The 55,932-nt window shown below is 71.9% G+C and carries 52 protein-coding genes, 2 pseudogenes and 1 riboswitch (2 of these 55 running past the window's edge); of the genes and pseudogenes, 22 read left to right on the top strand and 32 right to left on the bottom strand.

Annotated features, from left to right (window positions below; translation table 11 throughout):
* Both ACIHEJ_RS12535 and ACIHEJ_RS12530 read right to left on the bottom strand, forming a co-directional pair.
* A protein-coding gene (locus ACIHEJ_RS12535; protein ID WP_400134630.1) for a GMC oxidoreductase crosses the window boundary here: on the bottom strand, window positions 1-1,069 show its 5' portion. Its footprint begins 569 nt before the window's first position; only the first 1,069 of its 1,638 coding nucleotides appear in the window; the start codon lies at window positions 1,067-1,069; the stop codon falls past the left edge of the window.
* A gap of 51 nt (window positions 1,070-1,120) precedes the next feature.
* Complete coding sequence (locus ACIHEJ_RS12530; protein WP_400134629.1) at window positions 1,121-2,263, bottom strand: glycosyltransferase family 4 protein; 1,143 nt, start codon at window positions 2,261-2,263, stop codon at window positions 1,121-1,123.
* Window positions 2,264-2,392: 129 nt separating this feature from the next.
* On the opposite strand from ACIHEJ_RS12530, the gene ACIHEJ_RS12525 reads away from it, so the two are divergent.
* Window positions 2,393-3,628, top strand: coding sequence for a glycosyltransferase 87 family protein (locus ACIHEJ_RS12525; RefSeq protein WP_400134626.1), 1,236 nt, complete (start codon window positions 2,393-2,395; stop codon window positions 3,626-3,628).
* Here ACIHEJ_RS12525 and ACIHEJ_RS12520 read toward each other — a convergent pair.
* Complete coding sequence (locus ACIHEJ_RS12520) at window positions 3,589-4,920, bottom strand: MATE family efflux transporter (RefSeq protein WP_400134625.1); 1,332 nt, start codon at window positions 4,918-4,920, stop codon at window positions 3,589-3,591. The two genes, ACIHEJ_RS12525 and ACIHEJ_RS12520, sit on opposite strands and share 40 nt — an antisense overlap.
* 89 nt (window positions 4,921-5,009) lie before the next feature.
* Here ACIHEJ_RS12520 and ACIHEJ_RS12515 point away from each other — a divergent pair, with 89 nt between their 5' ends.
* On the top strand, window positions 5,010-5,567 hold the full coding sequence (locus ACIHEJ_RS12515) for a PadR family transcriptional regulator (RefSeq protein ID WP_400134623.1): 558 nt from the start codon (window positions 5,010-5,012) through the stop codon (window positions 5,565-5,567).
* Here the strand turns inward: ACIHEJ_RS12515 and ACIHEJ_RS12510 are convergent.
* From ACIHEJ_RS12510 to ACIHEJ_RS12490, 5 genes are all read right to left on the bottom strand, one after another.
* Window positions 5,524-6,675 carry a hypothetical protein gene (locus tag ACIHEJ_RS12510; RefSeq protein WP_400134621.1) on the bottom strand — a complete coding sequence of 384 codons (1,152 nt, stop codon included), beginning with the start codon at window positions 6,673-6,675 and terminating at the stop codon, window positions 5,524-5,526. The two genes, ACIHEJ_RS12515 and ACIHEJ_RS12510, sit on opposite strands and share 44 nt — an antisense overlap.
* 81 nt (window positions 6,676-6,756) lie before the next feature.
* Window positions 6,757-7,773 (bottom strand): NlpC/P60 family protein, encoded by a 1,017-nt coding sequence (locus ACIHEJ_RS12505; protein WP_400134619.1) that lies wholly within the window; start codon window positions 7,771-7,773, stop codon window positions 6,757-6,759.
* A gap of 236 nt (window positions 7,774-8,009) precedes the next feature.
* Window positions 8,010-9,044 carry an NlpC/P60 family protein gene (locus ACIHEJ_RS12500; RefSeq protein ID WP_400134617.1) on the bottom strand — a complete coding sequence of 345 codons (1,035 nt, stop codon included), beginning with the start codon at window positions 9,042-9,044 and terminating at the stop codon, window positions 8,010-8,012.
* A 212-nt stretch (window positions 9,045-9,256) separates the two neighbouring features.
* Window positions 9,257-10,600, bottom strand: a complete 1,344-nt coding sequence (locus tag ACIHEJ_RS12495) for an NYN domain-containing protein (RefSeq protein WP_400134615.1) — start codon at window positions 10,598-10,600, stop codon at window positions 9,257-9,259.
* A 68-nt stretch (window positions 10,601-10,668) separates the two neighbouring features.
* On the bottom strand, window positions 10,669-10,908 hold the full coding sequence (locus tag ACIHEJ_RS12490) for a hypothetical protein (protein WP_400134613.1): 240 nt from the start codon (window positions 10,906-10,908) through the stop codon (window positions 10,669-10,671).
* 155 nt (window positions 10,909-11,063) lie between these two features.
* On the opposite strand from ACIHEJ_RS12490, the gene ACIHEJ_RS12485 reads away from it, so the two are divergent.
* Both ACIHEJ_RS12485 and ACIHEJ_RS12480 read left to right on the top strand, forming a co-directional pair.
* Window positions 11,064-11,858: a rhomboid family intramembrane serine protease gene (locus ACIHEJ_RS12485; RefSeq protein ID WP_400134612.1), complete on the top strand. Its 795-nt coding sequence runs from the start codon at window positions 11,064-11,066 to the stop codon at window positions 11,856-11,858.
* Window positions 11,855-12,136 (top strand): Lrp/AsnC family transcriptional regulator, encoded by a 282-nt coding sequence (locus tag ACIHEJ_RS12480; protein WP_400134610.1) that lies wholly within the window; start codon window positions 11,855-11,857, stop codon window positions 12,134-12,136. Before ACIHEJ_RS12485 ends, ACIHEJ_RS12480 begins: the two co-directional genes overlap by 4 nt.
* A 38-nt stretch (window positions 12,137-12,174) precedes the next feature.
* Here ACIHEJ_RS12480 and ACIHEJ_RS12475 read toward each other — a convergent pair whose 3' ends face one another.
* The 9 genes from ACIHEJ_RS12475 to ACIHEJ_RS12435 form a co-directional block, all read right to left on the bottom strand.
* A complete protein-coding gene (locus ACIHEJ_RS12475) occupies window positions 12,175-14,331 on the bottom strand; it encodes a PQQ-binding-like beta-propeller repeat protein (RefSeq protein ID WP_400134608.1) in 2,157 nt (718 codons plus the stop codon).
* Window positions 14,332-14,424: 93 nt separating this feature from the next.
* Window positions 14,425-15,801: an aminotransferase class V-fold PLP-dependent enzyme gene (locus ACIHEJ_RS12470; protein ID WP_400134606.1), complete on the bottom strand. Its 1,377-nt coding sequence runs from the start codon at window positions 15,799-15,801 to the stop codon at window positions 14,425-14,427.
* Between the two features lie 181 nt (window positions 15,802-15,982).
* Window positions 15,983-16,099: riboswitch (SAM riboswitch) on the bottom strand.
* 76 nt (window positions 16,100-16,175) lie between these two features.
* Window positions 16,176-16,355 (bottom strand): hypothetical protein, encoded by a 180-nt coding sequence (locus ACIHEJ_RS12465; protein ID WP_400135152.1) that lies wholly within the window; start codon window positions 16,353-16,355, stop codon window positions 16,176-16,178.
* A gap of 21 nt (window positions 16,356-16,376) precedes the next feature.
* Window positions 16,377-16,733 carry a PRC-barrel domain-containing protein gene (locus ACIHEJ_RS12460; RefSeq protein WP_400134604.1) on the bottom strand — a complete coding sequence of 119 codons (357 nt, stop codon included), beginning with the start codon at window positions 16,731-16,733 and terminating at the stop codon, window positions 16,377-16,379.
* Between the two features lie 151 nt (window positions 16,734-16,884).
* The gene (trpD, locus tag ACIHEJ_RS12455) at window positions 16,885-17,949 is read right to left on the bottom strand and encodes an anthranilate phosphoribosyltransferase (RefSeq protein ID WP_400134603.1); all 1,065 of its coding nucleotides are present in this window, start codon (window positions 17,947-17,949) and stop codon (window positions 16,885-16,887) included.
* Between the two features lie 123 nt (window positions 17,950-18,072).
* Entirely contained in the window at window positions 18,073-19,710 is a 1,638-nt protein-coding gene (locus tag ACIHEJ_RS12450; protein ID WP_400134601.1) for a cytochrome bc complex cytochrome b subunit, read from the bottom strand.
* Window positions 19,707-20,765: a Rieske 2Fe-2S domain-containing protein gene (locus tag ACIHEJ_RS12445; protein WP_400134599.1), complete on the bottom strand. Its 1,059-nt coding sequence runs from the start codon at window positions 20,763-20,765 to the stop codon at window positions 19,707-19,709. Before ACIHEJ_RS12445 ends, ACIHEJ_RS12450 begins: the two co-directional genes overlap by 4 nt.
* A complete protein-coding gene (locus ACIHEJ_RS12440; protein WP_400134598.1) occupies window positions 20,762-21,574 on the bottom strand; it encodes a c-type cytochrome in 813 nt (270 codons plus the stop codon). Before ACIHEJ_RS12440 ends, ACIHEJ_RS12445 begins: the two co-directional genes overlap by 4 nt.
* Before the next feature lie 62 nt (window positions 21,575-21,636).
* The gene (locus ACIHEJ_RS12435; RefSeq protein WP_366017117.1) at window positions 21,637-22,257 is read right to left on the bottom strand and encodes a heme-copper oxidase subunit III; all 621 of its coding nucleotides are present in this window, start codon (window positions 22,255-22,257) and stop codon (window positions 21,637-21,639) included.
* Window positions 22,258-22,423: 166 nt separating this feature from the next.
* On the opposite strand from ACIHEJ_RS12435, the gene ACIHEJ_RS12430 reads away from it, so the two are divergent.
* Complete coding sequence (locus ACIHEJ_RS12430; RefSeq protein WP_400134596.1) at window positions 22,424-22,825, top strand: hypothetical protein; 402 nt, start codon at window positions 22,424-22,426, stop codon at window positions 22,823-22,825.
* Window positions 22,826-22,902: 77 nt separating this feature from the next.
* Here ACIHEJ_RS12430 and ACIHEJ_RS12425 read toward each other — a convergent pair whose 3' ends face one another.
* From ACIHEJ_RS12425 to coxB, 4 genes are all read right to left on the bottom strand, one after another.
* Window positions 22,903-24,162, bottom strand: coding sequence for an Ig-like domain-containing protein (locus ACIHEJ_RS12425; protein ID WP_400134594.1), 1,260 nt, complete (start codon window positions 24,160-24,162; stop codon window positions 22,903-22,905).
* A gap of 163 nt (window positions 24,163-24,325) precedes the next feature.
* On the bottom strand, window positions 24,326-24,724 hold the full coding sequence (locus ACIHEJ_RS12420) for a cytochrome c oxidase subunit 4 (RefSeq protein WP_366017114.1): 399 nt from the start codon (window positions 24,722-24,724) through the stop codon (window positions 24,326-24,328).
* Window positions 24,721-26,454 carry a cytochrome c oxidase subunit I gene (ctaD, locus tag ACIHEJ_RS12415; protein ID WP_400134591.1) on the bottom strand — a complete coding sequence of 578 codons (1,734 nt, stop codon included), beginning with the start codon at window positions 26,452-26,454 and terminating at the stop codon, window positions 24,721-24,723. The genes ACIHEJ_RS12420 and ctaD overlap by 4 nt, the downstream gene beginning before the upstream one ends.
* Window positions 26,451-27,410, bottom strand: coding sequence for a cytochrome c oxidase subunit II (gene coxB / locus ACIHEJ_RS12410; RefSeq protein ID WP_400134589.1), 960 nt, complete (start codon window positions 27,408-27,410; stop codon window positions 26,451-26,453). Before coxB ends, ctaD begins: the two co-directional genes overlap by 4 nt.
* Window positions 27,411-27,668: 258 nt before the next feature.
* Between coxB and ACIHEJ_RS12405 the strand changes: the two genes are divergently transcribed.
* A complete protein-coding gene (locus ACIHEJ_RS12405) occupies window positions 27,669-29,048 on the top strand; it encodes a cysteine desulfurase/sulfurtransferase TusA family protein (RefSeq protein WP_400134587.1) in 1,380 nt (459 codons plus the stop codon).
* Window positions 29,049-29,178: 130 nt separating this feature from the next.
* Here the strand turns inward: ACIHEJ_RS12405 and ACIHEJ_RS12400 are convergent, their stop codons facing one another.
* Window positions 29,179-30,153 carry a carbohydrate kinase family protein gene (locus ACIHEJ_RS12400; protein ID WP_400134585.1) on the bottom strand — a complete coding sequence of 325 codons (975 nt, stop codon included), beginning with the start codon at window positions 30,151-30,153 and terminating at the stop codon, window positions 29,179-29,181.
* A gap of 129 nt (window positions 30,154-30,282) precedes the next feature.
* Between ACIHEJ_RS12400 and ACIHEJ_RS12395 the strand changes: the two genes are divergently transcribed.
* Both ACIHEJ_RS12395 and ACIHEJ_RS12390 read left to right on the top strand, forming a co-directional pair.
* Window positions 30,283-30,492 (top strand): hypothetical protein, encoded by a 210-nt coding sequence (locus ACIHEJ_RS12395; RefSeq protein WP_400134583.1) that lies wholly within the window; start codon window positions 30,283-30,285, stop codon window positions 30,490-30,492.
* A gap of 101 nt (window positions 30,493-30,593) precedes the next feature.
* Window positions 30,594-32,306 (top strand): hypothetical protein, encoded by a 1,713-nt coding sequence (locus ACIHEJ_RS12390; RefSeq protein ID WP_400134581.1) that lies wholly within the window; start codon window positions 30,594-30,596, stop codon window positions 32,304-32,306.
* Window positions 32,307-32,381: 75 nt separating this feature from the next.
* On the opposite strand, the gene ACIHEJ_RS12385 is transcribed toward ACIHEJ_RS12390, so the two are convergent.
* Entirely contained in the window at window positions 32,382-32,738 is a 357-nt protein-coding gene (locus ACIHEJ_RS12385; protein ID WP_030951236.1) for an iron-sulfur cluster assembly accessory protein, read from the bottom strand.
* Between the two features lie 264 nt (window positions 32,739-33,002).
* Between ACIHEJ_RS12385 and nadA the strand changes: the two genes are divergently transcribed.
* A complete protein-coding gene (nadA, locus tag ACIHEJ_RS12380) occupies window positions 33,003-34,187 on the top strand; it encodes a quinolinate synthase NadA (protein ID WP_400134579.1) in 1,185 nt (394 codons plus the stop codon).
* A 142-nt stretch (window positions 34,188-34,329) separates the two neighbouring features.
* Window positions 34,330-34,413 (top strand): annotated as a pseudogene (locus ACIHEJ_RS12375) (Uma2 family endonuclease); the annotation flags it as partial.
* On the opposite strand, the pseudogene ACIHEJ_RS12370 reads toward ACIHEJ_RS12375, so the two are convergent.
* The 3 genes and pseudogenes from ACIHEJ_RS12370 to ACIHEJ_RS12360 form a co-directional block, all read right to left on the bottom strand.
* Window positions 34,389-34,724, bottom strand: a pseudogene (locus tag ACIHEJ_RS12370) (AcrB/AcrD/AcrF family protein); the annotation flags it as partial. The pseudogenes ACIHEJ_RS12375 and ACIHEJ_RS12370 overlap by 25 nt on opposite strands.
* A gap of 7 nt (window positions 34,725-34,731) precedes the next feature.
* Complete coding sequence (locus ACIHEJ_RS12365) at window positions 34,732-35,406, bottom strand: response regulator (RefSeq protein WP_400134577.1); 675 nt, start codon at window positions 35,404-35,406, stop codon at window positions 34,732-34,734.
* Window positions 35,403-36,629, bottom strand: coding sequence for a sensor histidine kinase (locus ACIHEJ_RS12360; protein WP_400134575.1), 1,227 nt, complete (start codon window positions 36,627-36,629; stop codon window positions 35,403-35,405). The genes ACIHEJ_RS12365 and ACIHEJ_RS12360 overlap by 4 nt, the downstream gene beginning before the upstream one ends.
* A 194-nt stretch (window positions 36,630-36,823) precedes the next feature.
* On the opposite strand from ACIHEJ_RS12360, the gene ACIHEJ_RS12355 reads away from it, so the two are divergent.
* Window positions 36,824-38,176, top strand: coding sequence for a hypothetical protein (locus ACIHEJ_RS12355; RefSeq protein ID WP_400135137.1), 1,353 nt, complete (start codon window positions 36,824-36,826; stop codon window positions 38,174-38,176).
* A gap of 46 nt (window positions 38,177-38,222) precedes the next feature.
* Here ACIHEJ_RS12355 and ACIHEJ_RS12350 read toward each other — a convergent pair whose 3' ends face one another.
* The gene (locus ACIHEJ_RS12350) at window positions 38,223-38,501 is read right to left on the bottom strand and encodes a hypothetical protein (protein ID WP_400134573.1); all 279 of its coding nucleotides are present in this window, start codon (window positions 38,499-38,501) and stop codon (window positions 38,223-38,225) included.
* Window positions 38,502-38,534: 33 nt separating this feature from the next.
* Window positions 38,535-39,326 carry a PspA/IM30 family protein gene (locus tag ACIHEJ_RS12345; protein WP_400134571.1) on the bottom strand — a complete coding sequence of 264 codons (792 nt, stop codon included), beginning with the start codon at window positions 39,324-39,326 and terminating at the stop codon, window positions 38,535-38,537.
* A gap of 233 nt (window positions 39,327-39,559) precedes the next feature.
* Between ACIHEJ_RS12345 and ACIHEJ_RS12340 the strand changes: the two genes are divergently transcribed.
* Both ACIHEJ_RS12340 and ACIHEJ_RS12335 read left to right on the top strand, forming a co-directional pair.
* Window positions 39,560-40,231 (top strand): DUF3043 domain-containing protein, encoded by a 672-nt coding sequence (locus ACIHEJ_RS12340; RefSeq protein ID WP_400134569.1) that lies wholly within the window; start codon window positions 39,560-39,562, stop codon window positions 40,229-40,231.
* 83 nt (window positions 40,232-40,314) lie between these two features.
* Entirely contained in the window at window positions 40,315-41,016 is a 702-nt protein-coding gene (locus ACIHEJ_RS12335; protein ID WP_400135136.1) for a class I SAM-dependent methyltransferase, read from the top strand.
* 233 nt (window positions 41,017-41,249) lie between these two features.
* Here ACIHEJ_RS12335 and ACIHEJ_RS12330 read toward each other — a convergent pair whose 3' ends face one another.
* A complete protein-coding gene (locus ACIHEJ_RS12330; protein WP_366016172.1) occupies window positions 41,250-41,462 on the bottom strand; it encodes a hypothetical protein in 213 nt (70 codons plus the stop codon).
* Window positions 41,463-41,607: 145 nt separating this feature from the next.
* Between ACIHEJ_RS12330 and ACIHEJ_RS12325 the strand changes: the two genes are divergently transcribed.
* Window positions 41,608-42,810, top strand: coding sequence for a bifunctional adenosylcobinamide kinase/adenosylcobinamide-phosphate guanylyltransferase (locus tag ACIHEJ_RS12325; protein WP_400134567.1), 1,203 nt, complete (start codon window positions 41,608-41,610; stop codon window positions 42,808-42,810).
* Here the strand turns inward: ACIHEJ_RS12325 and ACIHEJ_RS12320 are convergent.
* Window positions 42,786-43,829, bottom strand: coding sequence for a class I SAM-dependent methyltransferase (locus ACIHEJ_RS12320; RefSeq protein ID WP_400134565.1), 1,044 nt, complete (start codon window positions 43,827-43,829; stop codon window positions 42,786-42,788). The two genes, ACIHEJ_RS12325 and ACIHEJ_RS12320, sit on opposite strands and share 25 nt — an antisense overlap.
* A gap of 133 nt (window positions 43,830-43,962) precedes the next feature.
* On the opposite strand from ACIHEJ_RS12320, the gene cobT reads away from it, so the two are divergent.
* The 3 genes from cobT to ACIHEJ_RS12305 all read left to right on the top strand — a co-directional run bounded on the left by cobT (window position 43,963) and on the right by ACIHEJ_RS12305 (window position 47,729).
* On the top strand, window positions 43,963-45,042 hold the full coding sequence (gene cobT / locus ACIHEJ_RS12315; protein ID WP_400134563.1) for a nicotinate-nucleotide--dimethylbenzimidazole phosphoribosyltransferase: 1,080 nt from the start codon (window positions 43,963-43,965) through the stop codon (window positions 45,040-45,042).
* A gap of 166 nt (window positions 45,043-45,208) precedes the next feature.
* Window positions 45,209-47,005 carry a phosphatidylglycerol lysyltransferase domain-containing protein gene (locus tag ACIHEJ_RS12310; protein WP_400134561.1) on the top strand — a complete coding sequence of 599 codons (1,797 nt, stop codon included), beginning with the start codon at window positions 45,209-45,211 and terminating at the stop codon, window positions 47,003-47,005.
* Window positions 47,006-47,015: 10 nt separating this feature from the next.
* Window positions 47,016-47,729: a hypothetical protein gene (locus ACIHEJ_RS12305; RefSeq protein ID WP_400134559.1), complete on the top strand. Its 714-nt coding sequence runs from the start codon at window positions 47,016-47,018 to the stop codon at window positions 47,727-47,729.
* A 24-nt stretch (window positions 47,730-47,753) separates the two neighbouring features.
* Here the strand turns inward: ACIHEJ_RS12305 and ACIHEJ_RS12300 are convergent, their stop codons facing one another.
* A complete protein-coding gene (locus tag ACIHEJ_RS12300) occupies window positions 47,754-48,518 on the bottom strand; it encodes a hypothetical protein (protein ID WP_400134557.1) in 765 nt (254 codons plus the stop codon).
* Window positions 48,519-48,578: 60 nt separating this feature from the next.
* Between ACIHEJ_RS12300 and ACIHEJ_RS12295 the strand changes: the two genes are divergently transcribed.
* Both ACIHEJ_RS12295 and ACIHEJ_RS12290 read left to right on the top strand, forming a co-directional pair.
* On the top strand, window positions 48,579-49,364 hold the full coding sequence (locus ACIHEJ_RS12295) for an adenosylcobinamide-GDP ribazoletransferase (RefSeq protein WP_400134555.1): 786 nt from the start codon (window positions 48,579-48,581) through the stop codon (window positions 49,362-49,364).
* A gap of 65 nt (window positions 49,365-49,429) precedes the next feature.
* Complete coding sequence (locus ACIHEJ_RS12290; RefSeq protein ID WP_400134553.1) at window positions 49,430-50,038, top strand: RDD family protein; 609 nt, start codon at window positions 49,430-49,432, stop codon at window positions 50,036-50,038.
* Here ACIHEJ_RS12290 and ACIHEJ_RS12285 read toward each other — a convergent pair.
* Entirely contained in the window at window positions 49,993-50,694 is a 702-nt protein-coding gene (locus ACIHEJ_RS12285; protein ID WP_400134552.1) for a hypothetical protein, read from the bottom strand. The genes ACIHEJ_RS12290 and ACIHEJ_RS12285 overlap by 46 nt on opposite strands.
* A gap of 373 nt (window positions 50,695-51,067) precedes the next feature.
* Here ACIHEJ_RS12285 and ACIHEJ_RS12280 point away from each other — a divergent pair, with 373 nt between their 5' ends.
* The 3 genes from ACIHEJ_RS12280 to sucB all read left to right on the top strand — a co-directional run.
* On the top strand, window positions 51,068-52,594 hold the full coding sequence (locus ACIHEJ_RS12280) for a leucyl aminopeptidase (RefSeq protein WP_400134551.1): 1,527 nt from the start codon (window positions 51,068-51,070) through the stop codon (window positions 52,592-52,594).
* Between the two features lie 373 nt (window positions 52,595-52,967).
* Entirely contained in the window at window positions 52,968-54,356 is a 1,389-nt protein-coding gene (gene lpdA, locus ACIHEJ_RS12275; RefSeq protein ID WP_400134549.1) for a dihydrolipoyl dehydrogenase, read from the top strand.
* A gap of 61 nt (window positions 54,357-54,417) precedes the next feature.
* Window positions 54,418-55,932, top strand: partial view of a 2-oxoglutarate dehydrogenase, E2 component, dihydrolipoamide succinyltransferase gene (gene sucB / locus ACIHEJ_RS12270; RefSeq protein ID WP_400134547.1) — the 5' portion only. Its footprint extends 288 nt past the window's final position; the window shows 1,515 of its 1,803 coding nt (coding positions 1-1,515); the start codon lies at window positions 54,418-54,420; its stop codon lies beyond the right edge, outside the window.

Here is a 55,932-nt window from a genome sequence, read left to right as displayed (position 1 = left end):
GGCCCCAGCCCGCGCCGACGGCGGCGTCCAGGTCGGGCAGGGCGCCGGTGTCCCGGGCGCGGACGAGGAGTTCGCTGGTGCCGACGCTGCCGGCGCCGAGGAACAGGTAGGTGCAGGCGTACTGCTTGGTCTCCACGACCGCGCCGGTGGTGTCGATCCGGTCGACGGTGAGGAGGTACGACCCGTCGCCGGCCCGGCTGACCGACTTCACCTTCTCCAGGGTGTGGATCGTGACGTTGCCGGTGCCGAGGGCGGCGGCCAGATAGGTCTTGTCCAGGCTGCGCTTGCCGTGGTTGTTGCCGTAGATGACCTCGCCGGCGAGCGCGGACCTGGTGGCCGTGCCGGCGGCCTCCTGCTGCATGTAGCCGAAGTCGTAGACGTTCGGCACGAAGGTGGTCTTCAGCCCGGCGTTGGCGGCGGCCTTCCGGGAGGTCCGGGTGAAGCGGTACCAGTCGGTGGACTCGAACCAGGCCGGGTCGATGGTGTTGACGCCGAGCATGGCGCGGGCGCGGGGGTAGTAGGTGCCGTACATCTCGTCGGCGTCCACGGCCGGGAACTGCTCGGCGAAGTAGGACTTCAGGGGCGTGACGGCCATCCCGCCGTTGACGAGGGAGCCGCCGCCGACGCCACGGCCGAGGTAGACGGACATGTGGTCGTAGTGCACGCGGTCCAGGACGCCCGGGTAGGGGCCGATGGCCTTGTTGACGACGTCCAGCCAGAGGAAGGTCGCGAGCGGGGCCTCGGTGCGGGTGCGGAACCACATGGAGCGCTGGTCGGGGGCGGCGGTGGAACAGAAGACCTTGCCGTCGCCGCCGGCGGTGTTCCACAGCCGGCCCATTTCGAGGACGAGGGTGCGGATGCCGGCCTGGCCGAGGCGGAGGGCGGCTACGGCGCCGCCGTAGCCGGAGCCGATGACGACGGCCGGGGCGTTGTCGACGGCGGCCGGTTCGGCGGCCTGCGCGGACTGGAGACCGACGCGGAGGAAACCTGCCGTCGCGGCGGTCTGGAGGGCGATCGTGCCCAGTATCTGACGTCTACTCAGCTGACGCTGCATCAGTTTTGCTGTCATGTGCGCAGCATGTGCGGATTTTCCGGTTCCGCCTAGAGCCGACGCGAGGTTTCAGAGGAGGGTTTTGAGCTTCTCCGCCAGCAGGTCCCAGCGCCACTTCTCCTCCACCCACCGGCGGCCCCGCTCGCCCATCCTGCGGCGCAGCTCCGGGTCCCCGAGCAAGGGGGCGATGCGGTCGGCCGCCGCTGCCGGGTCGCCGCCCCGGACGACCCACCCCGTCTCCCCGTCCAGCACCGCGTCCGGGGCGCCGCCCGAATCGCCCGCCACGACCGGCAGGCCGGTGGCCGAGGCCTCGAGATAGACGATGCCGAGGCCCTCCACGTCCAGGCCGCCCCGCCGGGTCCGGCAGGGCATGGCGAAGACGTCGCCCGCGCCGTAGTGGGCGGGCAGCTCGGACCAGGGGACGGCGCCGGTGAAACGGACCGAGGCCGCCACGCCCGTCTCCCGGGCGAGGCGGCGCAGGTCCTGTTCGTACGGGCCGCCGCCGACGATGAGCAGCACGGTGTCCGGCTCGGCGGCGAGGATGCGGGGCATGGCCCGGATCAGCGTGTCCTGGCCCTTGCGCGGGACGAGACGGGAGACGCAGACGACGACCGGGCGGTCGGTGAGGCCGAGGCGGGCGCGGACCTCGTCGCCGCCGGAGCCGGGATGGAAGGTCTTCTCGTCGACCCCGGGCGGCAGCTGCACCATCCGCCCGGCCGCCTCGGGCGTCAGCGCGGTGGCGATGCGGGAGCGGGTGTACTCGCCCAGATACGTGATCGTGTCCGTCGACTCCCCGATGCGGCGCAGCAGTTGCCGGGCCGCCGGCAGCTGGGCCCAGCCGGCCTCGTGGCCGTGGGTGGTGGCCACCAGCCGCTCGGCACCGGCCCTGCGCAGCGCTGGCGCCATGAGACCGAGCGGTGCCGCCGCCCCGAACCACACCGAGGTGCACCCGTGCTCGCGCAGCAGCTCCACCGCCCGCCGGGTCGCCTGCGGGGTGGGCAGCAGCATGGTCGTACGGTCGCGTACGACGGTGAAGGGCTGCTCGGCGTCGAACGCGGCCGTGGCCTCCGCGCCTTCCCGGCCGCGCTTCCAGGTGGAGGCGTAGACGACCAGCCGGCCGGGGTCCAGGCGCAGGGCCATGTTGTGCAGGAAGGCCTGGATGCCGCCCGGCCGGGGCGGAAAGTCGTTGGTGACGATCAGGGTCTTGTGCATCGCCGCCGACCCTACCGAATCGGCCGTTCGCCCCGGGCGCGGCCGGGTCTGTGGAAGCACGCAGCCGGGCGGGACATCATGGTCCCGCGGCGCGGACGTCGCAGCGGGAACCGAAGGACAGGGGATCACGTGGAGACCAAGGCCGGCCGGCGGTCCCTGGCGCGGCTGCTCGCGGTCTGGGGCGTCACCCGGGTGCTGCTTCTGCTGTTCGTTCTCGGAGTGATCGCCTTCCCGGGCCCGGACGTCACCCTGGACGTGTCGGTGATCTACCGCGGCTGGTACGAGGTGCTGCGCCAGGGAACGTTCCCGCTGGACGACGTGACCTGGCAGTACCCGCCCGCCGCCGCCCTCGCGGTCCTCTCCCCCGCCGCCCTGCCCTTCCTGTCCTACGCGCACGCCTTCTTCGTCCTGGCGTTCCTCGCGGACCTCGCCGTCCTGGCCCTCCTGCGGTACGCGGGCGGGCGTCCCGGCCGGTCGCCGCGCGGGGCCTGGGTCTGGGTGGCGGGCGTGCCGCTGCTCGGCCCCACGGTGTACGCCCGCTACGACGTGATGGTGACCGCGGTGGCCGTGGCGGCGCTGCTGGCCGGGGCCCGGCATCCGTGGGTGCGGGGTGCGCTCACCGCTTTCGGGGCGCTGCTGAAGGTGTGGCCGGCGCTGCTGCTGGTCGGTGACGTCCGGCGCAGGGCGTGGGGGCCGGCGGTGGTGACCGCGGCCGGCCTGGTGGCGCTGTTCGCGGTGTCGATGCCGGGCGCCTTCGCCTTCCTGGCCTTCCAGCGGGACCGGGGCACCGAGGTGGAGTCGCTGGGCGCCCTGGTCTTCCATGTGGCCCGGCACTTCGGCTGGCAGGGCGAGATGCTGCTGAACTACGGGTCGGTCGAGTTCGTCGGCCCGTACGTGGACCTGGTCAGCCGGGCCGCGCTGGCGCTGACCGCGGGCGCGCTCGGCTGGCTGCTGCTGTGGCGGCTGCGGGCCACCCGGGTCGGTCCGCACACCCTCGCCGACGCGGCCTTCACGGCGGTGCTGCTGTTCACGGTCACCAGCCGGGTGATCAGCCCGCAGTACCTGGTGTGGCTGGTCGGCACGGGCGCCGTGTGCCTGTCGTACCGGGCGAGCCGGATGGCGGCGCCCGCGCTGCTGGTGGTGGCGGCGTCGTTCGCGACGGTCCTGGAGTTCCCGATCGGCTTCACGCACGTGGTGGTGAGCGACGTGTACGGCGTCCTGCTGCTGGTGGTGCGCAACGGGCTGCTGCTCATGGCCACACTCACGGCGGCCCGCCGGCTGTGGCGCTCGACCGTCCCGGCGGCGGTGACCGAGCCCTTCTCCGCTCAGCCGGCCGCCACCGGACAGACGCCGGTCTCCTCCTGACGCCGGGTCCGGCGCAGTAGCAGTGCCACGGCCGCGCACTGCACGGCCATCGCGAGCGCCAGCGCCAGGCAGATCCCGGCCAGGCCGAGTCCGGACAGGGCGTGGGCCAGCGGCAGCTGGACGGCGGTGCCGAGCAGGGTGACCCGGAGCAGCGCGGGTGCTCCCCCGCTGCCCTCGAAGACTCCGCCGAGCGCGATGAAGCAGGCCATCAGCAGCAGGTACGGGCCTATGCAGCGCAGGAACAGCACGCCCTGGCGGGCGACGTCCGGTCCGGCGCCGAACGCGGCCGTGATCCAGGGGGCGGCGAGGGCGAACAGGACGGCGGCCGTGAGCCCCAGGGCCCCGGAGATCAGTACGGCCTGCCGGCCGATGTCCCGCCGCCGGTCCTCGCCCGCGCCCCGGGTGTGGGCGGTGTGGATCGCGGCGGCCTGCCGCACGGCGTAGAAGGCCATGGTGGCGACGTACATGACCTTGTAGGCGATGGCGTAGGCGGCCACCGCGGTCACCCCGAGCCGGGCCACGATCGCCACCAGCGCCAGCGCCCCGCCCTGTCGCACGGTGAAGTCGGCGGACATGGGCAGCCCGGTGGTGAGGGTGCGGCGCAGGGCGGCCGGGAGCGTGGTGGCGGGGCGGACCCGGGCGGAGTCGCGCAGCAGGGCGGTGCGGCGCAGGGCGTACAGGCCGGCTCCGAGGGCGGCGCAGCGGCACAGCACGGTGGAGGCGGCGGCGCCGGGGACGCCGTAGCGGTGGATCAGGAGCGGGTCGCACAGCAGGATCAGGCCGTTGGCCGACAGGGCGAGCCGCATGGGGGTCCGGGTGTCGCCGGCGCCCTTGAGGAGGCCGTCGACGAGCTGCTGGGCGAAGAAGACGGCCGTGCCCGGCAGGGAGATCGCGAAGTAGGCGGTGGCCAGGCGGGCCGCCTGTGCGTCGCCGCCGAGGACCAGGCGGGCCAGTGGCTCGCGCAGCAGGTAGCCGCCCGCCGCGACCACGGGCGTGACCAGTGCGCACAGCGCCCAGCCGCCGCGCACCGCGGCCCGTACGGCGGCCGCATCGCGGGCACCCCGGGCGTGGGCCACCAGCACGGTCGTGCCGGAGGCGAAGACCAGCGCGACGCCGAGCAGCACGTTCTCGGTGTTGGTGGCGCAGGCCACGGCGGCGACGGCGGCGCCGCCGAGCCGGGAGACCCAGACGGTGTTGATGATCCCCGAGGCGACCGAGGCGAGCAGCGAGAGGTAGACGGGGTGGGCGAGGGCTATGAGCTGTGTGCGGTGATGTGTGCCGTGGCTGTTCATCCGAGCTCCCCCTTTTCGAGCTACCTCGTTTCGAGGTAGCTCGATAAGAGCTAGCATGGGTGCGTGTCGCCCCGCAAGGAGGAACCCGCGTGCTGGAGTTGTCGATCCTCGGCTTTCTCGCCGACGAGCCGCTGCACGGGTACGAGCTGAAGGAACGCATCAAGGCGCTGAGCGGGCATGTGCGCCCGGTCAGCGACGGCGCGCTCTACCCGGCCATCAACCGGCTCCTGGCCGCCGGACTGCTCGACCAGCGCACCGAGGACGGTGCGAGCGCCGCCCCGCGCCGGGTGCTGTCGCTGACCGAGCGGGGCCGCGCGGAGCTGCTGGAGCGGCTGCGGAGCCCGAAGGAGGCCGAGATCACCGACCAGGTCCGCTACCACACGGTGCTGGCCTTCCTGCGCCACCTCACCGACCCCGCCGAGCAGGCCGCCGTACTGCGCCGCCGGCTGGACTTCCTGGAGACACCGTCCAGCTTCTTCTACCGCAGGGGCGAGCCGGTGCGCGCGGAGGAGGCCGGGGACCTGTTCCGGGAGGGCATGCTGCGGGTCGCCCGGGCCACGGGGACGGCGGAGCGGGAGTGGCTGCGCGAGGCCATCGGCACGCTCAGCCGAGCTGCGTCCCGACATACTGGCGCCACTGCTCGGTGAACGCCCCCGGCGTCGTCCCGAGCACCTTCTTCAGCGCGTCCTCGACCGCTCCCGCCCGCTGCCGATGGGTGCCGACGGCCCGGTAGAAGGCGCCCAGCCGGGCCGTGCCCCAGCGGTCGGCGATCATCCGGCAGGCCAGCCAGCCGCCCTCGTAGGCCCGGGCCAGCTCGCTCGGCTCGCTGGTGAAGCCGAAGTCCTTGTCGGTGGGCAGCGCCGCGGGCGGCCGGCCGTCCTTCACGGCGCGGGCGAGTTCCGGCGCGGCGTCCGGCGGGGTGCGGCCGGTGCCGAGGTAGCCGATCCAGTCCGCGTAGCCCTCGGACAGCCACAGCGGGGTCGCGGCGTCGGTGTGCGCGCGGGTGGCCACATGCGTGGTCTCGTGGGTGAGCACCACCTGCTTGCCGACGTCCCCGAGCACCGCGTACGCCTCCGGGTTCACGACCACCCGGTCCGCGGGCGCCCGCCCGGAACCCCCCGCCTCGCCGGTGGTGACCGCGGCGATGCCCCGGTAGTTGGAGGCGGGCGAGCCCAGCAGCCCCGCCATGCCCTGCAGGGACCGCGGGACGAGGACGACGACCCGGCCGGTCCAGTCCGTGCCCCAGGCCCGGGAGACGGCCGGGACCGCGCGGTCGGCCAGCCGGGCGTACGTCCTCAGGTCCGCGGCGCGCTGCCCGGCGCCGAGCACCAGGCTGTGCGCGCCCCGCACCGCGGTCACCCGCCCCTGGTCCCACAGCTGCTGCCCGGTCTGCCGGGCGGGCTCGTCGGCGGTGACGTACCACGTCCCGTCGGCCGCGCGGCCGAGCGTGAGGGTGCGCTGGGCGTCGACCGGGGCCTTGTCGTAGCCGGTGATGCGGTAGCTGAGGTCCGCGTCGGCGGTGGCGCCGGTGGCGGTGCGGTGCACGCCGCTGACGCGGTAGGTCCAGGCGGCCAGGGGGAGGGCGCGCAGCCGGGTGTACTCGGCCCGGGTGCCCGTCTTCCCGTAGGCCGTCTCGTCGTGGCGCAGGAGGGCCGCCGCCCGCCGGTCGAGCACGTGCTGCACCTGGACCCGCGCGGAGTCGGCCGCCGTGCCCCCGCCGCACCCGGTCAGGGGGAGCAGCAGACAGAGACCCATGGCCGCGGCTCCCCCGCGCCCTGCCCGCCGTGCCCGTCGCCGATCAGCCATTTTTCGATCGTACGGCGCGCGGGAGGGATGTCAGGGCCGGGTGACCGAGGAGATGGGCATCATCCCGACCGGGTCGTAGCGCACCGCGGCCCCCGGGTAGGGCGCGTGGATGACCTGGCCGTTGCCGACGTACATCCCCACGTGGCTGGCGTCGGAGCGGTAGACGACGAGGTCACCGGGGCGGGCCTGGGACAGCGGGACCCGCCGGCCGGCGAAGCGCTGCTCCTGCGAGGTGCGGGGCAGATGGACGCCGGCGTGCCCGTACGACCACTGCATCAGTCCCGAACAGTCGAAGCCGGAGGGCCCGTTGGCGCCCCACACGTAGGGGCGGCCGAGGGCGGAGCGGGCGGCGGCCACCGCGGCGGCCGCGCGGGCGTCGGGGGCGACGGCACCGGTCAGGCCGGGCAGGTCGAGGCGGTCGGAGCCGTCGGAGCGCGAGGCCCGGCCGTAGGCGGCGCGGTCGGCGGCGGACATCGCGTCGAGCAGCTTGCGGGCCTTGGCGAGCTTCGTCTCCACCGTCTTCTTGTGCGCGGCGACGGCCTTGCGGCTCCGCTCCAGCTCGGCGAGCTTCCCGGCCGCCTCCGAGCGCTCCTGGGCGAGTTCCCGCATCGCGGACTGCAACTCCCGGAGCTGACCGGCCTGCTGGGCGCCGATCCGGTCGAGGGTGGCGGCCTTGTCGAGGTAGTCGGCCGGGTCGTCGGAGAAGAGCAGCGCGACCGCCGGGTCGACCCCGCCGGAGCGGTACTGGGCACCGGCCAGCGAACCGAGCTGCTCGCGCAGGGTGTTGACGCGCTGCTGTCGGCGGGCGATGAGGTCCTGGGCGTCACGCACCTCGCGGCGCAGCACCCCGGCGCGTTCGTCGGCCTTGTCGTAGGCCTGGGTCGCCTGCTCGGCCTCGGTGTAGAGACGGTCCACCTCCGCCCGGGTGTCGCCGTGCGGCGTTGCGTGCGCCGGTACGGCGCCGAGCGCGGCGGTGGCGGACAGCACGCACAGAGCGGCGGCCCGCCGGTGGAATCCGGACGGTGCAAGGCGGCGATGGGACCCCACGGCAGTCCTTCTGCTCACGGACAGGAACAGCTCCCCCGGCGCCGGGGACGGGGAGGCCCTGGTGCCGGGGAAACGCGGCAGACAGTAGCCGTGCGGGAGGGGTGCGGCCAAAGACGTCATGGTCAACGCACGCTGACGCCCCGCCGCTGACGCAGGTCACCGGCGGGGCGTGGAGTCAGATCGGGTCCCGGGGATTCGCCCGTTCGGGCGGCACCCGGGTGGACGCCCGGGAGGTTTCAGACCCGGACGCCGAACTGGAACGGCATGTCGGACATCGCCTCGTAGCGCACCACGGCGCCGGTGTGCGGGGCGTGCAGCACCTGGCCGTTGCCGGCGTACAGGCCGACGTGGTGGATGTCGCCGTAGAAGAAGACCAGGTCGCCGACCTTGAGGTCGCTCTGGTTGTAGATGCGGGTGCCTATGCCGGCCTGCGCCTCGGAGGTGCGCGGGATGGAGACACCGGCCTGGGCGTAGGCGTAGGAGGTCAGGCCCGAGCAGTCGAAGGAGGAGGGGCCGGTGGCGCCGTAGACGTACGGCTTGCCTATCTGGGCCTGGGCGGCGGCGAAGGCGGCCGAGGCCCGGCCGGAGGCGGGCGGGGCGTCGCCGAGGTCGACGCGCTCGCTGGAGGAGCGGTCGGCCCGCTGCTGCTTGGCGGCCAGCTCCGCCTTCTCCTTGGCGGTCAGGGTGTTGAGCAGCTTCTGCGCCTCGGCGAGCTTGCCCTGGACTTCCTTCTTCTTGTTGCCCAGTTCCGTACGGGTGGCCGCGAGGTCCTTGAGCTTCTCGGTGGCCTCGGAGCGCTCCTGGGCGAGTTCGCGCTGTTTGTCCTGGATCTTCTTCAGCGCGTCGACCTGCTGGCTGCTCAGCTGGTCGAGGGTGGAGGCCTTGTCCAGGTAGTCGTCCGGGTCGGAGGACAGGAAGAGCTGGACCGAGGGGTCGATGCCACCGGAGCGGTACTGGGCGGTGGCCATCGAACCCAGGCCGTCGCGCAGCTTGTTCAGCTCCTGCTGACCGCGGGCGACGTTGTCCTGGATGGTGGAGATTTCCTTCTGCAGCTTCTGCTGCTTCTCCTTGGCGCCGTTGTACTTCTCGGTGGCCTGCTCGGCCTGCTCGTACAGCTTGTCGACCTTGGACTTGACCTGGTCCTTGCTGAGCTTCTCGCTCGGCGCGGCGTTGGCTGCGTTCGCGCTCAGCACGACGGCAGCGGCGGCTGCGGTGGTCAGCACGGTCACGCGGGCGCGACTCTGCTGCTTGGGTCGACGGTGGGACGCCACGGAGGACGAACTCCTTCTTGTGAGTGTTCACCCGTTCGGAGGTTCGAGCCCAGACCCTAGTGACCCACTTGTGATCAGTTCAAATCCTCACACCAAAAAATCCCGTCACGCAATGCATTCTTTGCACAGGACTCACATGCAGTGAGGCGCGGTTGACGCTACGTCGCGTGACGATAGGGCCAATTCGGGCATTGCATATGCCCGTTGGACCTTCAGGACAGGCGCTTCAGAAGCACCGCGGAGGCGACCGGACGGGCACCCGCCCTGGCGACCCCGTCGGCCACCTCCCGGTCGGTGGAGGCGACGATCACCGGACGGCCCGGCGGCTCCGCGCGCACCAGCTGCCGGATCAGCTCGTCGGCCGTCACGCCCGGCTTGGAGAACAGCACCCGCACCCCGCGCGGCGGCGCGAGCAGCACCGGCGCGGCCAGTTCGGCGCCGTCGAAGACACAGGTCACCTCGGCGCCGGTCTGCGCGGCGAGCGCGGAGAGCTGGCCGAGGAGCCGCAGGCGCTGCTTCTCCAGCGGCATCTGCGGATAGCCGGTCTTGGTGACGTTGTAGCCGTCGACGACCAGATGGACCTGCGGCAGCGCGAGCAGCTGGTCGAGGACGGCCGGATCGTGCTCGGACAGGGCGCGGGCCGCGATGTCCTTCGGGGTCATACGTCCCGGTTCGACCGCGTCGACCGTCTCGGCCGGCCGCACGGACACCGGAGGCAGGGCGAGTTCGCGCCGCAGCCCCTGGGCCGCGTCCAGCAGGGTGTCGAGCAGCAGCCGTACCCGCATGTCCTCCACGCTGCGCCCCTCGCGGGCCGCCCGCCGGGTAGCCTCCAGCGTGGCCTCGGCCTCCCCCAGGCGGGCCTTGAGCCGGCGGGACTCGCTCTCCGCGGCCGACACCTGCGCCTGCGCCTCGGTGCGGACGGCGTCGATCTCGCCGTGCACCTTGCGCAGCGCGGCCTCGCCGCGCTTCACATCGCTGAGGGCGGCACGGAGCTTGCGGTGAAGCGATTCCGCTTCCTTCCGCGCCGAGTCCAGCTCCGCGCGCAGCCGTTCGCTCTCGGCACGGGTGTGGTCGCGGGCCTGGGCCAGCTCGGCGCGCAGCCGCTCCAGCTCGGCCCGGCTCTCCTCGTCCGCCCGCTCGGCGTCCGCGCGCTGGGCCTCCTCGCCGGCCGCGGTGACGAGCTTCACCCAGCCCGCGGGGCGCAGTACATAGGCCGCGGCCGCCACGTCGAGCGGATCCGCGGCCGGGGGCGGCGAGCCGGAGTCGAGGGCGCCGGCGAGTTCCGGCTGCGCCTCTCTGAACTTCTCCCCGATCCGCTGCCGGAACATCGGATCGGTCTCCAGGGCCGCCGCCATGGCGTTGCCGGCGAACTTCGCCCGGCGGTTGGGGGCGAACCGGGCGTACTGCCGCAACTGGGCGGGCAGTTCCGCCACGGTCAGCCCGCCGAAGCCGTCCGAGACGATCTGCACGACCCGCCGGCGCACTCCGTCGGGCAGCGGACGGTCAAGCACCTCAGCGGTGCCGTCGCCCGGCCCCCCGCCTGCGGTCTCCACCATCCGTCACACCCCACTACTTCACTTCTGCCGCGTCACTTCCGCAGCGTCACTTCTTCGGGCCGTCCCGCTCAGGAGCCGGCGCCCGGCCTGTCCACGAGTTCCACCTGGTCCACGGCGTTGCACCAGCGGCAGCGCACCGCCTCGATGGTCTCACTGACCACCTCGCGCTCCTCCACCGTCGGCTCACCGGCCAGATCGAGGTGGACGTACTCGACGACCTTGGACGAGCGGGTCACGTCGAACCGGGTCAGGTTGCCGCAGAGGGTGCAGCGCCATCGGGTCGTAGCGGTCGGCAGGGGAACCGTCATCGTGGCAGTCCGCTTCCTTCTCGTTCTCGCTCCCGCGCCGCCGGCCGACGCGTGTGGCTCGTAACCCTACGGCCTGGCGCCTGGTCGCCGCTGGTCCGTCCACGGCGGCGAGGCGCTCTGTCAGCTTGCGTCCCGTTACGTCATGCTCTGTGTTCATGATCAGCGACTGGAGCACGGCGGCCGGCCGGACCCTCAGGGCGGTACGCAGCACATCGGCACCCATGACGTACGGCCTCATCGTCCTGTGCGGTCTGATCTTCGTCCTGGGACCGGCCTCCGGGCTGACTCCGGGCTACGGCACCGGGGACGCCCTGATCGCCGCGCAGCGGACGTACTTCCGGCGCTGGGGCGTGGTCCCGGCGGAGCTGTTCGACGGTCCGGCCCGGCAGGCCCTCACGCCGGCGACGGCCCTGTTCGTGCACGGCAGCTGGGTGCATCTGCTCGGCAACATGCTCTTCCTCTTCGTCTTCGGCGCGATGACCGAGGAACGGATGGGCCGGGTGGAGTTCACCCTCTTCTACCTCGGCTGCGGCTACCTGGCCCTGCTGGGCTACGCGGCCGCCAACGCCACCTCCGAGCAGTCGCTGGTCGGCGCCTCCGGGGCGATCTCGGCGGTTCTCGGAGCGTTTCTCTACCTGTTCCCCCGGGCCCGCGTCACCAGTCTTCTGCCGTTCCTGTTCTTCGTGCCGCTGCGCTTCCCGGCCTGGGTGGTGCTGCCCTTCTGGGCGGGCCTGCAGTGGTTCGCGGCGGGCCGCGCCTCCGACGGGCCCGGCGTGGCCTACCTCGCCCACCTGGTCGGCTTCGGTCTGGGCTTCGGCTACGCGTGGGCGCGGTACGGGAAGGGGAGAGGCGCGAAGCGCGGCCTCGGAGGGGCGGTGGGGGGAGACGGGCGGGCGACTAGAGTGAAGTCCGCCCCAGCTCCGGCACCCGAGGGAGAGAACCAGCCGTGATCACCGCGATCGTCCTCATCAAGACCAGCGTGGACCGGATCCCCGAGATCGCGGAGCAGATCGCCGCGCTGGACAGCGTCAGCGAGGTCTTCTCGGTCACCGGCACCTACGACCTGATCGCGATGGTCCGGGTCAGCCGGCACGAGGACCTGGCCGAGGTGATCCCCGGCCGGATCAGCAAGATCCCCGGCGTCGAGGGCACCGACACGCACGTCGCCTTCCGCACCTACTCCCAGCACGACCTGGAAGCCGCGTTCGCCATCGGCCTGGACAACTGATCGGCCTGGACACCTGGGAAGACCGGGTACGCACCCGCTCAGCCGCTCACGTCCACGGCGGCGATGCCGGTGCCGGAGGGTACGTAGAGACGGCCGTCGCGGACGACGGGGTCGTGCTGGTCGTCGCCGGCGCTGTGGCCGAGGGACGCGCTCCAGCGCTTGCGGCCGTTCAGGTCCAGGGACCACACCCGGTCCGCGGCCCGGGCGTACACGGTCCCGTCGGCCACCACCGTCCGGGGCGCCACCCCTCCGCCCGCGACGGAGCAGTGCCAGGCCTCGGAGCCGTCGGCCGCCCGTAGGGCGTAGACGGAGTCCTGCTCGGTGCCGACGGCCAGCGAGCGCCCGGCCGCGGTCAGGGCGCCGCGGTTCGCCTCCGTGCGCCACAGCCGCCGGCCGTCCCCGGCGCGGAAGCCCTGGCGCAGGGTCGCGGAGTCGGTGAACAGGGTGGTGCCCGCCAGGGCGGTGACCGTCGCGTCGGCGCCGCCGGACACCGACCACCTGCGGCTGCCGTCCCGTGCGTCGAACGCCAGGAGCATCTCGCCGTAGCTGCCCGTGTAGATCACGCCGTCCGCGACGACGGGGACGCCGGTAGGGCCGCCCGGGGTCCTCACGGTCCACGGGGTGCTGCCGTCGGCGGCGTAGCGCCGCAGCCCGCCCGCGTCCGTGCCGCCGACGGAGACGAGCACGTCGTCACCGAGCAGGACCGGGACCGCGTACGCCTGCTCGCCGAGCTCGTGCGTCCACTGCGGGCTGCCCGACAGGTTCACGGCGGTCAGCCGGCGGACGTCGTCGGCGTGGAAGCCGACCACGCAGTACACACCGTGCCGGGTCGCCACGGGCGTGTCGACGTCGTCGCCGAGCCGGACCTTCCAGCGCCGGGAGCCGTCGCGGGAGACGGCGTGCAGCACGCCGCCCGAGGTCCCGACGTAGACGACGGAGCCGTCCGGGGACAGCGCGCAGCAAGGTCCGTCCAGGCCGCCGATGCCACCGACGTCGTACTGCCAGCGCAGCACGGCGGAGCGGCTGGTGCCCTCGACGCCGTCCATGCGCCCCTGCCGTTCCTGCACGGGCGAGCTGCCGCTGCTCTCCGCCGTGGTCATGCGCCGCCAGAGCCAGTCACCGGCTCCCGCCCCGGCCACGACCACGGCCCCGCTGCCCAGGACCTTCAGCAGCCGGCGCCGGCCGGGGGCTATGGGGCCGAGGGGACGGGAGAGCTGGGAGAGGGCGGTGGTGTGCGTGGCGGGTACGGCGGGCGGACGTTCGGCGGTCCGTGGCTCCGTGGCCGGGGCGAGGTACTCGACGCCGCTGGGGCGGGGGTCGGGGGCCGGCTGCGGTCGCGCCGCGGGGCCGTACCAGCCGGGGTGCACGGCGACGCGCAGGGTCTGCCGGGTGAAGCCGGCGCCCGCCACCACGTCCGCCGGCAGCGGGCGCTTCAGCGGATCCTCGTGCAGGCAGGCCGCCACCAGCGGGCGTGTCCCCTCCGGTACGCCGGACAGGTCGAAGTCACGGGTCAGGATGCGCAGCAGGATCACCGAGTCCTGGCCCTCGCCGAAGGGCTCCCGGCCGGCCGCCGCATAGGCGAGGACCGCGCCGAGGGAGAAGACATCGCTGGGCGGGCCGACCTGGCCGCCGTTACGGATCTGCTCCGGGGAGACGTAGCCGACCGAGCCGACGACGGCTCCGGTGCGGGTCAGCGAGGTCGCCTCCAGGGCCCGTACGATCCCGAAGTCGATGACGCGGGGCCCGTCCGGGCCGAGCAGGATGTTGGACGGCTTCAGGTCGCGGTGGACCAGGCCGCCCGCGTGGATGGCGGCGAGCGCCTCACCGAGCGCGGCGGCGAGCACGCGGACCGCCTGCTCGGGCAGCGCGCCGTGGTCGAGGACGGCGTCGCGCAGATTCGGCCCGGGCACGAACTCCGTTGCCATCCAAGGCCGTTCGGCCTCCGTGTCGGCGTCCACGACCCGGGCCGCGAAGGTGCCGGCGCCCCCGACGGTCTGTGCGGCGCGCACCTCGTGCCGGAACCGGGCGCGGAAGGTGCGGTCCTCGGCGTGCTCGGTCCGTACGACCTTCACCGCGAGCCGGAGTCCGGTGCGCGACTCGGCGAGGTAGACCTCGCCCATGCCGCCGGCGCCGAGTCTGCCGAGGACTTCGTACGGGCCGACGCGTCGTGGGTCGGTTGCGCGCAGCGCGTGCACGTGGTGCTCCCCCTGGATCAACTGCTGCCCGGGCCTGTCAGACAGGCCCTGGGGGAGTGTATGCGGCACCGTCCGCCGTGCTTCGCCCAGCCGTCACACGGCCGGGACGCAGCGGCCGTCCTCCGTGCGGTACGTCCACTTCGCGCCCTGGGTCACCAGTTCCCGCACGGCGGTCACGAAGCGCTCGACGTGCTCGTCGGGGGTGCCCGCGCCGAAGCTGACCCGGATGGCGTTCAGGGACTTCTCGCCGGGGGCCGCCTCGGGGGCACCGCACTCGCCCTGGGTCTGCGGGTCGGTGCCGAGCAGGGTGCGGACCAGGGGGTGGGCGCAGAAGAGGCCGTCGCGGACACCGATGCCGTACTCGGCGGAGAGGGCGGCGGCGAAGTGGGAGCTGTTCCAGCCCTCGACGACGAAGGAGATGACGCCGACGCGCGGGGCGTCGTCGCCGAAGAGGGAGAGGATCCGGACCTGCGGGACCTCGGCCAGGCCCTCGCGGACCCTGGTGATCAGGTGCTGCTCACGGGCGACCAGTGTGTCCCAGCCGGCGTCGGTGAGGGCCTTGCAGGCCGAGGCGATGGAGTAGGCGCCGATCACGTTCGGGGAGCCGGCCTCGTGGCGGGCCGCACTCTCGTGCCACTCCACGTCCACTCCCCCGTCGGTGCGCCGGGTGACCTTGCGGCTGGCGCCGCCACCCGCGAGGTACGGCTCGGCCGCGCGCAGCCAGTCGGCGCGGCCGGCCAGCACCCCCGAGCCGAAGGGGGCGTACAGCTTGTGGCCGGAGAAGGCGACCCAGTCGACGTCCAGGTCACCGATGTCCACCGGGTGGTGGGGCGCCAGCTGGGCGGCGTCCAGGACGATCCGGGCGCCGTGGGCGTGGGCGGCGGCGGCCAGTTCGCGCACCGGCCACAGCTCACCGGTGACATTGGAGGCGCCGGTGACGCACACCAGGGCCGGGCGCTGGGCCCCTTCGATGGACACAGGGCGGTCGGCGAGGGCCCGCTCCAGGGTCTTCACGGCCTGCTGCGGGGTGCGCGGGGCGTCGAGGCAGGTCACGTGGGCGTCCTGCCAGGGCAGCAGGGACGCGTGGTGCTCGGTCTCGAAGACGAAGACCTGGCAGTCGGCGGGCAGGACGCGGGCCAGGAGGTTGAGGGAGTCGGTGGTGGACCGGGTGAAGATCACCTGGTCGTCGGCGCGGCAGCCGAGGAAGTCGGCGACCGTCCCGCGGGCGTTCTCGAACAGGTCGGTGGAGAGCTGGGAGAGGTAGCCGGCGCCGCGGTGCACGCTGCCGTAGTACGGCGCGTAGGCGGCGACGTCGTCCCAGACGCGCTGCAGGGCGGGGGCGCTGGCCGCGTAGTCGAGCGCGGCGTAGGTGACCTCGCCGCCGGTGACGAGCGGGACGGTGACGTCCCGGCCCAGGACGGCCAGCGGGGCACAGACGGACTGATCGGCGGCAGCGGTGAAGACGGACATGGGTGAACTCCCGTGGGCAAGGTGACACCACCGCGCGAGCGGACGTGGCTCGAGCGCGGTGAAGTGAAGGAAAAGGGGATGCGGAGGCGGGGCTCTGCGGCCCTATCGCATTCGCTTGCTCACGGAAGGCTCCCTCGAACGACCAGGACCCCTGGTCCCGCGCTCTCAGAAGCGCGCGAGGGGTCCGCGCTTGCCGTAGACCTCGCTGCCTACGACCTGGTCTTCACCCGGGGCACCCCGCCACGGACGGAGGGTTGCCGGACAGTCGGCCGGGGCCTCATGACTGTCACTCATGACCTGGGCAGGAACCTACGCGAACCGATCAGCGGCCCGCAACCCGTGTCCGGATCGCGGGACACCGCCCGGCGTCGCCGTCACCGGACGACGTGGTGCCGGCGTGACCGCCGCGACCAGCGCACACCGAACAGCACCAGATCGGCGACGAGGACCACCGCGCCGACGAACAACAGGAAGGACAGCCCGTGCGCCGCCACGCCGATGAGCCCCAGAATGATCGCCACGATGATCAGGAGCAGGAAGAGCACCATGGTCACCACATCCTCCGACCGGGCCGGTCAGCCGCGCGCCAGACGGCGCCCCTGGTCGGCGCCGGCCTGGTAGGGCCTGTCGTAGTGTTCGAAGATCTCGTGTTCCCGCTCGACCGGCAGGACGTCGTCCACGCCGATGGACGGCGCCTTCCGCACCTGCCCGCGCGGATGGGCCACCTGCACGTAGCCGGGCCCGAGGGTCGCCTCGTCGAGGGGGACGAAGACGAGCCGGTGCCGGGTCGGCATCCCGGTACGGACGGTCACCATGGCGGGTGTGTCGGTGGTGGTGTCCACGTAGACCGCCTCCAGGGCTCCGATCTTGCGGCCCCTGGGGTCGATCACGTCGTGGTTGCGCCACTCGCGGACATCGGCTGAGTGGATCATGCCTCGCTCCTCGCGGTCCGTCCTCCCGGACGCCGCGCGCCGAACCGGAGCGGCCGCGGGAGAGCCACCACGTCTTCACTCTACTCCCGCACCCCCTGCGGCCGACGGCCCCGAACGCGTCCGCGGCCTGAGCCGCGGACGCCGCCCGGTGTCACGCGTTGCTGACGGCCACCCAGCGCTCCAGCACCCGCTTCGCCGCGCCCGAGTCGATGGACTCCGCGGCCTTCGCCATGCCGGCGCGGAGCTGGTCGGCGAGCGGGGCGTCCGTCGGGTCCAGGGCGACCAGGGCCGCCGCGGAGTTGAGCAGGACGGCGTCGCGCACGGGGCCCTGCTCGCCGTCCAGCAGGCGGCGGGCGACCTCCGCGTTGTGGGCCGGCTCGCCACCGCGCAGCGCCTCCACCGGGACCAGGTCGAGCCCGGCGTCCCGGGGGTCGAAGGACTCCTCGGAGACCTTGCCGTCCCGGACCACCCAGACCCGGGAGGTGGACGTCGTCGTCAGCTCGTCCAGGCCGTCGTCGCCCCGGAAGACCAGCGAGGAGTTGCCCCGCTCGGCCAGCACCCCCGCGACGATCGGTGCCTCGCGCGCCACGGCCACACCGACCGCCTGCGCCCGCACCTTCGCCGGGTTGGTCAGCGGGCCGAGCAGGTTGAACACCGTCCGGATGCCCAGCTGGCCGCGTGCGGCGCCGACATGACGCAGCGCCGGATGGAACTTCACGGCGAAGCAGAAGGTGATGCCGGCCTCCTCCGCGACCTCCGCCACCCGGCGGGGCGTCAGGTCGAGGTTGACGCCCAGTCTCTGCAGGACGTCGGACGAGCCGGACGCCGAGGACGCGGCCCGGTTGCCGTGCTTGACGACCTTCGCGCCCGTGCCGGCGACGACGAGCGAGGACATGGTGGAGATGTTCACCGTCTTCGCCCCGTCGCCGCCCGTGCCGACGATGTCGACGGTGCGGCCGGGCACCTCGATCACGTTCGCGTGCTCGTACATCGTGCGGACCAGACCGGTGATCTCCTCCACCGTCTGGCCCTTGGCCCGCAGCGCCACCGCGAACCCGGCGATCTGCGCGTCGGTCGCCTCGCCGCGCATGATCCGGTCCATCGCCCATGCGGTGTCGTCGGCGGACAGGTCGTGCCCGTCCAGCAGGCCGTTCAGCAGGGCGGGCCAGGAGCGGCCCGCCGCGGTGTCGCCTCCAGCGGGGGTCACAGCGCTCATCAGCCGCTCCTGGGTGTCGTACCAAATCAGTGGTTGATCCCACCCTATCGATCCCCGGAGACGGCGAAGGGCCCCGTCCGCAACCCGGACGGGGCCCTTCAGCGTGGCGTGGCGACGCGGGGATCAGTGGTGGCCGTGGCCGCTCGTGATCTCCTTGTACTCATCGACGGTCGGCTTCGGGATCTGGTTGTCCTCGCCGTAGTAGGCGTTGGACAGCTTCGCCCGCAGCTTCTCCGAGGACGGGATCTTGCGCTCGACCCCGTTCTCGTCGACCGCCGGTCCGATCTGGGCCGGCTCGTACTGGTGGTGGGCCGTGAGGGTGTGCAGCTGCTCCTGGCTGAGCGGCTCGTGCACCTCGATGAACTCACCGTGCGGCAGCCGCTTGATGATGCCGGTCTCGCGACCGTGCAGCACCTTGTCGCGGTCACGCCGCTGCAGACCCAGGCAGATCCGCTTGGTGACGATGAACAGGACGACCGGGCCTACGAAGACGAAGATCCGGACGAACCAGGTGACCGCGTTGATCGACAGGTGGAAGTGCGTGGCCCACAGGTCGTTGCCGCCACCGATCAGCAGGGTCAGGTAGACCGTCATCCAGGCGACACCGAACGCGGTACGCGTCGGGGCGTTGCGCGGGCGGTCCAGGATGTGGTGCTCGCGCTTGTCGCCGGTGATCCACGACTCGATGAACGGGTAGACCGCGATCGCCACCAGGACCAGCGGGAAGATCATCAGCGGGATGAACACGCCCAGGACGAGCGTGTGGCCCCAGAAGTTGATCTCCCAGCCCGGCATGAAGCGGATCAGGCCCTCGGAGAAGCCCATGTACCAGTCGGGCTGGGCGCCGGTGGACACCTGGTCCGGACGGTAGGGGCCCATGGCCCAGATCGGGTTGATCTGGGCGACCGCCGCGATGGCCGCGATGACACCGAAGACCAGGAAGAAGAAGCCTCCGGCCTTGGCCATGTACACCGGCAGCAGCGGCATGCCGACGACGTTCTTCTCGGTCTTTCCGGGACCCGCGAACTGCGTGTGCTTGTGGTAGAAGACCAGGATCAGGTGGCCCACCATCAGCCCGAGCATGATGCCCGGCAGCAGCAGGATGTGGATCGAGTAGAACCGGGCGACGAAGTCGTGTCCGGGGAACTGACCGCCGAAGAGGAAGAACGACAGGTACGTGCCGACGATCGGCACGGACAGGATCGCGCCCTCCATGAAGCGGACACCGGTGCCGGAGAGCAGGTCGTCCGGGAGCGAGTAACCGGTGAAGCCGGTGAACATGCCGAGGACGAACAGCAGGAAGCCGAACAGCCAGTTGATCTCACGCGGCTTGCGGAACGCGCCGGTGAAGAACACGCGCATCATGTGCGCGAACATGCCCGCGAGGAAGATCAGCGCGGCCCAGTGGTGGATCTGCCGCATGAGCAGACCACCGCGCACGTCGAAGGAGATGTGCAGGGTCGAGCTGAACGCCTCGGACATCAGCTGTCCCTGCAGCGGGACGTACGAGCCGTGGTACTCCACCTCGTTCATCGACGGGTGGAAGAACAGCGTCAGATAGACACCCGTCAGGATGATGATGATGAAGCTGTACATGCACACTTCGCCCAACATGAACGACCAGTGGTCGGGGAAGATCTTGCGCATGTTCGACTTGGCCAGGGAGTAGATCCCGAGCCGGCCGTCGGCCCAGTCGGCGACGCGCTCGCCGGCCGGTGCCTTCCCGCGAGAGCGGGGCGTTTCGTTCGCTGCAGTACTCATCCGCGCTCCCAGAATGCAGGACCGACGGGCTCCTCGAAGTCGCCGAGCGCCTGGAGGTAACCCTCACTGTCCACGCCGATGCGCAGCTGCGGCAGGGCGTGGCCGGCGGGGCCGAAGATCACTCGGGCACCGTCGGAGAGGTCGAAGGTGGACTGGTGGCACGGGCACAGCACGTGGTGCGTCTGCTGCTCGTACAGCGAGATCGGGCAGCCGACGTGGGTGCAGATCTTGGAGAACGCGACGATGCCGTCGTGCGACCAGTCGAGCTCGCGCTTGTCCTTGATGTTGCCCGGCTGCAGCCGGACGATCATCAGGGCGGCCTTGGCGATCTCCGTCTGGAACTCCTCCTGCGTCTCCTCCAGGCCGTCCGGCTTGGCGAAGGTGAGGGAGCCGACGGCGACGTCCTCGGGACGCAGCGGCAGGTTCGTGTTCATGTTGACCAGGCGCTTGCCCTTCGCCCACAGCGTGTGGCGCAGGGACGTGCCGGGCAGCGGGCCGAGGTCGCGCAGCAGCATGACGCCGGAGAGCGGCACCAGGGCCAGCGCGCCGAACATCGTGTTGCGGACCAGCTTGCGACGGCCGATCACCGACTCGGCGGCACCCTGGCGGAAGTCCGCGTGGACCTTCGCACGGACCTCCGGGGAGGCCTCGATGGGGTGACGCTCGTCGGCGACCTCGACGTCGGACATGAGGGTGCGGGCCCAGTGGACCGCGCCCGCGCCGATGCAGAACAGCGCCACGCCCAGGGTCAGGCCCAGCGCGAAGTTCAGCGCGCTGATGTGCCCGATCGGGAACACGAAGATGTTCTTGTCGTGCGGGATCGCCACGTACGAGGCGATGAAGCCGACGGTGGCCAGCATCGACACCGTGAACAGCAGGGCCACCATCCGCTCGGACCGCTTGGCGGCCCGCTCGTCGATGTCCTGGATGCGGTGCTCGTGAGGCGGCAGACCGGGGTCGGCGAACGGGTTCTCCTCGTCCGCGATCCCTACCGCGCCGTGTGCGTGGTCCTGCTCTGCGGGCAGGTTCTCTTCTGGAATGTCTTGGCTACTCATGACTTCTTGGCCTTTGCGGTCCGAGCGGCGACCCAGACGGCGACGGCGATCAGCGCGCCGAGGCCGAAGATCCAGGCGAACAGACCCTCGCTGACCGGCCCGAGGCCGCCCAGCTCAAGACCGCCAGGATTCGTCGTCTCGCTGCTGTCGACCGAGTGCAGGTACGCGATGATGTCCTTCTTGTTCTTCGACGACAGCGTGGTGTCGGGGAAGGACGGCATGTTCTGCGGGCCCGTCTGCATGGCCTCGTAGATGTGCTTCGGGTCGACGCCCTCCAGCGTGGGCGCGAACTTGCCCTCGGTGAGGGCACCACCCTTGCCGGTGAAGTTGTGGCACTGCGCGCAGTTGGTGCGGAACAGCTCGCCACCCTTGGCGATGTCGGCGCCGTCCGGACCGTACTGCTGCTTGGTCGGCACGCTCGGGCCGGCGCCCAGCGAGGCGATGTACGCGGCGAGCTGGTCGATCTGCGTCTGGTTGTAGACGACCTTCTTGCGCGGGACCTGGGCGCCCTGCGAGGTGGCGGCCGGCATGCGGCCGGTGCCCACCTGGAAGTCGACTGCCGCGGCGCCCACGCCGACCAGGCTCGGCCCGTCGGAGGAGCCCTGGCCACCGGTGCCGTGGCAGCTGGCGCAGCCGACCTCGTAGAGCTTCTTGCCCTCCTTGATGGTCAGGGACTGGGCGGAATCATCGGCCTGCGCCTTGCCCGCGGGTGCGAACGCGGCGTACAGCCCCCCAGTGGCCGCCAGCGCGAGGAGTAGGACGACGACCGCCGCCAGCGGATGGCGTCGTCGTGCGGAGAGCTTTTTCACGGATTACCCCGGTGTCAGGATCTTCTGCGTCGGTGCTTCTGGATGTGCGGGAGCGGTCCCCGCTACTTGATCAGGTAGATCGTGGCGAAGAGGCCGATCCAGACCACATCGACGAAGTGCCAGTAGTAGGACACGACGATGGCGGCGGTCGCCTGCTCGTGGGTGAACCTCTTCGCCGCGTAGGTGCGGCCGAGGACCAGCAGGAAGGCGATGAGACCGCCCGTCACGTGCAGGCCGTGGAAGCCGGTGGTCAGGTAGAACACCGAGCCGTACGGGTCGGAGGAGAGCGAGATGCCGTCCTCCTTCACCAGCGAGGTGTACTCGTAGATCTGACCGCCGATGAAGATCGCACCCATGATGAAGGTGAGGATGAACCAGCCACGGAGCTTCTTCACGTCCCCGCGCTCGGCGGCGAACACGCCGAGCTGACAGGTGAGCGAGGAGAGCACCAGGATCGTGGTGTTCGTCGCGGAGAAGGGCACATTGAGCGCATCGGCCATGTGCTTCCAGTGCGCCGGACCGGTCACCGAACGGAGGGTGAAGTACATCGCGAAGAGGGCCGCGAAGAACATCAGCTCGGAACTCAGCCAGATGATGGTTCCGACGCTGGTGAGGTTCGGCCGGTTGACCGACGGGTGCGCGTGCCCGGTTTCTACTGTCGTTGCTGTCGCCACGACCGACATTATGTCGGTCGCTTATCTCGCGCTCACTCCGGGGGGTGCCGTTCGGAGTGTTGCCACCCGCCGGACCCGTGTTGACGTGGTGTTCACGGGGACGACGACGGGAGTAGCATCCGCCCCAACGGCCCTGACCGTCCTGTCCGTACGACGCTGACGTCCCGGAGGAACAATGCAGCCGACCGCCACGGTGCTGGTCTACAGCGACGACTCCAACACACGGGAACAGGTCCGGCTGGCCGCCGGGCGCCGGCCCGCCCCGGACGTCCCTGTCGTGGAGTTCGTGGAGTGTGCGACGCCGGGCGCGGTGCTGCGCGAGCTGGACAAGGGGGGCATCGACGTCTGTGTGCTGGACGGCGAGGCCGTGCCCATGGGGGGCATGGGCGTGTGCCGGCAGATCAAGGACGAGGTGTTCAACTGTCCGCCGGTGCTGGTTCTCATGGGCCGCCCCCAGGACGCCTGGCTGGCCACGTGGAGCCGCTCCGACGCGGCTGTGACGCTGCCGGTGGATCCGGTGGAGTTCGCCTCCGCGTTGGCCACCCTGCTGCGGCAGAAGAGGCTCTTGAGCGCCTAGGGGTGCGCCGGGGCGCGGGGAGCGCGCACGGGCCGGTGGTGCCTGTGCGCACGGATCCCGGCGCCCCTGTGGGGCGCTCACACAGCCGTCGGCTGCAGGCGGCCCGCATCCGCCGGAGGCGGGCCGTCGGGGGTGCCCCCGTTCAGGGCCGAGCCCGTGCGCCACTTCGTCCAGTCCATGTTCCAGTCGCCGAAGCCGTTGCCGAAGGGCTCCATCGGGTCGCCGTTGGAGTTGACGACCTTGACGATGTCGCCCTCGTGGATGTGGTCGAAGAACCACTCGGCGTTGCCGGTGCTCATGCCCGTGCAGCCGTGGCTGACGTTGGCGTATCCCTGGGAGCCGACGGACCAGGGCGCGGCGTGGACGTACTCGCCCGACCAGGTGACCCGGGTGGCGTAGTAGACCGGGAGGTCGTACGAGTCCGAGCTGCCCTCGGCGATGCCGACGGTGACACCGCGCATCCGTACGAAGTACTGCTTCTCCAGGACGACCTTGACGCCGTTGCGGGTCTCGAAGCCGGGCTTGCCGGTGGTGACGGGGACCTGGTTGATCGCCTTGCCGTTCTGGTAGAAGGTCAGCTGGTGCGCCGAGGCGTCCGTGACGGCCTCGATCCTGTCACCGATGGTGATCTTCAGGGGCTTGGACTTTCCGCCCCACAGCCGGTCGCTGATCCTGACGCCGTCCAGGTTGCTGTGCACCTGGACGGTGGCGTGCGCGGGCCAGTAGTCCTTGGGACGGTAGTGGAGTTCCTTGTTGCTCACCCAGTACCAGGAGCCCTGGACGGCCGGCGTGGAGTCCACGCGCAGCGCGCGCTCCACGATGGCGCGCTGCGCCTTGTCCTTGATCTCCTGGTCGAGCTGGGCCGTGACGGGCTGTCCGACGCCGTACTGGCCCGCGTCCGGCCCGAACGTGACGTTCAGCCGCTTCTTGCTCGTGGGCTTGCTGGTGTCGAACACGAGGACCTTGCGACCGGGTGAACCGTCGTCGTCCTCGATGCTCACGGTGACCGTGTAATGGGCGTTGGCGGCCAGCGGGGCGGTGTTGTGCCATCTGCTGCCGTCGGCGGAGAGTTCGCCCGCCACATAGCGCCCTGTGGAGTCCTGGGCGGTGACGTCGGTGATCCGGCCGTCGTCGTCGGCGGTGATCTCCAGGGGCTTGTCCGGATCGGCCGGCTTCCCTGCTTCGGTGGGACCGTTGAACGAGATCTCGTCCGCCGCGTCGTACGGCTTGGCCGACAGGGGGTTGCCGTCCGAACCGCAGGCGGTGGCGCCCGCGCCGAGGGCGGCCACCAGCAGCGCACAGCTGACGGCGGTGCGGGTCCACGGAGAGTGATTCATACGATCACGCTATGAGGCGACGACCTGGCCGGCACGGCAGGTGACTCGTACGGGCGATGGACGTTGCGGCAAAGGGGGGACCCCTGCCGTCGTACGCCGGAAAAGACGGGAGCCCGGACTCTCCTGACGGAGGGTCCGGGCTCCCGGTGTGTGCTCTCGCGTGCTACTGGGTGCGGTTCTCACCGTGGTAGTACTCGAACACCCAGCCGAACAGACCGATCACGATGAACGGGGCGGAGAAGTAGATCAGCCACCAGCCGACCGCGATGCTGAGGAAGGCGATCGCACCGCCGAAGCCCAGCATGAGCGGCTGCCAGCTGTGCGGGCTGAAGAAGCCCAGCTCGCCCGCGTCGTCCGCGACGTCGGCCTCCTTGTCGTCCTGCGCACCTGCGTCGACCCGCCGGGCGGTGAAGCCCAGGTAGAAGCCGATCATGATGCACAGGCCGAAGGCCAGGAAGAGCGCCGTGGTGCCGGCCGGCTCCTTCGACCACACGCCGTACACGACGGCCATGATCAGGACGAAGAAGCTCAGCCAGATGAACATCCGGCCCTGGATCTTCACTTGCCGGCCTCCTTGGTGCCCGCGATGGCGGTGCCGTGACCGGCGTGCTCGAGCTGCTCGAGCGCGGCGATCTCGGGGTGGTGCAGGTCGAACGCCGGGGATTCACTGCGGATCCGCGGCAGGGTGACGAAGTTGTGCCGGGGCGGCGGGCAGGAGGTCGCCCACTCCAGCGAACGGCCGTAGCCCCACGGGTCGTCCACGTTGACCGGCTTGCCGTACTTGGCCGTCTTCCACACGTTGTAGAGGAACGGCAGGATCGACAGGCCGAGCAGGAAGGAGCTGATCGTCGAGATCGTGTTCAGGGCGGTGAAGCCGTCGGCCGCCAGGTAGTCGGCGTACCGGCGCGGCATGCCCTCGGCGCCCAGCCAGTGCTGGACCAGGAAGGTGCCGTGGAAGCCGACGAACAGCGTCCAGAACGTGATCTTGCCGAGGCGCTCGTCCAGCATCTTGCCCGTGAACTTCGGCCACCAGAAGTGGAAGCCGGAGAACATCGCGAAGACGACGGTGCCGAAGACCACGTAGTGGAAGTGCGCCACCACGAAGTAGGAGTCGGACACGTGGAAGTCCATCGGCGGCGAGGCCAGGATGACACCGGTCAGACCACCGAACGTGAAGGTGATCAGGAAGCCGACCGCCCAGAGCATCGGCGTCTCGAAGGACAGCGAGCCCTTCCACATGGTGCCGATCCAGTTGAAGAACTTCACACCGGTCGGCACCGCGATCAGGAACGTCATGAAGGAGAAGAACGGCAGCAGCACACCGCCGGTGACGTACATGTGGTGGGCCCACACCGTCACAGACAGGCCGGCGATCGCGATGGTCGCGGCGATCAGGCCCATGTAGCCGAACATCGGCTTGCGCGAGAAGACCGGGATGACCTCGGAGATGATGCCGAAGAACGGCAGCGCGATGATGTACACCTCTGGATGGCCGAAGAACCAGAAGAGGTGTTGCCACAGCAGTGCTCCGCCGTTGGCGGCGTCGAAGACGTGCGCTCCGAACTTACGGTCCGCCTCCAGGGCGAAGAGCGCGGCGGCCAGGACGGGGAAGGCGAGCAGGACCAGCACGGCGGTCAGCAGCACGTTCCACACGAAGATCGGCATGCGGAACATCGTCATGCCCGGGGCGCGCATGCAGATGATCGTGGTGATGAAGTTGACCGCGCCGAGGATGGTGCCGAAGCCGGAGAAGGCCAGACCCATGATCCACATGTCGGCGCCGATGCCCGGGCTGCGGACCGCGTCCGACAGCGGGGAGTAGGCGAACCAGCCGAAGTCGGCCGCACCCTGCGGGGTGAGGAAGCCGCCCACCGCGATGGTCGAGCCGAACAGGTAGAGCCAGTAGGCGAACATGTTCAGCCGCGGGAACGCCACGTCGGGCGCGCCGATCTGCAGCGGCATGATCCAGTTCGTGAAACCGGCGAACAGCGGCGTCGCGAACATCAGCAGCATGATCGTGCCGTGCATCGTGAACGCCTGGTTGAACTGCTCGTTCGACATGAACTGCAGGCCCGGACGGGCCAGCTCGGCGCGCATGAGCAGCGCCATCACGCCACCGATCAGGAAGAACGCGAACGACGTGACGAGGTACAGCGTTCCGATCGTCTTGTGGTCGGTGGTCGTCAGCCACTTCACCACGACGTTGCCGGGCTGCTTGCGCCTGACCGGCAGCTCGTCCTCGTACGAGTCCTCTGCTGCCGCGGCACCCTGGGGTTCGTTGAGGATGCTCACAGGTTGTTCGTCCTCTGGTTCTTCTCGTGGCTCGTCTGCGCGATGCCGGCCGGGATGTAACCGGTCTGCCCCTTCGCCGCGAGCTCCTTGAGGTGCTTCTCGTACGCTGCCGGAGAGACGACCTTCACGTTGAACAGCATCCGGGAGTGGTCGACGCCGCAGAGCTCGGCGCACTTGCCGAGGAAGGTGCCCTCGTGGTTCGGGGTCACCTGGAAGGCGTTGGTGTGGCCCGGGATGACGTCCTGCTTCATCAGGAACGGCACCACCCAGAAGGAGTGGATGACGTCACGAGAGGTCAGGACGAAGCGGACGGTCTTGCCCTTGGGGAGCCAGAGCGTCGGACCGGGGTTGCCCGTCTGCGGGTTCCGGGTGCCGGGGGTGCCGACGTCGTAGACACCGCCGGCGTTCGCCGGGAAGTCCTTCTTGAGCCCGTCCGGAATGGCGTTCAGGTTCGGGTCGGTCTTGGCATTGCCGGAGACACCGGGGACGTCCTCGACGTAGTTGAAGCCCCAGCTCCACTGGAAGCCGACCACGTTGACCGTGACGTCGGGCTTCTTGGAGGTGTCGAGGAGCTTCGACTCGTCCCGGGCCGTGAAGTAGAAGAGCACCGAGATGATGATGATCGGGACCACCGTGTACAGGGCCTCGATCGGCATGTTGTACCGGGTCTGCGGAGGTACCTCGACCTTGGTGCGGCTGCGCCGGTGGAACATGGCGCTCCACAGGATCAGGCCCCACACCAGCACGCCGACGGCGAGCGCGGCAGCCCAGGAGCCCTGCCACAGCGAGAGGATCCGCGGAGCCTCTTCGGTGGTGGGGGTGGGCATACCAAGGCGGGGGAAGTCCTTGTATGTGCAACCGGTTGCGGTCGCCAGGACCAGGCCCGCGGTCATTGCCTGCAGCAGCTTCCGCCGCATCGGGCGCCGCGGCGAGCGGTCGGAGCCGTTGGGACTCACGTAGCGCCTTCCCGAGAGTCTCGCCCGCGCGGTCGGCTGCGGCCTTCTCGCTGGTCGGTCGCCGCCCTGCGTCGGGCAGGGGTTTGGATGTTTATGCGGACCAAACCCTAGCCGACGCCCTCCGGGGGTTCGCGGGGAGGGGGGCCTACTAACTCGGGTGGTTCGCTGGATTGGCGGCTGCGGGCCTTTCGTGGCTGGTCGCGCCGCTCCTCGCGCCCCTTCGGGGCGCTCCCCTGACCGGCGGTTTAGCGTTGCCGTATGGGCTACTTCGATGCTGCTTCCGCCGTTCCCCTCCATCCCGTCGCTCATCAGGCGTTGTTGGCCTCTTTGGATGAAGGATGGGCCGATCCCGCCCGGCTCCACCGCGAGGGGCGGAAGGCGCGGATGCTGCTCGACGCGGCGCGGGAGGCTGCCGCGGAGGCGGTCGGGTGCCGGGCGGACGAGGTGGTGTTCACGACGTCCGGGACGCGGGCCGTCCATACCGGTGTCGCGGGGGCGTCGGCCGGAAGGCGCCGGGTCGGACGCCACCTGATCGTGTCAGCCGTCGAACACTCCTCCGTACTCCATTCGGCGGAGGCGTTCGAGGAGGACGGGGGAACGGTGACCCGGGTGCCGGTGGACCGGGCGGGCCGGGTGGACCCGTCGGGCTATGCGGCCGCTCTTCGCCCCGACACCGCACTCGCCTGTCTGCAGTCGGCCAACCACGAAGTGGGCACCGTGCAGCCGGTGGCCGAGGTGGCCGAGGTGTGCCGGGCCGCCGGGGTGCCCCTGCTGGTGGACGCGGCGCAGTCGCTGGGCTGGGGGCCGGTGGAGGGCGCCTGGTCGCTGCTCGCGGCCAGTGCGCACAAGTGGGGCGGGCCTTCGGGGACCGGGCTGCTCGTCGTACGCAAGGGGGTCCGGTTCGCCGCCCGGGGCCCGGTGGACGAGCGGGAGTCGGGGCGGGCGCCCGGCTTCGAGAACATCCCGGCGATCGTGGCGGCCGTGGCCTCGCTGCGCGCGGTACGGGCCGAGGCCGCCCAGGAGGCGGCCCGGCTGCGGGAGCTGACGGAGCGGATCCGGACGCGGGTGCCGCAACTGGTGCCGGACGTGGAGGTGGTGGGCGACGCGGAACGGCGGCTGCCGGGGATCGTCACCTTCTCCTGTCTCTATGTCGACGGGGAGGCGCTCCTGCACGAGCTGGACCGGGCCGGGTTCTCGGTGTCGTCCGGCTCCTCCTGCACGAGCAGCACGCTGACGCCCAGCCATGTGCTGAGGGCGATGGGGGTGCTGAGCGAGGGCAACGTGCGGGTCTCGCTGCCGATGGGCACGGCCGAGGAGGACGTGGAGCGGTTCCTGGAGCTGCTGCCGGGGGTGGTGGCCGGGGTGCGGGAGAAGCTGGGGGCACCGGCCGCTCCCGCGACGGCCGTGCGGGAGGAGGAGCTGGTCGTGGACTCCCTCGGCAAGCGCTGCCCGATCCCCGTCATCGAGCTGGCCAAGGTCATCGGGCAGGTGCCGGTGGGAGGCCGGGTGCGGGTCCTGTCCGACGACGAGGCGGCCCGGCTGGACATCCCGGCGTGGTGCGAGATGCGGGGGCAGGAGTACGTCGGGGAGGAGCCGGCGGAGAGGGGTACGGCGTACCTGGTACGCCGGGTCTCCTGACAGCAGGGGGGAGCGCCCCTCGGGGGCGCGGGGCGGAGCCGATGCACGGCTCCGCCGCGTGGGCTCGGCCCGCCCCCACGCGCCCGCGATTCGGCCACGGCGAACGCGTGGCGGACGAGTGGACGCAGCCTCAGCCCAGGTGCTTGCGCACTTCCTGCCCGGCGTCGTCCCCGTACGCCTTCACGAACCGCTCCATGAAGTGCGCCCGCTGCAGCCGGTACTCCTGCGTCCCCACGGTCTCGATGACGAGCGTCGCCAGCATGCAGCCCACCTGCGCCGCACGCTCCAGCGAGACGCCCCAGGCCAGTCCGGACAGGAACCCGGCGCGGAAGGCGTCGCCGACGCCCGTGGGGTCGGCCTTGCGCTGCTCCTCGGCACAGCCGACCTCGATCGGGTCCTCGCCGACGCGCTCGATGCGCACGCCCCGCGCGCCCAGCGTGGTGACGCGGTGGCCGACCCGGGAGAGGATCTCGGCGTCGCTCCAGCCGGTCTTGGACTCGATGAGGCCCTTCTCGTACTCGTTGGAGAAGAGGTACGTCGCCCCGTCGAGCAGGACCCGGATCTCCTCGCCCTCCATACGGGCGATCTGCTGGGAGAAGTCCGCGGCGAAGGGAATGCCCCGGGTCCGGCACTCCTCCGTGTGACGCAGCATCGCCTCCGGGTCGTCGGCGCCGATGAGGACCAGGTCGAGGCCGTCCACGCGGTCCGCGACGGTCTTCAGCTCGATCTGCCGGGCCTCGCTCATCGCGCCGGTGTAGAAGGAGCCGATCTGGTTGTGGTCGGCGTCGGTGGTGCACACGAAGCGGGCGGTGTGCAGGGTCTCGGAGATCCGGACCGACTCGGTGTCGACGCCGTGCCGGTCGAGCCAGGCCCGGTACTCGTCGAAGTCGAAGCCGGCGGCGCCGACCAGGATGGGCCGGGTGCCGAGCTGACCCATGCCGAAGGCGATGTTCGCGCCCACCCCGCCCCGGCGCACGTCCAGGTTGTCCACCAGGAAGGAGAGCGAGACCGTGTGCAGCTGGTCCGCGACGAACTGGTCGGCGAAACGGCCGGGGAAGGTCATGAGGTGGTCGGTGGCGATGGAGCCGGTGACTGCGATGCGCACGTCGGCATTCTCCTGCGGGAGGCTGGATTGACAGTTCACGCTACCCGCTCAGGGGCTGGTGCTGTAGTTGGCGAAACTACCCGATAGTAGATCTTTCTTCGCGGCCCCGGGCATGCCTACGGTGCCCTCATGACGAACCTCAAGGTCCACTCCTCCGTCCCGGCCGACCTCGAGGGCGGCCTCGCCGAGCTGCGCGGTGACTGTGCCCGGATGGCGCCGCACTGGGCGGTTCCCGAGCACCGCGCGTCGCGGCCGGTGCCGCCGTCGCTCATCCACGGGGTGAGCGTGCCAGTGCGGTCTGCACGACTGCTGGACGCGATGTCCGACTACGGCGACTGACGTACGGGGCGCGTTCCAGGGAACCGCGCGCTCCTCTCCCGCGTCCCATCGCCGTCCCCCACGCAGGGGATGCGGGATACGACCCAGCGAGGAGCGATGCGGTGAACACCGAGCGGCCTGAGAACTCCGGGAATGCGGAGGGTCCCGAGGTTTCCGAGGAGCGTGCGGCCGACGCGGTCGCCGCCGAGCCGGAGACCCGGGGCGGGGAGCCGGACGCACCGGAGGCCGGTGGCAGGGAGCCGGGCGCGCCGGAGGCCGGTGCGGAGGAGCCGGACGCACCGGAGGCCGGTGGCGGAGAGCCGGACGCACCGGAGGCCGGTGGCAGGGAGCCGGGCGCGCCGGAGGCCGGTGCGGAGGAGCCCGGCGAGCCGGAGACCGGTGGCGATGAGCCCGGCGAGCGGGCCGGCCGGCGTCGCTCCCGTGCCGTCGTCGTCGCCGTCGCCGCGGCCGTGCTGCTGGTCGGCGGCGGGGGTGCGTATCTCGCCGCGAGCAGTGACACGGGCGGTCGTACGAGCCCGGGCGCGTCCGGCAGGGGCACCACGCCTCCCCCGCTCGCCCTGGACGGCTGGACGGGGTCGAACGGCGTCGCGCCCGGTGAGCCGGACCCGTACGGCGCCCGGTACGTGACCCGGGGAGAGCTCCCGGACGGGCCCGGTTCGGCGCCGGTGTACGGGCCGGGCGCCGAGGTCGGCCGGGATCAGGTGGCCCGGCTGGCGAAGGCGCTCGGGGTGGACGGGGCGCCGGCGGCCGAGGGGCGCGTCTGGCGGGTCGGCGGCAAGGACGGCACCGGGCCGAGTCTGCAGGTGAACCGGGACGCGCCGGGCAGCTGGACCTTCAGCCGGTACGCGCCCGGCACCGACAACTGCCGGAAGGTGACCGTCTGCGGACAGGATCCGGGCGCTCCGTCCGGCGAGCCGGTGAGCGTGGCGGCGGCCGAGAAGGCTGCGGCACCGGTGCTGAAGGCGGCCGGGCTGGACGACGCGAAGATCGACGCGAGCCGGGTCATGGGCGCGCAACGGGTGGTCGACGCCGACCCGGTGGTGGGCGGGCTGCCGACGTACGGCTGGACGACCGGCCTGACCGTCGACAGGCGGGGCGAGCTGGTCGGCGGGCACGGGATGCTCGGGGCGCCGGTGAAGGGGGCCACGTACCCGGTGCTCGGCGCACGGAAGACGCTGGACCTGATGAACGCGGCGCCGAAGGGCGACCACCGGATGGGGATCGGCGGCTGTGCCAGCGCGGTGCCGCTGAAGGACCGGCTGGAGCAGCCGTGCGGTGCGTCCACGGGGGCACCGAAGCAGCCGGCGGCGGACACGGTCACGGTGGAGAAGGCGGTGTTCGGGCTGGCCGCGCACTCGGTCGGCGGACGGCAGACGCTGGTGCCGTCCTGGCTGTTCGACGTGCGGGGATCCGAGGCGCGGGGTTCCTTCACGGTGACGTATCCGGCGGTCGACCCGGAGTACCTGCCGTCGGCGTCGGCGGCGCCCTCCACGTCACCGAAGGCGCCTGGGACCAAGAACGTGGAGGTGAGCGGCTACAGGGCCGACGGCCGGGTGCTGACCGTGAGCTTCTTCGGCGGGGTGTGCGCGGACTACACGGTGGCGGCGCGGGAGAGCGGCGAGAAGGTGACGGTCACGGTCACCGAGCATCCCTGGCCGGACAAGGTGTGCGTGCTGATGGCCAAGGAGTACGTGAAGACCGTGCGGTTGGCCACGCCGCTGGACGGGCGGACGGTGGTCGGCGCCGACGGCGGCCGTGTTCCCCGGGCCGAGCCGGGCGCGTTGCGGCCGGACACGTCGGCCCGGAACCGCTGACGTACGACGAAGGCGGCGGCCCCCCGGTGCGGGGGGCCGCCGCCTTCTTCCGTCCGTCAGGCCGTGGCCGTCGGCTCAGCTGAAGGAGTCGCCGCAGGCGCAGGAGCCGGTCGCGTTCGGGTTGTCGATCGTGAAGCCCTGCTTCTCGATCGTGTCCACGAAGTCGATGGAGGCGCCGCCCAGGTACGGGGCGCTCATACGGTCGGTGACGACCTTGACACCGCCGAAGTCCTTGACGACGTCGCCGTCGAGCGAACGCTCGTCGAAGAAGAGCTGGTAACGCAGGCCGGAGCAGCCACCGGGCTGAACGGCGACGCGCAGCGCCAGGTCGTCGCGGCCTTCCTGGTCGAGCAGGGCCTTCACCTTGGCCGCGGCGGCGTCACTCAGGATGATGCCGTCGGTGGCGGTGCTGGTCTCGTCCGATACGGACATCTACATCTCTCCCGGGTTGTACGGAGACTGCTTGCCGACGAGTGCAACCGGCGCTTCCGCGGATTCATTCCGGGCCGGGCAGTCGTGTTGTCGCGTTGTTGCTTCCTTCTTCATGCTCGCACACGGCCGACAGAGCGGACAGCAGCCCGAGGAGGGACTCGGGCGGGATTCACGTCACATGGACGCTATGGCCATCGTCAAACTGACGTGAAGCGGATATGATTGATAGCGTCAGTTAGACGAAAAGTAGAAAGGGTGCGTGACGTGACCACCGCCCAGACCCCGGAGCTCGACGTGCAGCCGACTCCGCTCGCCCTGCTGCTGCTCGGCCGTGAGGCCGACCCGAAGAGCGAGCGGGGCGTCGAGTGCCCCGGTGACCTGCCGTCGCCGTCCGACCCCGACCTGGTCGCGCGCGCCCGCGCGGCCAAGGAGAAGCTCGGCGACAAGGTGTTCGTGCTCGGCCACCACTACCAGCGCGACGAGGTCATCCAGTTCGCCGACGTCACGGGTGACTCCTTCAAGCTGGCCCGGGACGCGGCCGCGCGCCCGGAGGCCGAGTACATCGTCTTCTGCGGTGTGCACTTCATGGCCGAGTCCGCCGACATCCTCACCTCCGACGACCAGAAGGTCGTCCTGCCCGACCTCGCCGCCGGCTGCTCCATGGCCGACATGGCGACGGCCGAGCAGGTCGCGGAGTGCTGGGACGTGCTGACCGAGGCGGGCGTCGCCGAGCAGGTGGTGCCGGTCTCGTACATGAACTCCTCGGCCGACATCAAGGCGTTCACCGGCAAGCACGGCGGCACGATCTGCACCTCCTCCAACGCCAAGCGGGCCCTCGACTGGGCCTTCGAGCAGGGCGAGAAGGTGCTGTTCCTGCCCGACCAGCACCTGGGCCGCAACACCGCCGTCCGCGACATGGGGATGTCCCTGGACGACTGCGTGGTCTACAACCCGCACAAGCCGAACGGCGGGCTGACGGCGGAGGAGCTGCGGGCCGCGAAGATGATCCTGTGGCGCGGCCACTGCTCGGTGCACGGCCGCTTCAGCCTCGACTCGGTCAACGACGTCCGTGAGCGCATCCCCGGCGTGAACGTCCTCGTCCACCCCGAGTGCAAGCACGAGGTCGTGGCCGCCGCGGACTACGTCGGCTCCACCGAGTACATCATCAAGGCCCTGGAGGCGGCCCCGGCCGGCTCCAAGTGGGCCATCGGCACGGAGCTGAACCTGGTCCGCCGGCTGGCGAACCGTTTCGCGCCCGAGGGCAAGGAGATCGTCTTCCTCGACAAGACGGTCTGCTTCTGCTCGACCATGAACCGCATCGACCTGCCCCACCTGGTCTGGGCCCTGGAGTCCCTGGCCGAGGGCAACCTGGTCAACCGGATCGAGGTCGACCGCGAGACGGAGGCGTTCGCCAAGCTGGCCCTGGAGCGGATGCTGGCGCTGCCGTAGGCGGCCTTCGCCCGTGTCAGGGGCGCTCCCCGTTGTCGGGGGGCGCCCCTTTCGTGCCACGCTCGGGGGAAGGTTCCCGATCTCTTGGACAGGTGATCTTCGGATGTCCCAGTCGGGCGAGCGGCCGAAGGAGGGACGTGACATGACTGCCATGGCCCATGAGCCGCTCACACAGGAAGAGGTCCTGCTCGAGGGCTTTCTCGCCCTGGACGCCCCGGAGGGTTTCACCGAGATCCGCGGCACGCTGGTGGCGAGGTCGCTGGTGACGTCGGTGACGCCGTCGAGGCCGGCGACCGTGGAGCGGACCTGCTCGGCCGCCGTGCGCAGCGCCTGCGGGTCGGACGCCTTGACCACCACGCTCAGGTTCTGGTTGCCGAAGCCGTCACCGGCCGACACGGTGGTCGTGCCGATGCCCTTCAGCTTCTTCAGGCCGTCCTCGAGGTGCTGCTGGACCTTGTCGTAGGACTTCGAGTCCTTCAGCATCACCTGGTACGACGCCTGGTTGGTGTCCGTGCCGCCGCCGAAGGCCGCCATGAAGTGGAGATCAGTCCGTCCGCGGACGCACCAGCCCCGACTCGTACGCGATCACCACGAGCTGCGCCCGGTCCCGCGCGCCGAGCTTGGCCATGGCCCGGTTGACGTGCGTCTTCACGGTCAGCGGGCTGACCTCCAGACGCTCGGCGATCTCGTCGTTGGAGTGGCCGCCCGCGACCTGGACGAGCACCTCCCGCTCCCGGCCGGTGAGCGCGCCGAGCCGCTCGGAGCGGGCGGGGTCACGGTCGTCGTCGCCCTGGGCGAGGAAGCGGGCGATCAGCCCCTTGGTGGCGGCCGGCGACAGCAGCGCCTCGCCGCCCGCCGCGACCCGGATGGCGTTCAGCAGCTCCTCCGGCTCGCTGCCCTTGCCGAGGAAGCCGGAGGCGCCGGCGCGCAGCGCCTGGATCACGTAGTCGTCCACCTCGAAGGTGGTCAGGATGACCACACGGACCTGGGCGAGGGACGGATCGGCGCTGATCAGGCGGGTCGCGGCGAGGCCGTCGGTGCCGGGCATCCGGATGTCCATGAGGACGACGTCGGCGGCCGTCCGCTTGGCCAGGCGCACCGCCTCCGCGCCGTCGGAGGCCTCCCCCACCACCTCCATGTCGGGCTCGGAGTCGACCAGGACCCGGAACGCGCTGCGCAGCAGCGCCTGGTCGTCGGCGAGCAGGACACGGATCGTCATGCGGGCTCCCCCGGGGCCGTCGTACGCGCTTGGGTCGTGAGGGGCAGGATCGCATGGACCCGGAAGCCGCCGCCGTAGCGGGGTCCGGTGGTGAGGGTGCCGCCGAGGGCGCCGGCCCGCTCACGCATGCCGAGCAGCCCGTGTCCGCCGCCGGCCTGCGGGGCGTCCGGTGCGCCCGAGCCGTCGTCGACGACGGTGACCTCGATGTGCGGTCCGACCCGTACGACGCTGACCTGGGCCTTGGCACCCGGCCCGGCGTGCTTGCGGGCGTTCGTCAGGGCTTCCTGGATGATCCGGTAGGCGGCCAGATCGACGGCGGCGGGCAGTTCGGTGCCCTGGTCGGTGCGGGCCACGTCCACCGGGAGGCCCGCGCTGCGGAAGGTGGCGGCCAGGTCGTCGAGGCGGCTGAGGCCGGGGGCGGGTTCGGTGGGGGCCGCGGGATCGCCGGACTGGCGGAGCAGGCCGACGGTGGCGCGCAGTTCGTCCAGCGCGGAACGGCTGGCCGCGCGGACGTGGGCGAGGGCCTCCTTGGCCTGGTCGGGGCGCTTGTCCATGACGTGGGCTGCGACCCCGGCCTGCACATTGACCAGGGCGATGTGATGGGCGACGACGTCGTGCAGATCGCGGGCGATGCGCAGCCGCTCCTCGGCGACCCGGCGGCGGGCCTCCTCCTCGCGGGTCCGCTCGGCGCGTTCGGCGCGCTCCCGGATGGCCTGCACGACCGCGCGGCGGCTGCGCACGGCGTCCCCGGCGGTGGCGCCGATGCCGGTCCAGGCGACGATCGCGAGGTTCTCCTGCGCGTACCAGGGCAGCGGGCCGGCGAGCATGGCGGCGGCCGTCAGCACGGCCATGGTGAGCAGGCCGACCCGCAGGGCGGTGGTGCGGTCGGTGGTCGATGCGACGGTGTACAGAGCGATCACGGCGGACATGGCCACCGGCGCGCGAGGGTCGCCGGTGACGCACTCGATCACCGCGAGGGCGCCGGTGACGGCGAGGACCGTCCTCGGGGCACGGCGGCGGAAGACGAGCGCGGCCGCGGCGAGCAGCATGAGGAGGAGGCTGAGGGGGTCGGGGGTGCGCAGGCCCCAGGTGACGCCGTGCGGTCCGCGGGGCACGACGAAGGAGCCCGCGACCATGCACACCAGGACGCCGGCAGCGATGGCCGCGTCCAGGGCCCAGGGGTGGGCCTTGAGGCTGCAGCGGGCGCGGTCGAGGGTGCTCACGTCCTGAACAGTACGGGTGCTTTCCGGCCTCTTGCGCCGGTGCGAGGTCGAGCGTCCTGAGCGGGGGCGGGGAAGTTACGCACCCGGACGCCCGACGGACCGTCAACTGTCGTTCCACGTTGGCCGAACGTCCTCAGCCTTCTCGCCAGCATCCCGCCGACGAAAGGCCCCCCGTGCGCCCTCCGCTCCGTGTGATCTGGTCCGCCGCAGCCCTCTTCCTGGTCTCGGCCACCGGCCTGAGCACCTCCGCCCACGCAGTGACGTACGGCACCCCGACGATCAAGCTGTCGGCCTCCTACCTCTCGGGCGCCGTCGGCGGGACGGGCGACCCCGCCGCCACCGTCACCCTCGCGCAGAGCGGCGCCGACGCCTCCGCGCTCACCGTGACCGCCACCAGGACGAGCAGGAGCGGCGTGGCCGGGACCGGCGACGTCCGGGTCACCGGCACCGGCGGCACCCGAACCGTCGCCGTGACCGCACACGCCCAGGGCTACACCGACCTCACGCTGAAGGTGACCGGCCTCGGCGACAAGACCGCCACGACCACGCTGCACTACGCGGCCTCCCCGGCCGTCCAGCACTCCGCCGACGCCCGCTATCTGACCGGCGCCTCGGACGCCTCCGCCGCGGTGGACGTCGGTGGCGGGTACGTCGTCGTCGGCAACGACGAGGACAACACCCTGCGCCTGTACGACGGCTCGGCCTCGGGCACGCCCGTGCGGACCTGGGCCCTGGACGGCGCGCTGGGTGCCGACAAGGAGGTCGACATCGAGGGCGCCGCCCGCGTCGGCGACACGATCTACTGGACCGGCTCGCTGGGCAACAACAAGGACGGCGAGTACAAGGCCGACCGGAACACCGTGTTCACCACGACCGTCTCCGGCTCGGGCGCCGCCACCCAGCTCACCTTCGGCACGGCCGGGCACCGCCTGCGGGACGACCTGGTCGCCTGGGACGAGGCGAACGGCGACCGGTACGGCTTCGCCGCCGGCACGGCCGACGGACAGGTCCCGAAGGAGATCGACGGCTTCAACGTGGAGGGGCTGGAGTTCGCGCCGGGCGGCACGGCCACCGCCTACGTCGGCTTCCGCGCCCCGCTCGTGCCGCCGCAGAACGGCGGGAAGGCGCTGATCGTACCGGTGACGAACATGGACCAGGTGGCGCGCGGCACGAAGGCGGCCTTCGGCACGCCGATCGAGCTGGACCTCGGCGGTCTCTCCATCCGTGACCTGCGCAGGAACGACGCCGGCCAGTACCTGGTCCTCGCCGGCTCCTGGGCCGCCGACGACAACAGCGACCCGTACGCCCTGTACTCCTGGGACGGCGTCGCCGGGCACCGGCCGGTGAAGGTGCTGGAACTGCCGACGGCCGACGCGGGCGCCTGGGAGTCCGTCGTCTCCGTGCCCGACCTGACCGCCTCCGGCGCCCGGGTGCAGCTGATCACCGACGACGGCGCCGCCGACCTCTACGGCGACGGCACCGAGGCGAAGGACCTCACCCACCCGGAGTGGCAGAAGTCCCGCACCACCTGGTTCACCCTGAACTGACCCTGATCCGGCCCGGAGCGCGCACCCCGGGCGGGCCCCGACGGGGTCAGCCCGGGATCAGCCCGTCGTCGCTGAGCATCTGCCGGACCTCCTCAAGCGACGCGTCCGGCGCCGGCAGGATCAGCTCGGAGGGTTCCAACGCGTCGTCGGGCAGCGGTTCGCCCAGCTCACGGACCTTGGCCAGGAGAGCGTGGAGGGTGGCGCGAAAGCCGGCGCTGTCGCCGCTCTCCACCTCTTCCAGGAGTTCGTCGTCCAGCTTGTTCAGCTCGGCGAAGTGGGCGTCGGCCAGCTTCACCTGGCCCTCCCCCATGATCCGTACGATCACGTCGGCCTCCTCGGCTCGGGTCCCGGCGCCGGGTTACTGCTTGTCGAAGCGCGGGGTGTCCTGCGGCTGCTGCTGGGACTGCCCCTGTCCGGTGCCGCCCTCGATCGCCTGCTGCGGGGAGCCCCCGGCCAGCTCGGCCTTCATGCGCTGCAGTTCCAGCTCTACATCACTACCACCGGAGAGCCGGTCCAGCTCGGCCGCGATGTCGTCCTTGGCCATGCCGGACGGGTCGTCGAGGGCACCCGAGGCGAGCAGCTCGTCGATGGCGCCGGCGCGGGCCTGGAGCTGCTGCGTCTTGTCCTCGGCGCGCTGGATGGCGAGGCCGACGTCACCCATCTCCTCGGAGATGCCGGAGAACGCCTCGCCGATCCGGGTCTGGGCCTGGGCGGCGGTGTAGGTGGCCTTGATGGTCTCCTTCTTCGTACGGAAGGCGTCGACCTTGGCCTGCAAGCGCTGGGCCGCCAGGGTGAGCTTCTCCTCCTCGCCCTGGAGGGTCGTGTGCTGCGTCTCCAGGTCCGTGACCTGCTGCTGCAGGGCGGCACGCCGGGACAGCGCCTCACGGGCCAGGTCCTCCCTACCCAGCGCGAGCGCCTTGCGGCCCTGGTCCTCCAGCTTGGAGGACTGCTGCTGCAGCTGGTTGAGCTGGAGTTCCAGGCGCTTGCGGCTGGTCGCCACGTCGGCGACGCCGCGGCGGACCTTCTGCAGCAGCTCCAGCTGCTTCTGGTACGAGTAATCGAGGGTCTCGCGCGGGTCCTCGGCCCGGTCAAGGGCCTTGTTCGCCTTCGCGCGGAAGATCATCCCCATACGCTTCATGACACCGCTCATGGGCTTCGCGCGCCCCCTTCTGACGGACTCCAGCTCACAGATCCTGCGACAGAACCCACAGTACGGGCCCTGACTCCATTACCGCACTGTCCGGGAGGTGATGCGCTCATCCCCGAGGACGACTGCGGACGATATCGCTCCGGCGTGAGGAGTAGGTGATCCCCCACCGGGCCCCGTCGGAACCCTGCGGGGCCCCCTCGGGACCCGCACCGGAACGCCCCCTCTGTCCCTCCATGACGCCCGGTGTTGCCGGATCGTTCCCCGCCGGGCTGGGGTCCATGCCGGAGGAGCCCGTACCCTTGGGTTTTGTGTTCCGTAGCCGTGCCAAGGATGAGAAGGCCCCCGCCGACAAGGCGCCGGTAGCCCTCTCGAAGCAGCCCCGTGACCCGCAGGCCCCGAAGGGCAGGCCCACGCCCAAGCGCAGTGAGGCCCAGTCCCAGCGCCGCAGCGTCGCCCAGACCCCGACGAACCGCAAGGAGGCCGTGAAGCGTCAGCGCGAGGACCGGCGCCAGGCGCTCGCGCGCCAACGCCAGGCGCTGGCCAGCGGTGACGAGCGCTACCTGCCCGCCCGTGACAAGGGCCCGGTCCGCAGGTTCGCCCGCGACTGGGTGGACTCGCGGTTCAACGTGGCGGAGTTCTTCCTGCCGCTCGCCGTGGTGATCCTCGTGCTGAGCGTGGTGCGGGTGCCGGCGATCCAGTCGATCGCGCTGCTGCTGTGGCTGGTCGTGATCGTGCTGATCGTGCTCGACGCGGCGTTCAGCGGTTTCCGGCTGAAGAAGCGCCTCAAGGAGCGCTTCGGGGACCAGAACACGCGCGGCGCGGTCGCCTACGCACTCATGCGGTCCCTGCAGATGCGCCGGCTCCGTCTGCCGAAGCCGCAGGTCAAGCGCGGAGAGCGGCCCTGAGCGCAGACGCTTTCACCGGGGGGGCCGCCGACGCCTGGCTGAGCAAGCTGGGCGGCCTGCGGGACGTCGTGCGGCAGGAACTGGTGGCCCGGCAGCTGGACGAGCAGATAGCCGGGCGGTTCCCGGTCGGGCAGCGGCTGCGGGTGCTCGACGTGGGGATGGGCCAGGGCACGCAGGCGCTGCGGCTGGCCCGGCTCGGCCACCAGGTGACCGGGGTCGAGCAGGACGCGACGATGATCGCCACCGCGCGGGAGGCCCTGGCCGGTGAGCCGGAGGGCATCCGCGCCCGGGTCCGGCTGGTGCAGGGCGACGGGCGGGACACCGGCGTGCACTTCCTGCCGGGCAGTTTCGACTTGGTGCTGTGCCACGGTGTCCTGATGTACGTCGAGGAGCCCGACCCGCTGGTGGCGGGCCTGGCCCGGATGCTGGCGCCGGGCGGGCTCCTCTCCCTCCTGGTGCGCAACGGCGACGCGCTCGCCATGCGGCCGGGCCTGTCCGGGGACTGGGCGGGCGCGCTGGCCGCCTTCGACACCACCTCGTACCGCAACCGCCTGGGACTGGACGTCCGCGCCGACCGGCTGTCGGCGCTCACCGCCACCCTCGCCGGGATCGCGGCTCCGTTGCACGCCTGGTACGGCGTCCGGGTCTTCACGGACACCGCGGCGGACGGCGCCGAGATCCCGGAGGACCTGCAGGCGCTGCTGGCCGTGGAGGAGCGGGCCGGGCGCACGGACCCCTACCGCGGGGTGGCGGCACTGCTGCACCTGTGCGGCGTACGGGGCTGAGCACGTTCGTGTCCTGGCCGGCCCCGACGGGCTGGTCGTCGGCATCCCGACGCTCGCCGTGGCCGACCCGGACTCCGGGGGCGTCACCGCGCGGACGGTGGTCGACGACACCTACCGGCCGGCCGGGGCAGCGGACGACGGTACCTGCCACCGGGACGGCGCGGGTGACGCCGGGCCGGCGGTGAGGAGGGCGACGGCGGAACACGCACGCCCTCCTCACCGCCCGGCGGGGCTTACGACGCGTCGGCGTGCAGGCTCATCGGCCCGTAGATCTCGCTGGTCTCCTCGAACAGCCGCACCTGGTCGGCTCCCCCCTCCTGCAGCGCCTTCCAGTGCTCGCCGATCCAGGACTCGGCGTCCCCCTGCGTGGTGAACTCCTCGGGCTGCACCGAGGGCTGGACCTCCGTCCCGTCGGCCTTCTCGAACCGCCACGTCCATGCCGTCATGTAGGCCTCCTTTGATCCAACTCCTGCTCGCCAGCGTATGCGCTCCGCCGGGTCGGCCGTTAGAGGTCGTGGATCACCGCGGGCCGTGGTGTCCCCGGGGCGGCGCAGATGAGCGGTACCCGTCGGCACAGGTGAGAATCGGTGCGTGGAAGTGACTCTGCTCGGTACTGGTGCCCCGGCCGGCCTGCCTCGGCCCGACTGTCCCTGCGCCGCTTGTGCGGTCGCGCTCGGGCCGGACGCGCGGGCGGCGACCGCCGTGCTCGTGGACGGGGCCGTGCTGCTCGATCTGACGCCGGGTGCGGCGTTCGCGGCGGCGCGGGCCGGGACGTCGCTGGGCGGGGTCCGGCAGGTGCTGCTGTCGCATCCGCACGACGGTCCGGCGGTGGAGGTGCCGGCCGGACTGCCGCAGCCCGGGCGGGTGCCGGACGGGCGGGAGTTGGCGCTGCTGACGGGGCATCGGGTACGGGCGGTGGCGATGGACGCGGGCGGCACCGGGTACGCGGTGACCGGGGCGGACGGGCAGCGGCTGCTGTATCTGCCGCCCGGCGGGGTCCCGGCCGGGCTGGAGGAGGCGACGGCGGAGTCGTACGACATGGTCCTCGTGGACGTGGTGGGCCGTCCGGACGCGCTGGCCCGGCTGCGGGCGGTCGGCTCGGTCGGCCCGACGACGGACGTGCTGGCCGTCCACCTCGACCACGACGTGCCGCCGGGCCCGGAGCTGCACAGGCGGCTGGCGGCGGCCGGGGCACGGGCGGTGCCGGACGGTACGACGCTGCCGGTGGGGGTGTACGAGGACGTGCCGGACGTACCGCGCCGGACGCTGGTGCTGGGCGGGGCGCGGTCGGGGAAGTCGGTGGAGGCCGAACGGCGGCTGGAAGCCTTCCCGGACGTGCTGTACGTGGCCACCGGGGGGACGCGGGGCGGAGACACCGAGTGGGCGGAGCGGGTGGCCGCGCACCGGGAGCGGCGGCCGGGGTCGTGGCGTACGACGGAGACGACGGACCTGGTGCCGCTGCTGGCGGAGGAGGGGCCGCCGCTGCTGATCGACTGTCTGTCGCTGTGGCTGACGGACGTCATGGACTCGGTGGGGGCCTGGGACGACGCGGAGTGGGCGGGGGCCGGTGAGAAGGCGTTGCGGGAGCGGGTGCGGGAGCTGACGTCGGCCGTACGGGCGAGCCGGCGGACCGTGGTCGCCGTGTCCAACGAGGTGGGCTCGGGCATCGTGCCTGCGACCGCGTCCGGCCGTCGGTACCGGGACGAACTCGGGCGGCTGAACGCGGCGTTCGGGTCGGAGTGCGAGCAGGTGCTGCTGGTCGTCGCGGGTCAGGCGGTGGTGCTGCGCGGCTGAGTGGCGCCCGGTGCCGCCGGCACGACCGCCCGCGGCCGGGTGGGTGTGCGGGCCACGAGCCGGTAGGCGTTGGAGAAGGGGGTGCGGCGGGACAGGGGGGACAGCAGGTGGTCCAGTTCCGAGGCCAGGACCAGGGCGGGGGTGGCCGTCGCCCGCAGGAGGGGGTGGGCGTGGGCCACGGCCAGGGCGACGGCCGCCGACAGGTCGTAGGGGATGTGCGGGGAGCTGCGGTCCGTCACCAGGACCGTGCAGCCCAGGGCCTCCAGTTCCGCGCGGAGGTTGGCCGGCGGCATCAGGTGGAGGGTGCGCGGCTGGCCGTAGGGGAGCCACCACCTGCCGAGCAGCAGGGCGAACGCGCTGCACGGGTCGGTGACTTCGACGACGAGGTGGCCACCGGGACGCAGCACCGCCAGGGCGGCGCGGAGTTCGGCGCGTGGGTCGGGGGCCTGCTCCAGGTGGCGGAACATGCTGACCACGTCGTAGCGGGCGCGCAGGCGGGCCGTCATGCCGGGAGTGGTGAGGTAGCCGCGGTGGGCCTCCTCGATCCGCTCCTCCATGACCGCCTGCTCCACCCGGGCCGTCGGGTCGAGTCCGTCGAAGCTGGTGTACGGGAAGAACTCCTTCGCCGCCTCGGGGAAGTGGGCGTGGCCCGTGCCGACGTCCAGCCAGCTCTCCGGTTCGGGCAGCGCCGACAGCCGGTGGGCGGTGGCGCGGTGCCGGCGGCGGACCTCCTGCAGGGTGAGGAGGCGGTCCGCGAACTCCTCCAGCTGTCTCTCGTAGAAGTCCCGGTGGAAGAAGGCGAGTCCCTCCGCCGTGAGCCGGGGGTTCTGGAAGGTGTGGGCGCAGTCGCCGCACCTGTCGAGCTGGAAGGCGCCGGGCCGGTGCCGCAGCGGATCGGCCGCGCCCACCCGGGCGCGCAGCCGTGCGGAGCCGCACCACGGGCAGTTCTCGCGGCGCGGTTCCAGGAAGGTGTCGGCGGCGTCCGAGGTGACGTACGGCGTGGGGGGCGAGGTCGGCATGGGCGGCTCCCTGGGCGACATTCCGCTATAAACCGGAACGTATGGGATCACGATCCGGGGAGCAAAGACATCGTGGGAGTGCGGTGGCCATGTGGCGCGGAAGCGTTCGTTCGCTGGCGGTACTGTTCGGCGAATGAGCAGGCTTAATCTGGACGACTTCACCGATCTGATCGAGCGCCCGGACGGGGGCGTGCGCCGTGACGCCGAGGCCCTGCGGGAGCGCCAGATCGTGCCGCCCGGCGCGCTGGGCCGCCTCGACGAGCTGGGCGAGTGGCTGTCCGCCGCCCAGAATGCCGTGCCGGTGCGGCCGGTCGAACGACCCCGGGTGCTCCTCTTCGCCGGTGACCACGGCGTCGCCGAGCTGGGCGTCTCGGCACGGCCCGCGGGCGGCGCCGAGCAGTTGGTGCGGGCGGTGCTGGAGGGTGCGAGCCCGGTGTCCGTGCTCGCCCGGCGGCTGGACGTGCCCGTGCGGATCGTGGACATGGCACTGGACTGCGAGCCGGACGCCTTCCCCGAGGACGTCGTACGGCACCGGGTGCGGCGCGGCAGCGGCCGGATCGACATCGAGGACGCGCTCACCCTGGACGAGGCCGAGGCTGCGCTGCGGGCGGGTGTGGCGGTCGCCGACGAGGAGGCCGACTCCGGTACCGACCTGGTGGTGCTCGGTGACGTCAGCGTGGGCGGCACCACGGCGGCGGCGGTGCTCATCGCCGCGCTGTGCGGCACCGACGCCTCGGTGGTGACCGGGCGGGGCGGGCTCGCGATCGACGACCTGGCGTGGATGCGCAAGTGCGCGGCGATCCGGGACGCGCTCAGGCGGGCCCGGCCGGTGCTCGGGGACCAGCTGCAGTTGCTGGCGACCGTCGGCGGGGCCGACCTCGCGGCGATGACCGGATTCCTGCTGCAGTGCGCGGTGCGGAAGCTGCCGGTGATCCTGGACGGCGTCGTGGCCGCCGCGTGTGCGCTGGTCGCGCAGCGGGTCGCCTTCCGGGCGCCGGACTGGTGGCTGGCGGGGCACGACAGCGGGGAGCCGGGGCAGGCGAAGGCGCTGGACCGGATGGCCCTGGAGCCGCTGCTGGAGCAGGGGGTGAAGGTCGGCGAGGGCGTCGGCGCGCTGCTGGCCCTGCCGTTGGTGCGGAGCGCTGCCGCGTTGGCCGCGGAGCTCCCTGAGCGGCCGGGGACCGAGAAGGAACCGGACGAGGCGAAGGAGTAGCCGGGTTTCGGCCGGGGTCGGATTTCGGCCGGTTCGGCACCGCCTCTCTCCGCCCTCCCGGCCGAGCGCCGTCGCGGCCGACACGGGAGGGCGGACCCCGTGGAGCAGAGGGCGCCCCGGCGGAAAAGTGGGGTTAGTCATGGCATCGCCCATATGATCCTTCCCCATGGGAGATGCCCGAATTGCCGTTCAGTCGCGAACCGAACCGGGGCGCCCGAACGAGGAGGGGCGACGGTCGGCCGGGGCTTCCCGGCGGGCCGCCGCCCTCGCCGTCTGGTATCTGCGGACCGTCGCCTTCATCAACTTCCTCAGCGCGGTGTGGGTCTCGCTCGGCCAGGACGTGCGCCGGCACAACCAGGACGACTTCTTCACGCCCTATCTGCTGACCGCCGGCTTCGCCTCGGGCCTGTTCACCGCGTTCCTGGCGATCACGATGCGGCGCAGAAAGCGGGCCGCCTGGATCCTCAACATCGTGCTGAGCGGGGCCTTTCTCGCGCTGTTCGCCTTCGCCATGGCGTTCCCGGAGATCCGGCGCTATGCGCAGAACTGGGTGTCGCTGGGGCTGACGGCGGCCTTCGTCGGGGCGCTGCTCGTGGGCCGGCGGGAGTTCTACGCCAAGGGCGACCGGGCCAATCCACGGCTCGCCGCGACCGTCGCGGTCGGCGGCGGGCTCGTCGCGAGCCTGCTGGCCGCGCTGCTGGTGACGGTCACCAACCAGGCACCGGACGCGGCCCGTTCCACTTTCCTGGAGCGCTGGCACTACGGCACCCTGCGGCTGGTGTCGGTGGCCGCGGAGGAGTCCCGCTTCCCCGCCATCGACCCGCCGAACTGGGCCAACGTGACCGTCAACGTGCTCAGCACGGTCCTCGTCCTCGCCGTGTTCTACGCGGCCTTCCGCTCCCGGCGCGCCGTCGACCCGCTCACCGAGGACGACGAGAAACAGCTGCGGGCGCTGCTGCAGCGGCACGGTGAACGGGACTCCCTCGGCTACTTCGCGCTGCGCCGGGAGAAGAGCGTGGTGTGGTCGCCGACCGGGAAGGCGGCCGTCGCCTATCGCGTGGTGGGCGGGGTGAGCCTGGCCTCCGGGGACCCGCTCGGCGACCCGGAGGCGTGGCCGGGGGCGATCGCGCCGTGGCTGGCTCAGGCGCGGGCGCACGGCTGGATCCCGGCGGTGATGGGGGCGGGCGAGGAAGCGGGGACGGTCTACGCCCGGCACGGGCTGGACGCGCTGGAGCTGGGCGACGAGGCGCTCGTGGAGGTCGCCGACTTCACGCTGGAGGGGCGGGCGATGCGCACCGTCCGGCAGGCCTACAACCGGGTGAAGCGGGCCGGGTACGAGGTGCGGATCCGGCGTCACGAGGACATCGCGGCGGGCGAGATGGCTCATCTGGTCGAGCGTGCGGACGACTGGCGGGACGGGGCGACCGAGCGCGGGTTCAGCATGGCGCTGGGACGGCTCGGGGACCCCGAGGACGGCCGGTGCGTGATGCTGGAGTGCACGGACGCCGAGGGCCGGCTGCGGGCGCTGCTCTCCTTCGTGCCGTGGGGGCCGCACGGACTGTCCCTGGACCTCATGCGCCGGGACCGGGACTCCGACAACGGGCTGATGGAGTTCATGGTCATCGAGCTGCTGCGGCGGGCCGGAGAGATCGGGATCACGCAGGTCTCACTCAACTTCGCGATGTTCAGGTCGGTCTTCGAACGTGGGGCGCGCCTCGGTGCCGGACCGGTGCTGAGGCTGTGGCGGTCGCTGCTCAGCTTCTTCTCCCGCTGGTGGCAGATCGAGTCGCTGTACCGCGCCAACGCCAAGTACCGGCCCATCTGGGAGCCGCGGTTCCTGCTCTTCGAGAAGAGCGCGGACCTGCCGCGCATCGGCCTCGCCTCGGCCCGCGCGGAGGGCTTCCTGGAGGCGCCGGGACTGCCGAAGTGGCTGCACCGCAGGCACCTGGACACGCACAGATGAGGGACCTTCCATGAACAGGCTCGCCCGCTGGGTCCGCGCCGAGTGGGGCCTGCTGTACGTCACCGTGCGGGAGGCCGTGGCGAAGCGGCGCCTGCGGGCGGTCCCGATGACGGTCGGGGCGGTGTGTCTGACGGCCTTGCTCCAATACGTGCAGAACCAGCCGTGGGGCTACCAGGTCGTGCAGGACGCGGGCGCGGTCCGGGCCGAGGACCCGCTGTGGCAGGCCCTGCTGCGCACTCCCCTGTCGCTGTACGTGCCGGCGCTGGACCTGCCGGTGTGGGGGGCGCTGGCGCAGATCCTGTTCGTGTTCGGGGTCGCCGAGATCTGCCTGGGCCGGTGGTGGGCCCTGGCCATCGCGTACGTCGCCACGCTCGCCGGGACGCTGTACGCGCGCGTGGGCATCGGGCTCGGCCCGCACGCCCCGTTCGGGCTGCCCTGGACGGACGCGCAGGTGGTGGACACCGGTCCGTCGGCGGCCGTGGTGGGGCTCGCCGTGTTCGTGGGCTGGCGGTACGGCGCCTATCTCACGGCGGGCGCGGTGACCTTGGCGATGGTGGCCGAGGTGCTGCTGAAGGAGAACCTGGCGGGCAAGGAGCACCTGGCCGCGCTGATGGCGGTGGGGGTGCTGTGCCTGACGGTGGCGCTGCGGCACCGGTACGGGCGGTTCGGGCAGGCGCTGCGGCGCGTACGACAGCCGGCCGCGGCGCGGGCGGAGACGCCCTGAGGACACGGGTGCTCACGGGGGACGTCAGTGGCGGTCGGGCAGCCGGGCGGGTCGGGGGTCGGGTTTGCCGCCGATCCAGTCCTGGAGGGCACGGCTCGGCCGGGACCAGCGGCGGTCGTGGCGGTAGACACGCAGGACGGCCCGGGCGCGGGCGCGGGGGCGGCGGCCGTAGAAGCGGCGGGCCCACGGTGATCCCGGGCGGGCGAGCCGGATCGCGCCGACGAGCGCGACCACCGGCACGATGGCCCCGAAGACCGCGGTGCGGGCCTTGCCCTTGCTCAGAGCCACGAGCGAGAAGAGGAAGTTCACGGCGATGGTGCCGATGACACCGCCGCGGTCCTGCAGCTCGTCCTGGGAGAGGCCGTCGACCCCGAACGGCACGAACCCGGCCAGCAGCAGGCCGACGAGGGCGGCGGTGACCACGACGACCTCGACGCTCTTGCGTCCTTCCTCGCTCCAGTAGACGTCGTCCAGATGCAGGATCAGGGCGAACTCGTCCAGCACCAGGCCGGCGCCCATGCCGAACAGGACGGCGGAGACGGTCCCGCCCGTGCCGTTCCGGGCGCTGGCGACCGCGCCGAAGCCGCCGACGACGGTGAGGAGAACGCCGGGGACGACGTGGTGGATGTGCAGACCGCCCGCCTTGACGTTGCCGAACGGGCCCTTGCCGGCCCGGATCAGGCGGGTGATCACCCGTGTGACCACGAAGGTCAGCATGAAGGCGGTGAGGGCGAGCAGCAGCGGGAGCTTCCCCGGTTCCACGATGTTCCGTTCCCACCAGTGCCCCATATGCGCACCTTATCCTCGACCGCGGAAGGGGGCCCCACGGGCGCCTAGTACCCTGCGCCGGTGCTCAAGTCCTCCCCTCTCGACGGCCTCCGCTTCGCCTTCGGCACGCTCACCGTGCTGCCCGTCCGGGTGCGCCGCTGGGACCGGGAGGCGGCCCGCGGCGGGATGCTGAACGCCCCGGTGGCCGGGCTGGCGGTCGGTGCGGGCGCGGCCGGACTCGGGCTGCTGCTGCTCTTCCTGGGCGCCGGTCCGTTGCTCGCGGCCGTCGGCTCGGTCGCCGTACCCGCCGCGCTGACCCGTGGCCTGCACCTCGACGGGCTCGCCGACACCGCCGACGGGCTGGGCAGCGGCAAACCCGCCGAGGACGCGCTGCGGATCATGAAGCAGTCGGACATCGGGCCGTTCGGGGTCATCACTCTCGTCCTGGTGCTGCTGGCCCAGGTCGCCGTGCTGGCGCAGCTGTACGGCGACTCCTGGGCGCGGGGCGCCGCGGCGGCCCTGACCTCGGCGGTCGCGGCCCGGCTCGCGCTCACCCTGGCCGCGCGCACCGGGGTGCCGGCCGCCCGGCCCGAGGGGCTCGGGGCGGCGGTCGCCGGAGTGGTGCCGCTGCCGGGCGCGCTGGCCGTCACGGCCGCCGTCACGATCGCCTCGGCGGCCTGGGGTGCGGTCCTCGGCCCGTACGGCAGCCTGCGCACGGCGGTCGCGGCACTGCTGGCCCCCGCCGCCGCCGAACTCCTCCTGCGCCGCTGCGTGCACCGCTTCGGCGGGGTCACGGGGGACGTGTTCGGAGCGTTGGAGGAAACGGCCGCGACGACGGCGCTGATCGTGCTGTCCCTGGGCCGCTGAGAGCGCCCGAGGGCTAAGCTCGTCGCCCGTACACGGACAGGACAGTTGCACATCGGGGGAGTTCCGTGCTGAAGCTGCGCCGCTTCACGGCTTGGTTCATCGACTTCGCGCTGGTGGTGGGGGCGGCCTCGCTGCTCGCGATATTCACCTTCCACCGGATCACCGCGCTCGTCACCGACGTTCCGGAGCTGGCCACGAAGGGCGGCCTCGGCCTGGTGACCTCGCGCGGTGACGTCATCGGCGTCTCCGAGCACCTCGGGCTGTCGCTGTGGGACAAGGTGGTGCTGGACGTGGAGGAGGCGTTCGGGGCCCTCGTCCTCGTCACGTTCCTCTACCAGTGGGCCTGCCTCGCCCTGCTCGGCCGCACCCTCGGCAAGGGTCTGCTCGGCCTGAGGGTCACCCCGCGGCTGTCCCGGCACGCCCTGCGCCGGGCCGCCGTCACCACCGCCGCCGACGTGGCCGTCTACGCGGTGGCGTGCATGCTGCTGGTCGAGGGCCGGTTCCTGCTGTCGGTGCTGGTGTGGGCGTTCGCGGTGGTGCTGTTCCTGGTGAACGCGATGCCGGTGCTCTTCCCCGGCCGTCGCTCCCTCGCCGACCGGCTGGCCGGCACCGCGGTCGAGGGAGCGTTTCAGCGGGCGGAGGCCAAGCCGTGGGGCAGCGTGCCCCAGGGGTGAGCGCCGGCGCCGGGCACCGCGCAGTGCACGGCGGCGCCCCGTACGTCGACATAGCTGGTGAAGCCGGCGCGGGGCCGGGCGGCGAAGCCGTAACTCTCGTCCACCGAGGACGAGTTGTCCTCGAAGGAGAAGGAGCCGCGCAGACACCCGAAGGGGCCGCTCCGGCCGGCCGTGGTGACGGTGGCGGTGCGCCCGTCGAGCTGCCCGGCGTAGCCGCCCGCGTCCGTGTAGTCGAGGCCGACCTCGGGGTGGGCCCAGGTGTAGGCGTCGAGCTGGGGGATGCCGTACGGCTTCTCGTACGACTCCAGGGCCGTCTGCTCGGCCGAGCCCGCACCGAAGGGGGCCTCGTTCGGCAGGACCACGCCCTGGAACTTCGCCCGGGGCCGGCCCCCGGCCGTGTCGCTCAGGAAGGCGGCGTCGACGGTCGGCCGCGCCGAGTCGCCCAGGTCGATCCGGGTGTACGGGATGCCCTCGCTCTTCAGCTGGGCGGTGATGGCGCCGACCGGGCCCGCGCCGTCGTCGACCACGAGGACCCTGAGGTCGATGCGTGGATCGGTGGCCGCCGACGCGCCCGGCGCGGCGAGACCGAGCGTGAGCATGCCCGCGGCGGTCGCGGTGACGCCGGCTGTTCTCCAGCGGTGCGCACGGTGAGTCATGGAAAGGTTCCTCCCCCCAGAGGATCCTCCGCGCCCGGCCCCGAGGGTCTCGAGGCCCTCTGCGGCGGCCACGGAGGGTCGGTCGGCAACACGCGTTCCGGCGGGCGACGGGCCCGCCGGAACGCGACGACTATGGCTGGTTCCCCGGTGCCCGGGGGACAGAAGTGGCCACGACGCCACGCACAGGTGAACACCCGAAGGAATGAGCGAACGCGTACACGCGCGTAGTCTCGTCCCGGGTGTTCGCCGACACAGTGAAGGCCCCGGTTGCCGTCCGCCTCCAGGCATGGATCTAGGGTCGGCTCCCGGGCCCGGTCGACCCCACCCCGCATCGGCCACAGCAACTTCACATCGGAAGCGAGATTTCACCACCGTGACTGCTCTGACTCTCAGCACCGCCGCGGCGGCCGGCCTGCGCGCCGACGCCATCGTGATCGGTGTCGCCAAGGGTGCCAAGGGCCCCGTCGTCGCGCCGGGCGCCGAGGCCGTCGACAAGGCGTACGACGGCAGGCTCGCCGGCGTCCTGGAGACCCTCGGCGCCTCGGGTGCCGAGGGCGAGTTGACGAAGCTGCCCGCCCCGGCCGGCTTCAAGGCCCCGCTCGTGGTGGCGGTGGGTCTGGGCGCGGAGCCCGAGAAGGACGCCGGGTTCGACGCCGAGCCGCTGCGCCGGGCCGCCGGCGTGGCCGCCCGGGCGCTCGCCGGCTCCCGGAAGGCCGCGTTCGCGCTCCCCGTCGACAGCCCCGGCGCCGTCGAGGCGATCGGCGAGGGCGTGCTGCTCGGCGCGTACTCCTTCGACACCTACAAGGAGAACGCCCGCGACGCCAAGGCCAAGAACGGCAAGGCGCCGCTGGCCGAGGCCGCGCTGCTCGGCGGCAAGCCGCGTGACGCCGCCCACAAGGGTGCCGTCGCCCGGGCCGTCGCGGTCTCCGAGGAGCTGAACCGCGCCCGCGACCTGATCAACACCCCGCCGAACGACCTCACGCCCGCGATCTTCGCCGGCATCGCGCAGACGGCGGCCAAGGAACACGGCATCAAGGTGCAGGTGCTCGACGACAAGGCCCTGGTCAAGGGCGGCTACGGCGGCATCCTCGGCGTCGGCGGCGGCTCGGCCGCGACCCCGCGCCTGGTGAAGCTGTCGTACACGCACCCGAAGGCCGAGAAGCACCTCGCCTTCGTCGGCAAGGGCATCACCTACGACTCGGGCGGCATCTCGCTGAAGCCGGCCGGGCACAACGAGACGATGAAGTGCGACATGAGCGGTGCCGCCGCCGTGTTCGCCGCGGTCGTCGCCGCCGCGCGGCTCGGCCTCGAGGTCAACGTCACCGGCTGGCTGGCGCTGGCCGAGAACATGCCGTCCGGCTCGGCCGTGCGCCCGGGTGACGTGCTGCGCATGTTCAGCGGCAAGACGGTGGAGGTCCTCAACACCGACGCCGAGGGCCGCCTGGTCCTGGCCGACGCGCTGTGGGCGGCCTCGCTGGAGAAGCCGGACGCGATCGTCGACGTGGCCACGCTGACCGGCGCGATGATGCTGGCGCTGGGCAGCCGGACGTTCGCTGTCATGGCCAACGACGACGCGTTCCGCTCCGCGGTGTACGAGGCCGCGGAGGAGGTCGGCGAGCCCGCGTGGCCGATGCCGCTGCCGGAGCACCTGCGCAAGGGCATGGAGTCCCAGGTCGCCGACATCGCGAACATGGGCGAGCGGATGGGCGGCGGCCTGGTCGCCGGTCTGTTCCTGCGCGAGTTCGTGGGCGAGGGCGTCACGTGGGCGCACCTGGACATCGCCGGGCCGGCGTTCAACGAGGGCGGCCCGTTCGGCTACACGCCGAAGGGCGGCACGGGTTCGGCGGTGCGCACGCTGGTGCGGCTGGCCGAGCTGACCGCGGCGGGTGACCTGGGCTGAGCCGCCCGAGAGTGCGGGCCGACCGTAGTACGGCGGCTGCGGGGCGCGGGGGCTGTCCGCACAGCTCTCCGCGCCCCGGCTCGGCAGCCGTTGACCTGCACGACGAGCTCGCGCGCGGGCGTGTTCGCGCCCACGCGGCACAGCCGCACATCGGCACAGCCCCGCGTCCTCACGTGCCCGCACCTTCGTTTTCAGCTGTACGTGGGGTGTCTCACACTCCAGCCCGGCGTCTCGTCCGCCTCGAACAAGTGCAAAGATGGAGCCCGGCAGGACAGGGCCCCCACCGAAGGGCCGAAGCATCAAGCGGCCGGACACCAGCCGCCCGCCGGTCATCGGAGATCGGCGCAAGGCGCACATGCATGGAGGACGTGACGTGGCGAACGACGCCAGCACCGTTTTCGACCTAGTGATCCTCGGCGGTGGTAGCGGTGGTTACGCCGCGGCCCTGCGCGGGGCGCAGCTGGGCCTGGACGTCGCCCTGATCGAGAAGGACAAGGTCGGCGGCACCTGCCTGCACCGGGGTTGCATCCCCACCAAGGCCCTGCTGCACGCGGGCGAGATCGCCGACCAGGCCCGCGAGAGCGAGCAGTTCGGTGTCAAGGCCACCTTCGAGGGCATCGACGTGCCGGCCGTCCACAAGTACAAGGACGGCGTCATTTCCGGCCTGTACAAGGGTCTGCAGGGTCTCATCGCGTCCCGCAAGGTGACGTACATCGAGGGTGAGGGGCGTCTGTCCTCCCCCACCTCCGTCGACGTGAACGGCCGGCGGATCCAGGGCCGCCACGTCCTGCTGGCGACCGGCTCCGTGCCGAAGTCGCTGCCGGGTCTGGAGATCGACGGCAACCGGATCATCTCCTCCGACCACGCCCTCGTCCTGGACCGCGTGCCGAAGTCCGCGATCATCCTGGGCGGCGGTGTCATCGGCGTCGAGTTCGCCTCGGCGTGGAAGTCCTTCGGCGCCGAGGTCACGGTCATCGAGGGCCTGAAGCACCTCGTCCCGGTCGAGGACGAGAACTCTTCGAAGCTTCTTGAGCGCGCGTTCCGCAAGCGCGGCATCAAGTTCAACCTCGGCACCTTCTTCCAGAAGGCCGAGTACACCCAGGACGGCGTGAAGGTCACCCTGGCGGACGGCAAGGAGTTCGAGGCCGAGGTCCTCCTCGTCGCCGTCGGCCGTGGCCCGGTCTCGCAGGGCCTGGGCTACGAGGAGGCCGGGGTCGCCATGGACCGCGGTTACGTCCTCGTCGACGAGTACATGCGGACCAACGTTCCGACCATCTCCGCCGTCGGTGACCTGGTCCCGACGCTCCAGCTCGCGCACGTCGGCTTCGCCGAGGGCATCCTGGTGGCGGAGCGTCTGGCCGGTCTGAAGGTCGTTCCGATCGACTACGACGGTGTCCCGCGGGTGACGTACTGCCACCCGGAGGTCGCCTCCGTGGGCATCACCGAGGCCAAGGCCAAGGAGATCTACGGCGCGGACAAGGTCGTCGCTCTGAAGTACAACCTGGCGGGCAACGGCAAGAGCAAGATCCTGAACACCTCGGGCGAGATCAAGCTCGTCCAGGTCAAGGACGGTGCCGTGGTCGGCGTCCACATGGTCGGCGACCGCATGGGTGAGCAGGTCGGCGAGGCCCAGCTGATCTACAACTGGGAGGCGCTGCCGGCCGAGGTCGCCCAGCTCATCCACGCCCACCCGACGCAGAACGAGGCGATGGGCGAGGCGCACCTGGCGCTCGCCGGCAAGCCGCTGCACTCCCACGACTGAGCCTTCGGTCCACGGGCGCGACGACACAGACTTCCGCAATTCGTTAGGAGCAACCGAAACCATGGCGGTTTCCGTAACCCTTCCGGCGCTCGGTGAGAGCGTCACCGAGGGCACTGTCACCCGCTGGCTGAAGGCCGAGGGCGAGCGCGTCGAGGCCGACGAGCCGCTGCTCGAGGTCTCGACCGACAAGGTCGACACCGAGATCCCCTCGCCCGCCGCCGGCGTGCTGGCCTCCATCAAGGTCGCCGAGGACGAGACCGTAGAGGTCGGCGCCGAGCTGGCCGTCATCGACGACGGCTCGGGCGCCCCCGCGGCCGCCCCGGCCCCCGCCGCCGAGGAGGCTCCGGCCCCGGCCGCCGAGCCCGCCCCGGCCGCCCCCTCCACCGAGCAGGCCGCCCCCGCCCCGGCGCCGACCGCCGAGGCCGCTGCCGGCGCCGGCTCCGCCGAGGGCACGGACGTGGTCCTGCCCGCGCTCGGTGAGTCCGTCACCGAGGGCACCGTCACCCGCTGGCTGAAGTCGGTCGGTGACTCCGTCGAGGCCGACGAGCCGCTGCTCGAGGTCTCCACGGACAAGGTCGACACCGAGATCCCGGCGCCCGCCTCCGGCGTGCTGCTCGAGATCGTGGTGAACGAGGACGAGACCGCCGAGGTCGGCGCCAAGCTCGCCGTCATCGGTGCCCCGGGTGCCGCCCCGGCCGCCGCTGCCCCGGCCGCTCCGGCCGCCCCGGCCCCGGCTCCGGCCCCCGCCGCTCCGGCCGCTCCGGCCGCCCCGGCTCCGGCTCCGGCCCCCGCCGCTCCGGCCGCGCCCGCCGCTGCCGCCCCGGCTCCGGCCCAGCCCGCGGCTCCGGCGCCCGCCCCGGCTCCGGCCCCGGTCACCCCGGCTGCGGCGCCCACCGCGCCGACCGCCACCCAGGCGACCGACGAGGGCGCGTACGTCACCCCGCTGGTGCGCAAGCTCGCCGCCGAGAACGGTGTCGACCTGGCCGGCGTCAAGGGCACCGGCGTCGGCGGCCGCATCCGCAAGCAGGACGTCATCGCCGCCGCCGAGGCCGCGAAGGCCGCCGCCGCTGCCCCGGCTCCGGCCGCTGCCGCTGCCGCCGCCGCGCCCGCCGCGAAGAAGGCCCCCGCCCTGGAGGCCTCCCCGCTGCGCGGCCAGACCGTCAAGATGCCCCGCATCCGCAAGGTCATCGGCGACAACATGGTCAAGGCGCTGCACGAGCAGGCGCAGCTGTCGTCGGTCGTCGAGGTCGACGTCACCCGCCTGATGCGCCTGCGCGCCCAGGCCAAGGACTCCTTCGCCGCGCGCGAGGGCGTCAAGCTCTCCCCGATGCCGTTCTTCGTGAAGGCGGCGGCCCAGGCGCTGAAGGCCCACCCGGTCGTCAACGCCAAGATCAACGAGGCCGAGGGCACGATCACCTACTTCGACTCCGAGAACATCGGTATCGCGGTGGACTCCGAGAAGGGCCTGATGACCCCGGTCATCAAGCGCGCGGGCGACCTCAACATCGCCGGCATCGCCAAGGCCACGGCGGAGCTGGCCGGCAAGGTCCGCGCCAACAAGATCACCCCGGACGAG

It is taken from the genome of Streptomyces sp. NPDC052301 (genome assembly GCF_044593395.1).
Lineage (GTDB): Bacteria > Actinomycetota > Actinomycetes > Streptomycetales > Streptomycetaceae > Streptomyces.
This window is presented reverse-complemented; position numbering and strand designations above follow the sequence as displayed.

Coding starts and splice junctions, on each gene's coding strand:
- ACIHEJ_RS12530 (WP_400134629.1), bottom strand. CDS start 2,263: ATGCACAAGACCCTGATCGTCACCAACGACTTTCCGCCCCGGCCGGGC.
- ACIHEJ_RS12520 (WP_400134625.1), bottom strand. CDS start 4,920: ATGAACAGCCACGGCACACATCACCGCACACAGCTCATAGCCCTCGCC.
- ACIHEJ_RS12510 (WP_400134621.1), bottom strand. CDS start 6,675: ATGGGTCTCTGTCTGCTGCTCCCCCTGACCGGGTGCGGCGGGGGCACG.
- ACIHEJ_RS12495 (WP_400134615.1), bottom strand. CDS start 10,600: ATGGTGGAGACCGCAGGCGGGGGGCCGGGCGACGGCACCGCTGAGGTG.
- ACIHEJ_RS12490 (WP_400134613.1), bottom strand. CDS start 10,908: ATGACGGTTCCCCTGCCGACCGCTACGACCCGATGGCGCTGCACCCTC.
- ACIHEJ_RS12485 (WP_400134612.1), top strand. CDS start 11,064: ATGATCAGCGACTGGAGCACGGCGGCCGGCCGGACCCTCAGGGCGGTA.
- ACIHEJ_RS12470 (WP_400134606.1), bottom strand. CDS start 15,801: ATGTCCGTCTTCACCGCTGCCGCCGATCAGTCCGTCTGTGCCCCGCTG.
- ACIHEJ_RS12460 (WP_400134604.1), bottom strand. CDS start 16,733: ATGATCCACTCAGCCGATGTCCGCGAGTGGCGCAACCACGACGTGATC.
- trpD (WP_400134603.1), bottom strand. CDS start 17,949: ATGAGCGCTGTGACCCCCGCTGGAGGCGACACCGCGGCGGGCCGCTCC.
- ACIHEJ_RS12450 (WP_400134601.1), bottom strand. CDS start 19,710: ATGAGTACTGCAGCGAACGAAACGCCCCGCTCTCGCGGGAAGGCACCG.
- ACIHEJ_RS12445 (WP_400134599.1), bottom strand. CDS start 20,765: ATGAGTAGCCAAGACATTCCAGAAGAGAACCTGCCCGCAGAGCAGGAC.
- ACIHEJ_RS12435 (WP_366017117.1), bottom strand. CDS start 22,257: ATGTCGGTCGTGGCGACAGCAACGACAGTAGAAACCGGGCACGCGCAC.
- ACIHEJ_RS12430 (WP_400134596.1), top strand. CDS start 22,424: ATGCAGCCGACCGCCACGGTGCTGGTCTACAGCGACGACTCCAACACA.
- ACIHEJ_RS12425 (WP_400134594.1), bottom strand. CDS start 24,162: ATGAATCACTCTCCGTGGACCCGCACCGCCGTCAGCTGTGCGCTGCTG.
- ACIHEJ_RS12405 (WP_400134587.1), top strand. CDS start 27,669: ATGGGCTACTTCGATGCTGCTTCCGCCGTTCCCCTCCATCCCGTCGCT.
- ACIHEJ_RS12395 (WP_400134583.1), top strand. CDS start 30,283: ATGACGAACCTCAAGGTCCACTCCTCCGTCCCGGCCGACCTCGAGGGC.
- ACIHEJ_RS12385 (WP_030951236.1), bottom strand. CDS start 32,738: ATGTCCGTATCGGACGAGACCAGCACCGCCACCGACGGCATCATCCTG.
- ACIHEJ_RS12365 (WP_400134577.1), bottom strand. CDS start 35,406: ATGACGATCCGTGTCCTGCTCGCCGACGACCAGGCGCTGCTGCGCAGC.
- ACIHEJ_RS12345 (WP_400134571.1), bottom strand. CDS start 39,326: ATGAGCGGTGTCATGAAGCGTATGGGGATGATCTTCCGCGCGAAGGCG.
- ACIHEJ_RS12340 (WP_400134569.1), top strand. CDS start 39,560: ATGACGCCCGGTGTTGCCGGATCGTTCCCCGCCGGGCTGGGGTCCATG.
- ACIHEJ_RS12330 (WP_366016172.1), bottom strand. CDS start 41,462: ATGACGGCATGGACGTGGCGGTTCGAGAAGGCCGACGGGACGGAGGTC.
- ACIHEJ_RS12320 (WP_400134565.1), bottom strand. CDS start 43,829: ATGCCGACCTCGCCCCCCACGCCGTACGTCACCTCGGACGCCGCCGAC.
- cobT (WP_400134563.1), top strand. CDS start 43,963: ATGAGCAGGCTTAATCTGGACGACTTCACCGATCTGATCGAGCGCCCG.
- ACIHEJ_RS12310 (WP_400134561.1), top strand. CDS start 45,209: ATGGGAGATGCCCGAATTGCCGTTCAGTCGCGAACCGAACCGGGGCGC.
- ACIHEJ_RS12305 (WP_400134559.1), top strand. CDS start 47,016: ATGAACAGGCTCGCCCGCTGGGTCCGCGCCGAGTGGGGCCTGCTGTAC.
- ACIHEJ_RS12300 (WP_400134557.1), bottom strand. CDS start 48,518: ATGGGGCACTGGTGGGAACGGAACATCGTGGAACCGGGGAAGCTCCCG.
- ACIHEJ_RS12285 (WP_400134552.1), bottom strand. CDS start 50,694: ATGACTCACCGTGCGCACCGCTGGAGAACAGCCGGCGTCACCGCGACC.